General features: G+C 64.7%; 50 protein-coding genes and 1 riboswitch (2 of these 51 running past the window's edge). Of the genes, 33 read left to right on the forward strand and 17 right to left on the reverse strand.

Translation table 11 applies throughout. The annotated features are described in order from the left end of the window. The 3 genes from AC1DXN_RS02705 to AC1DXN_RS02715 all read left to right on the forward strand — a co-directional run. Positions 1-725, forward strand: the 3' portion of a protein-coding gene (locus AC1DXN_RS02705; RefSeq protein WP_477243292.1) for a sugar-binding transcriptional regulator. Its footprint begins 229 nt before the window's first position; the window shows 725 of its 954 coding nt (coding positions 230-954); its start codon lies off the left edge, out of view; its stop codon occupies positions 723-725. Positions 726-818: 93 nt separating this feature from the next. After that, on the forward strand, positions 819-2,873 hold the full coding sequence (locus tag AC1DXN_RS02710) for a bifunctional aldolase/short-chain dehydrogenase (protein ID WP_477271615.1): 2,055 nt from the start codon (positions 819-821) through the stop codon (positions 2,871-2,873). 161 nt (positions 2,874-3,034) lie between these two features. Next, positions 3,035-4,105, forward strand: a complete 1,071-nt coding sequence (locus AC1DXN_RS02715) for a D-alanine--D-alanine ligase family protein (RefSeq protein WP_477271613.1) — start codon at positions 3,035-3,037, stop codon at positions 4,103-4,105. A gap of 73 nt (positions 4,106-4,178) precedes the next feature. Here AC1DXN_RS02715 and AC1DXN_RS02720 read toward each other — a convergent pair whose 3' ends face one another. The 3 genes from AC1DXN_RS02720 to AC1DXN_RS02730 form a co-directional block, all read right to left on the reverse strand. Next, a complete protein-coding gene (locus AC1DXN_RS02720; RefSeq protein ID WP_477271611.1) occupies positions 4,179-5,231 on the reverse strand; it encodes a substrate-binding domain-containing protein in 1,053 nt (350 codons plus the stop codon). Positions 5,232-5,274: 43 nt separating this feature from the next. Then, positions 5,275-6,270, reverse strand: a complete 996-nt coding sequence (locus AC1DXN_RS02725) for an ABC transporter permease (RefSeq protein ID WP_477271609.1) — start codon at positions 6,268-6,270, stop codon at positions 5,275-5,277. A gap of 76 nt (positions 6,271-6,346) precedes the next feature. Further along, positions 6,347-7,858, reverse strand: coding sequence for a sugar ABC transporter ATP-binding protein (locus tag AC1DXN_RS02730; RefSeq protein ID WP_477271607.1), 1,512 nt, complete (start codon positions 7,856-7,858; stop codon positions 6,347-6,349). 137 nt (positions 7,859-7,995) lie between these two features. Between AC1DXN_RS02730 and mtnK the strand changes: the two genes are divergently transcribed. From mtnK to fba, 4 genes are all read left to right on the forward strand, one after another. Then, positions 7,996-9,270: an S-methyl-5-thioribose kinase gene (mtnK, locus tag AC1DXN_RS02735; protein ID WP_477271605.1), complete on the forward strand. Its 1,275-nt coding sequence runs from the start codon at positions 7,996-7,998 to the stop codon at positions 9,268-9,270. Beyond that, complete coding sequence (gene mtnA / locus AC1DXN_RS02740) at positions 9,267-10,361, forward strand: S-methyl-5-thioribose-1-phosphate isomerase (protein WP_477271603.1); 1,095 nt, start codon at positions 9,267-9,269, stop codon at positions 10,359-10,361. The genes mtnK and mtnA overlap by 4 nt, the downstream gene beginning before the upstream one ends. A gap of 209 nt (positions 10,362-10,570) precedes the next feature. Next, positions 10,571-10,717: riboswitch (FMN riboswitch) on the forward strand. Between the two features lie 77 nt (positions 10,718-10,794). Then, complete coding sequence (locus tag AC1DXN_RS02745) at positions 10,795-11,268, forward strand: 6,7-dimethyl-8-ribityllumazine synthase (RefSeq protein WP_477271601.1); 474 nt, start codon at positions 10,795-10,797, stop codon at positions 11,266-11,268. Positions 11,269-11,450: 182 nt separating this feature from the next. Continuing rightward, on the forward strand, positions 11,451-12,515 hold the full coding sequence (gene fba, locus AC1DXN_RS02750; protein ID WP_477271599.1) for a class II fructose-bisphosphate aldolase: 1,065 nt from the start codon (positions 11,451-11,453) through the stop codon (positions 12,513-12,515). A gap of 324 nt (positions 12,516-12,839) precedes the next feature. Here the strand turns inward: fba and AC1DXN_RS02755 are convergent, their stop codons facing one another. The 5 genes from AC1DXN_RS02755 to AC1DXN_RS02775 all read right to left on the reverse strand — a co-directional run bounded on the left by AC1DXN_RS02755 (position 12,840) and on the right by AC1DXN_RS02775 (position 17,530). Then, on the reverse strand, positions 12,840-13,859 hold the full coding sequence (locus tag AC1DXN_RS02755; protein WP_477271598.1) for an isopenicillin N synthase family dioxygenase: 1,020 nt from the start codon (positions 13,857-13,859) through the stop codon (positions 12,840-12,842). A gap of 149 nt (positions 13,860-14,008) precedes the next feature. Continuing rightward, complete coding sequence (locus AC1DXN_RS02760; protein ID WP_477271596.1) at positions 14,009-14,665, reverse strand: methionine ABC transporter permease; 657 nt, start codon at positions 14,663-14,665, stop codon at positions 14,009-14,011. After that, entirely contained in the window at positions 14,646-15,737 is a 1,092-nt protein-coding gene (locus AC1DXN_RS02765; RefSeq protein ID WP_477421448.1) for a methionine ABC transporter ATP-binding protein, read from the reverse strand. Before AC1DXN_RS02765 ends, AC1DXN_RS02760 begins: the two co-directional genes overlap by 20 nt. An 83-nt stretch (positions 15,738-15,820) precedes the next feature. Beyond that, positions 15,821-16,675 carry a MetQ/NlpA family lipoprotein gene (locus AC1DXN_RS02770; RefSeq protein ID WP_477271592.1) on the reverse strand — a complete coding sequence of 285 codons (855 nt, stop codon included), beginning with the start codon at positions 16,673-16,675 and terminating at the stop codon, positions 15,821-15,823. Between the two features lie 171 nt (positions 16,676-16,846). Continuing rightward, positions 16,847-17,530 (reverse strand): SDR family NAD(P)-dependent oxidoreductase, encoded by a 684-nt coding sequence (locus AC1DXN_RS02775; RefSeq protein WP_477271589.1) that lies wholly within the window; start codon positions 17,528-17,530, stop codon positions 16,847-16,849. A gap of 445 nt (positions 17,531-17,975) precedes the next feature. On the opposite strand from AC1DXN_RS02775, the gene AC1DXN_RS02780 reads away from it, so the two are divergent. Next, entirely contained in the window at positions 17,976-19,091 is a 1,116-nt protein-coding gene (locus tag AC1DXN_RS02780; RefSeq protein ID WP_477271587.1) for an anhydro-N-acetylmuramic acid kinase, read from the forward strand. Here AC1DXN_RS02780 and AC1DXN_RS02785 read toward each other — a convergent pair. The 7 genes from AC1DXN_RS02785 to AC1DXN_RS02815 all read right to left on the reverse strand — a co-directional run bounded on the left by AC1DXN_RS02785 (position 19,088) and on the right by AC1DXN_RS02815 (position 24,002). After that, positions 19,088-19,513: a GNAT family N-acetyltransferase gene (locus AC1DXN_RS02785; protein ID WP_477243266.1), complete on the reverse strand. Its 426-nt coding sequence runs from the start codon at positions 19,511-19,513 to the stop codon at positions 19,088-19,090. The two genes, AC1DXN_RS02780 and AC1DXN_RS02785, sit on opposite strands and share 4 nt — an antisense overlap. A 141-nt stretch (positions 19,514-19,654) precedes the next feature. Next, positions 19,655-20,914, reverse strand: a complete 1,260-nt coding sequence (locus AC1DXN_RS02790; RefSeq protein ID WP_477271585.1) for an ABC transporter substrate-binding protein — start codon at positions 20,912-20,914, stop codon at positions 19,655-19,657. Positions 20,915-20,963: 49 nt separating this feature from the next. Further along, positions 20,964-21,386 carry a DUF4440 domain-containing protein gene (locus AC1DXN_RS02795; protein WP_477271583.1) on the reverse strand — a complete coding sequence of 141 codons (423 nt, stop codon included), beginning with the start codon at positions 21,384-21,386 and terminating at the stop codon, positions 20,964-20,966. Then, positions 21,383-22,438, reverse strand: coding sequence for an aldo/keto reductase (locus AC1DXN_RS02800; RefSeq protein WP_477271581.1), 1,056 nt, complete (start codon positions 22,436-22,438; stop codon positions 21,383-21,385). The genes AC1DXN_RS02795 and AC1DXN_RS02800 overlap by 4 nt, the downstream gene beginning before the upstream one ends. Before the next feature lie 6 nt (positions 22,439-22,444). Next, the gene (locus tag AC1DXN_RS02805) at positions 22,445-22,789 is read right to left on the reverse strand and encodes a TIGR04076 family protein (protein WP_477243262.1); all 345 of its coding nucleotides are present in this window, start codon (positions 22,787-22,789) and stop codon (positions 22,445-22,447) included. After that, positions 22,790-23,278, reverse strand: coding sequence for a DUF3830 family protein (locus tag AC1DXN_RS02810; protein ID WP_477243261.1), 489 nt, complete (start codon positions 23,276-23,278; stop codon positions 22,790-22,792). 1 nt (position 23,279) lies between these two features. Continuing rightward, positions 23,280-24,002, reverse strand: a complete 723-nt coding sequence (locus tag AC1DXN_RS02815) for a GntR family transcriptional regulator (protein WP_477243260.1) — start codon at positions 24,000-24,002, stop codon at positions 23,280-23,282. Positions 24,003-24,130: 128 nt separating this feature from the next. On the opposite strand from AC1DXN_RS02815, the gene AC1DXN_RS02820 reads away from it, so the two are divergent. The 5 genes from AC1DXN_RS02820 to AC1DXN_RS02840 are packed head-to-tail and all read left to right on the forward strand — an operon-like array spanning position 24,131 to position 28,848. After that, positions 24,131-24,928, forward strand: coding sequence for an ABC transporter ATP-binding protein (locus AC1DXN_RS02820; RefSeq protein WP_477271579.1), 798 nt, complete (start codon positions 24,131-24,133; stop codon positions 24,926-24,928). After that, positions 24,925-25,674: an ABC transporter ATP-binding protein gene (locus tag AC1DXN_RS02825; RefSeq protein WP_477271577.1), complete on the forward strand. Its 750-nt coding sequence runs from the start codon at positions 24,925-24,927 to the stop codon at positions 25,672-25,674. Before AC1DXN_RS02820 ends, AC1DXN_RS02825 begins: the two co-directional genes overlap by 4 nt. Further along, complete coding sequence (locus AC1DXN_RS02830; RefSeq protein ID WP_477243257.1) at positions 25,671-26,579, forward strand: branched-chain amino acid ABC transporter permease; 909 nt, start codon at positions 25,671-25,673, stop codon at positions 26,577-26,579. Before AC1DXN_RS02825 ends, AC1DXN_RS02830 begins: the two co-directional genes overlap by 4 nt. Continuing rightward, positions 26,576-27,550, forward strand: a complete 975-nt coding sequence (locus AC1DXN_RS02835) for a branched-chain amino acid ABC transporter permease (protein ID WP_477272403.1) — start codon at positions 26,576-26,578, stop codon at positions 27,548-27,550. Before AC1DXN_RS02830 ends, AC1DXN_RS02835 begins: the two co-directional genes overlap by 4 nt. An 8-nt stretch (positions 27,551-27,558) precedes the next feature. Beyond that, entirely contained in the window at positions 27,559-28,848 is a 1,290-nt protein-coding gene (locus tag AC1DXN_RS02840) for an NAD(P)/FAD-dependent oxidoreductase (protein ID WP_477272401.1), read from the forward strand. On the opposite strand, the gene AC1DXN_RS02845 is transcribed toward AC1DXN_RS02840, so the two are convergent. After that, positions 28,845-30,050 (reverse strand): MFS transporter, encoded by a 1,206-nt coding sequence (locus AC1DXN_RS02845; protein WP_477271575.1) that lies wholly within the window; start codon positions 30,048-30,050, stop codon positions 28,845-28,847. The two genes, AC1DXN_RS02840 and AC1DXN_RS02845, sit on opposite strands and share 4 nt — an antisense overlap. Before the next feature lie 48 nt (positions 30,051-30,098). On the opposite strand from AC1DXN_RS02845, the gene AC1DXN_RS02850 reads away from it, so the two are divergent. The 6 genes from AC1DXN_RS02850 (at position 30,099) to AC1DXN_RS02875 (ending at position 38,161) form a co-directional block, all read left to right on the forward strand. Then, on the forward strand, positions 30,099-30,638 hold the full coding sequence (locus AC1DXN_RS02850) for an Lrp/AsnC family transcriptional regulator (protein WP_477243255.1): 540 nt from the start codon (positions 30,099-30,101) through the stop codon (positions 30,636-30,638). Positions 30,639-30,733: 95 nt separating this feature from the next. After that, the gene (locus AC1DXN_RS02855) at positions 30,734-32,143 is read left to right on the forward strand and encodes an SWIM zinc finger family protein (RefSeq protein ID WP_477271573.1); all 1,410 of its coding nucleotides are present in this window, start codon (positions 30,734-30,736) and stop codon (positions 32,141-32,143) included. Next, positions 32,140-33,573, forward strand: a complete 1,434-nt coding sequence (locus tag AC1DXN_RS02860; protein WP_477271571.1) for a DUF5691 domain-containing protein — start codon at positions 32,140-32,142, stop codon at positions 33,571-33,573. The genes AC1DXN_RS02855 and AC1DXN_RS02860 overlap by 4 nt, the downstream gene beginning before the upstream one ends. A gap of 19 nt (positions 33,574-33,592) precedes the next feature. Next, on the forward strand, positions 33,593-34,672 hold the full coding sequence (locus AC1DXN_RS02865; protein WP_477271569.1) for an ATP-binding protein: 1,080 nt from the start codon (positions 33,593-33,595) through the stop codon (positions 34,670-34,672). 4 nt (positions 34,673-34,676) lie between these two features. Further along, entirely contained in the window at positions 34,677-36,926 is a 2,250-nt protein-coding gene (locus AC1DXN_RS02870) for a DUF5682 family protein (protein ID WP_477271567.1), read from the forward strand. Between the two features lie 2 nt (positions 36,927-36,928). Continuing rightward, positions 36,929-38,161 carry a VWA domain-containing protein gene (locus AC1DXN_RS02875; RefSeq protein ID WP_477271565.1) on the forward strand — a complete coding sequence of 411 codons (1,233 nt, stop codon included), beginning with the start codon at positions 36,929-36,931 and terminating at the stop codon, positions 38,159-38,161. A gap of 24 nt (positions 38,162-38,185) precedes the next feature. Here AC1DXN_RS02875 and tssH read toward each other — a convergent pair whose 3' ends face one another. After that, positions 38,186-40,984, reverse strand: a complete 2,799-nt coding sequence (gene tssH, locus AC1DXN_RS02880) for a type VI secretion system ATPase TssH (protein WP_477271563.1) — start codon at positions 40,982-40,984, stop codon at positions 38,186-38,188. Positions 40,985-41,301: 317 nt separating this feature from the next. On the opposite strand from tssH, the gene tssA reads away from it, so the two are divergent. The 14 genes from tssA to AC1DXN_RS02950 form a co-directional block, all read left to right on the forward strand. Beyond that, complete coding sequence (gene tssA / locus AC1DXN_RS02885) at positions 41,302-42,465, forward strand: type VI secretion system protein TssA (protein ID WP_477271561.1); 1,164 nt, start codon at positions 41,302-41,304, stop codon at positions 42,463-42,465. 6 nt (positions 42,466-42,471) lie between these two features. Beyond that, complete coding sequence (gene tssB, locus AC1DXN_RS02890; protein ID WP_477243252.1) at positions 42,472-43,011, forward strand: type VI secretion system contractile sheath small subunit; 540 nt, start codon at positions 42,472-42,474, stop codon at positions 43,009-43,011. Between the two features lie 3 nt (positions 43,012-43,014). Further along, on the forward strand, positions 43,015-44,523 hold the full coding sequence (gene tssC, locus AC1DXN_RS02895; RefSeq protein WP_477271559.1) for a type VI secretion system contractile sheath large subunit: 1,509 nt from the start codon (positions 43,015-43,017) through the stop codon (positions 44,521-44,523). Between the two features lie 56 nt (positions 44,524-44,579). Continuing rightward, positions 44,580-45,029 (forward strand): Hcp family type VI secretion system effector, encoded by a 450-nt coding sequence (locus AC1DXN_RS02900; protein WP_192256823.1) that lies wholly within the window; start codon positions 44,580-44,582, stop codon positions 45,027-45,029. Then, positions 45,016-45,774: a type VI secretion system baseplate subunit TssE gene (tssE, locus tag AC1DXN_RS02905; protein ID WP_477272399.1), complete on the forward strand. Its 759-nt coding sequence runs from the start codon at positions 45,016-45,018 to the stop codon at positions 45,772-45,774. The genes AC1DXN_RS02900 and tssE overlap by 14 nt, the downstream gene beginning before the upstream one ends. Position 45,775: 1 nt before the next feature. Continuing rightward, a complete protein-coding gene (tssF, locus tag AC1DXN_RS02910; protein ID WP_477271557.1) occupies positions 45,776-47,650 on the forward strand; it encodes a type VI secretion system baseplate subunit TssF in 1,875 nt (624 codons plus the stop codon). Continuing rightward, positions 47,614-48,681 (forward strand): type VI secretion system baseplate subunit TssG, encoded by a 1,068-nt coding sequence (tssG, locus tag AC1DXN_RS02915; protein WP_477271555.1) that lies wholly within the window; start codon positions 47,614-47,616, stop codon positions 48,679-48,681. Before tssF ends, tssG begins: the two co-directional genes overlap by 37 nt. Beyond that, on the forward strand, positions 48,678-50,147 hold the full coding sequence (gene tagH, locus AC1DXN_RS02920; RefSeq protein ID WP_477421450.1) for a type VI secretion system-associated FHA domain protein TagH: 1,470 nt from the start codon (positions 48,678-48,680) through the stop codon (positions 50,145-50,147). Before tssG ends, tagH begins: the two co-directional genes overlap by 4 nt. A gap of 3 nt (positions 50,148-50,150) precedes the next feature. Beyond that, positions 50,151-50,603, forward strand: a complete 453-nt coding sequence (gene tssJ, locus AC1DXN_RS02925) for a type VI secretion system lipoprotein TssJ (protein ID WP_477243246.1) — start codon at positions 50,151-50,153, stop codon at positions 50,601-50,603. 39 nt (positions 50,604-50,642) lie between these two features. Further along, positions 50,643-51,977: a type VI secretion system baseplate subunit TssK gene (gene tssK, locus AC1DXN_RS02930; RefSeq protein ID WP_477271551.1), complete on the forward strand. Its 1,335-nt coding sequence runs from the start codon at positions 50,643-50,645 to the stop codon at positions 51,975-51,977. A gap of 4 nt (positions 51,978-51,981) precedes the next feature. Further along, positions 51,982-53,307, forward strand: coding sequence for a type IVB secretion system protein IcmH/DotU (gene icmH, locus AC1DXN_RS02935; protein WP_477271549.1), 1,326 nt, complete (start codon positions 51,982-51,984; stop codon positions 53,305-53,307). Between the two features lies 1 nt (position 53,308). Continuing rightward, complete coding sequence (gene tssM / locus AC1DXN_RS02940; RefSeq protein ID WP_477271547.1) at positions 53,309-56,848, forward strand: type VI secretion system membrane subunit TssM; 3,540 nt, start codon at positions 53,309-53,311, stop codon at positions 56,846-56,848. Further along, positions 56,830-57,372 (forward strand): type VI secretion system-associated protein TagF, encoded by a 543-nt coding sequence (tagF, locus tag AC1DXN_RS02945; RefSeq protein WP_477271545.1) that lies wholly within the window; start codon positions 56,830-56,832, stop codon positions 57,370-57,372. Before tssM ends, tagF begins: the two co-directional genes overlap by 19 nt. A 116-nt stretch (positions 57,373-57,488) precedes the next feature. Next, positions 57,489-57,671: the 5' portion of a DUF2169 family type VI secretion system accessory protein gene (locus AC1DXN_RS02950; RefSeq protein ID WP_477271543.1), read on the forward strand. 876 nt of this gene lie beyond the right edge of the window; the window shows 183 of its 1,059 coding nt (coding positions 1-183); it begins with the start codon at positions 57,489-57,491; its stop codon lies off the right edge, out of view.

Raw genomic sequence — 57,671 nt, forward strand, 5'->3', positions numbered from 1 at the left:
CCGTCTGGATTGCGCCGGAAAACGACTATGTCATCGATCCGTCGACCGACATTGCGGTGCTGGCGGCGAGCGTCTTTCTCGAACTGGTCAAGAAGGGCGATCGCATCGGCGTCGCCTGGGGACGGACCGTCTACACGATCGCCGACATCATGTCCTATGCCGACCTGCAGGATGTCACCGTGGTGCAGCTGTGCGGCAATCTCGGCGCCCCCTATTCCTACCGGCCGGACCAATGCACGATGGAAATCGCCCGCCGGCTCAACGCCAAGGGCATCAATTTCTATGCGCCACTGGTGCTGACGACGGAGGAGCTGGCGCGCGGCCTGCGTGCCGAGCCGGTGATCCGCGAGCAGTTGGCGAGCATTCATGAATGCGACCTGGCGCTGTTCTCGGTCGGCACCGTCGACGCCGACAGTCATGTCGTCAAATGCGGTGCGCTGACCGTCGACGAGATGGGCGCGTTGCGTAAGGCGGGTGCTGCCGGCGTCATCGCCGGGCAGATCATCGACGCCAAGGGCAAGGCGCTCGACTGCAGCTACAACCGTCGCGTCATTTCGGCGGAGCTGTCATCGCTGCGCGCCATCGAAAAGCGCCTGATGGTCGTCCAGGAAGACAGCAAGTTCGACCCGCTCATCGCGGCGATGACTGGCGGGCTCTGCACGCATCTTGTGGTCGGCGCGCGCATGGCGCGGCGGCTGCTCGACCATGCACAAAAGGCCTCCTAGCAAACGAAATCATTGCAGCCGGCGCATTGTCATCAAAGCGTCGCGGCATTCCTGTTCACAGCAACAAAGAGATGAAAGCGGACGAAAGCGACTATGAAGAATTTGTGGAATGACGGTGACGCGGAGAAGCTGGTTGCCGACTATGCGAAGAAGGGCGTCAGCCGCGATCTGGCACTGCGCGTCTACACGACGCGGCTCTTGGGCGGCGAGCCGCGGCTGGTGCTGCATGGCGGCGGCAACACCTCCTGCAAGACCAAGGCCACCGATCTCGTCGGCGACGAATGGGACGTGCTGTGCGTCAAGGGCAGCGGCTGGGACATGGGCGTCATCGAGCCGCAGGGCCTGCCGGCGGTGAAGCTCAACGCGCTGCTCCGGGCGCGGTCGCTGAGCAAGCTTGCCGATGAGGATATGGTCGCGCTGCAGCGGGTGAACCTGATCGACCCATCCTCGCCCAACCCTTCGGTCGAGACGCTGCTGCACGCCTTCCTGCCGCACAAATTCGTCGACCACACCCATTCGACCGCCATTCTGGCCATCGTCGACCAGGAGGACGGCGAACCGCTGGTGAAGAAAGTGTTCGGCGCCAGGATGGGTTATGTCCCCTACATCATGCCGGGCTTCGACCTGGCCAAGGTGGCCGCTGACATCTTCGACGCCGACCCGACAGTCGAAGGACTGATCCTCGACAAGCATGGCATCTTCACCTTCGGCGACGATGCCAAGCAGGCCTACGACCGCATGATCCACTATGTGAATGTCGCCGAAGACTATACCGCCAAACACGGCAAGCCGCGCACCGAGAAAGTGGCGCTGCCGGCTAGGCTGGCGACAGCAGCCGATATTGCGTCGACGCTGCGCGGCGCGGTGGCGGTTGCGCGCGGCGAAGGCCGCTTCGACCGTATGATCAGCGATTTCCGCACCTCGGATGCCATCGTCGATTTCATCAACTCGGCCAAGATCGCCGACTATGCCGAACGCGGTGTGTCGACCCCCGACCTGTCGATCCGCATCAAGACCGGGCCGATGGCGCTGCCTGCGCCCGACGCCGACAAGATCGGCGACTACAAAGCGATCATCCGCAGTCACGTCGAGACCTTCGCCAGGGACTATCGCGCCTATTTCGAAACCAATGACGCGCTCGACGACGTCAAGCGCACCATGCTCGACCAGATGCCGCGGCTGACGCTGGTGCCGGGCCTCGGCATGTTCGGCCATGGCCGCACGCTGAAGGATGCGAAGATCGCCTCCGACGTCGGCGAGATGTGGATCGAAGCGGTGCGCGGCGCCGAAGCCGTCGGCAATTTCCATCCACTGTCCAAAGCCGATCTGTTCCCGCTCGAATACTGGTCGCTGGAACAGGCCAAGCTCGCCTCCAACAAGCCGAAGCCGCTGACCGGCCAGGTGGTGCTGATCACCGGCGGCGCCGGCGCTATCGGCGCCGCAACGGCCAAGCTGTTCGCCGCCAATGGCGCCCATGCGGTCGTCGTCGATCTCGACGCGGCAAAGGCGGCGGAAGCAGCCAAGCAGGCCGGCAACAATTCGATCGGCGTTGGCGCCGACATTACCGACCCCAAGCAGATGCGCGCCGCCTTCGACAAGGCCGTCGCCATCTATGGCGGCGTCGACATCCTGGTTTCGAATGCGGGAGCTGCCTGGGAAGGCAGGATCGGCGAGCTCGACGACGCTCTCCTGCGCAAGAGCTTTGAGCTGAATTTCTTCGCCCACCAGTCGGCGGCGCAGAACGCGGTGCGCGTCATGCTCGAACAGGGCACTGGCGGCGTGCTTTTGTTCAACACCTCCAAACAAGCGGTCAATCCCGGTCCGAAGTTCGGCGCCTATGGCATCCCGAAGGCGGCGACGCTGTTCCTGTCCAGGCAGTACGCTCTCGACTACGGCGCCCATGGCATCCGTTCGAATGCCGTCAACGCCGATCGCATCCGCTCGGGGCTGTTGACCGATGCCATGATCGCCAGCCGCTCGGGCGCACGCGGCGTCTCCGAGAAGGAATACATGTCCGGCAATCTGCTCGGGCAGGAAGTGACGGCCGAGGACGTCGCCCAGGCCTTCCTGCATCAGGCGCTGGCCGACCGGACCACCGCCGATGTGACGACGGTGGACGGCGGCAACATCGCGGCGGCGATGCGCTAAAAGCAAGAAAATACCGCAACGACGAAGAGCGCCCCCAGGGGCCGCTCTTTTCTTTTGCGCTCGAACCAGGGCTGTCTTGGAATGGTCGCTGTGGAGCCATCAAAAACCCCGCTTCGGACCGATTGTTTGGTCTTTAGCTCTAAACCTTTTTGGAGACATTGATGGTTGCGAAAAGACTGCGCATTGCCGTGCTGTTCGGCGGGCGCTCGGCCGAGCATGACGTGTCGGTGCTTTCGGCGACGAATGTGATGCGCGCGCTCGACCCTGCCCGGTATGACGCGGTGCCGATCTTCATCACTCGCGACGGAATTTGGCTGCTGAGCTCATTCGAGGACGGCACACTGTCGAAGCCGGAAAGCGGGACGGAAGTTTGCCTCGTGCCCGGTGGACATGGGCGGATAATCGCACTTCCTGCCGGCGGCTCAGCCTATGATCTGCCGAAGATCGATATCCTGTTTCCAGTCCTGCATGGACTGTATGGCGAGGACGGCTCGGTGCAGGGGCTTGCCGAAGTCGCCCGCGTGCCGCTTGTCGGATGCGGCATCCTCGGTTCGGCGGTCGCGTTGGACAAGGACATCGCCAAGCGGCTGCTGAAGGCGGCTGGGGTGCCGGTCGCACGCTCGGTGACGATCCACGACGGCGACGCCCCTTCCCTCGCCGCACTCGAGGACGAACTCGGCCTGCCGCTGTTCATCAAACCGGCGCGGCAGGGATCGTCCGTCGGCGTCGGAAAGGTCAATGCCAGCCAGGAATTCGATCGAGCGCTGGCTGAGGCTTTCCGGCACGATCGCAAGTTGCTGGCAGAGGAATTCGTTCGTGGCCGCGAGATTGAATACAGCGTGCTGGAAGACGTCGCAGGCAATCTATTCGTCTCGCGGCCGGGCGAGATCGTGCCGGCGGAAAGCCACGGCTTCTATAACTACAATGCCAAATACATCGACGAGAATGGCGCCGCACTGATCGTGCCAGCCGAACTGCCGCCTGAAGTCGAGGCAGGCATGCGCGACATGGCCGCCAAGGCTTTCAGAGCCGTCGGTTGCGACGGCATGGCGCGCGTCGATTTCTTCCTGATGCCGGACATGCAATTCCTGGTCAACGAGATCAACACCATCCCGGGCTTCACCGACATCAGCATGTATTCCAAGGCGATGGCGGCAAGCGGTGTCAGCTATGCCGCGATCATCGACCGCCTGGTGGAGCACGGGTTGGCGCGCGCCGGGCGATCGGGCTGAGAGCGAAATCCGCAACGCACAAAACAAAAGAGCGGCCCGAGAGCCGCTCTTTCTTTTGCTGGTGAGCCAGGAACTATTTGGCGTTCGGGTTCGGCATCCAGGCCGGCATGGCGACATCGGCATGGGCGAACTGCGGCAGCTTGGCCGACAGGTCTTCCATGTTCTTGATGTCCTTGTCGATCAGGTCCTTCTGGGTGATCAGCGTCGGCGGCACGATGACATTGTGGCCGGGGTCTTCACCGGCGAGCAGCTGCGCCAGCGCGCGCACCGAAACCTGGCCGACGACGGCCGGATTGGTGGCGGCGGTTGCCGCCCAGGCGCTGTCGGGCTCGCGCATTGCGGCGATATCGGAGGTGGAGATGTCGGCCGAATAGATCTTGATGTCCTTGTTCAGGCTCGCCTCGTCGACGGCGATCTTCACGCCCTTGGCGAATTCATCATAGGGGGCGAACATCACCTTGATATCGGGGTGGGCCGACAGCACCGAGCGCGCCTGGTTGGCGACCGAATTGGCGATCGGGTTGTCGAGCGTGCCGAACATGGCGACTTCGTTGATGCCGGCATGCTTCTTCTTGACGTCGACCCAGGTCTCGTTGCGGCGGTCGAGCGGGGCGATGCCGGCGACATAGACATAGCCGGCCTTCCAGCTGTCGCCATTGTCCTTGACCGCCTGTTCGAGCGCGAGGCGTGCAAGGTCGCGGTCGGATTGTTCGACCTGCGGGATTTTGGGGTTTTCGACATTGACGTCGAAGGCGACGACCTTGATGCCGGCGTCGACCGCGCGCTGGGCGGCGTCCTTCATCGATTCGGTCAGGCCGTGCTGGATGATGATGCCCTGGACGCCGAGCGCGATGGCCTGGTCGACCATGTCGGCCTGCAGCGCCGCATCCTGGCGGCTGTCGAGCACGCGCAGGTCGACGCCGAGCGCCTTGGACTGCGCCTCGACGCCCGAGAGATAGGCTTGGAAGAAATCGCCGGTCGAGAGATAGCGGACCAGCGCGATCTTGACGCCCGGCTTGTCGAACGGTGCCGGCTTGTCGGCGGCCAGCGCAGGGACCTGCATCAGCATGGTTGCGCCGGCAAGCCCGAGCGCTGCCATTCCTAGAAGTCTTCTTGTGATCTTCATTTTGTTTCCTCCACTTGTTGAACTCAAAAGTCCCGGTCGAATCCTATCGCCTGCCCCTGCCGGAAAGGGCGAAGGTGAAGACAAGGGCGACCACGAGAACCACGCCCTTGACGAAATCCTGCGTGTAATAGGGCGCGTTCATCATGGTCAGGCCTTGCAGCAAGATACCGACGAACAGCGCGCCGACGGCGGTGCCGAAGGCGTTCGGCTTGGCGGCCCCAAGGACCGCGTAGCCGATGAGCGCCGCGGCAACAGCATCGAGCAGCAGATTATTACCCGAGGCGATGTCGCCGCGTCCAAGCCGGGCAGCGAGCAAAATGCCGCCGATCGAGGCAAAAACTCCTGAAATGACGTAGGCCCAGATTTTGTATGCCTTGACAGGCGCGCCGGCGAGTTCGGCGGCGCGCTCATTGGAGCCGACCGCATACATCATGCGGCCGAAACGGGTGTATTCGAGAAAGAACCAGATCAGCACGGCCAACACGATCAGGACCACGACCGACACGGGAATGAGGTTCGGGATGAAGAAATCGAAGCGGTGGCGGCCGAGGGCCAGGAAGGCGTCGGAGAACTTGCCGTTGGCGACCGAACCGTCGGGCATGGTCATGCCGGTGGCGATCGAGCGTCCCTCGGTCGGGATACGCTGCAGGCCGACAAGCAGGAACATCATGCCGAGCGTCGCCAGCAGATCAGGCACGCGCATATAGACGATCAGCCAGCCATTGATAAGGCCGACGACGGCGCCGATCAGCAGGCAGACGATGACCGCGACAAGAGCGTTCTGTTCCAGCACCACCATGACATAGGCGGCCGCCATCATGGCGGAGGTGGCGACCGAGCCGATCGACAGGTCGAAGCCGCCGACGACCAAAGTGGCGGTGACGCCGAGCGCCAGCACGCCGGTGATGGCCACCGACTGGAAGATGAAGACGGCACTTTGCGGCGAAACGAAACCGTCGGCGGCGATCGCGAAATAGGCGACCAGCCCGAACAGCAGGACGATGAAACCATAGCGAATGGCGTAGTCGCGCAGCGTCATTCAGCGCTCCCGCGCGCCGTCTTCACAGAACTCAAACCCATACGCTCCATTCCAATTCTCATCGTCGGTTCTTTGCTCATGCCGCGCTGTGCAGCGGCCCTCCGGCGACCTCGGCCAGCAGGCGATCGAGATCGATGTCGGCGTTGCGGTGCTCGCCGACGATCGTCTGCTCCGACATCACCAGGATGCGGTCGGCCGTCTCCAGCGCTTCATCGAGTTCGGTGACGAACAGCAGCGTCGCGCGGCCATTGGCGCTTGCCCTGAGCTTGGCGGCGATATCGCGCCTGGCGGAAATGTCGACGCCCTGAAACGGCTCGTCGAGAATGAACAGCTTGGCATTCTGCGCCATCCAGCGGGCGACCATCACCTTTTGCTGGTTGCCGCCCGAGAGAGACGCCATGTCGTCCTTCTCGGAGCGGCAGACAATGCCGAGTTCCTGGACCTGCCGGCGGGCAATGGTGCGTTCGAGGCGACGCCTGAGCACACCGAAATGCGACATCCGCTTGTGGAATGGCAGGCTGATGTTTTCCTGGATGTTGAAGCCGCCGACAATGCCGCTTTCGCCGCGGTCCTTGGCGACGAGAAATACGCCGGCGGCAATCGCTTCGCCCGTCGACGCGGGCGCATAGGGTTTGCCGTTCAACACCATGGTGCCGGAGAGCGGCTTGCGCACGCCAAACAGAGTCTCGGCGAGCGCCGTCTTGCCGACGCCGACGAGGCCGGTGATGGCAACCACCTCGCCATCGCCGAGCGTCAGCGAGAACGGCCGCGTGCCCTGGGCAAGGCGCATCCCCTCGATGGTCAGGACAGCATTGGCCGAGTGCCTGGCAACGATCTGGTCGAGATGGATCTTGCGGCCGAGCATGGCGTTGATGGCGCCTTCATAGTCGAGCGGCTTCCTGTCGAAGGCGCCGCTGATCAACCCGTCGCGCATCGAGACGATGCGGTCGGCAAGCCGCCTGATGTCCGACATGCGGTGCGAGATGTAGAGGATCGCCACGCCTTGCTCGCGCAACCGGTCGAGCAGCGCGAACAGCCGGTCGGCCTCGGCGCTGGACAGCGAGGAGGTCGGCTCGTCGAGGATCAACACTTTCGGCTGGTGCGCCATGGCGCGGGCGATCGCCACCATCTGGCGGTCGGCCAGAGACAGGTCGCTGATACGTGCCCTAAGGTCGATGACCAGCCCCATGCGGTCGGCGACGGCCTTGGCCTCGCGGCGCACCCGGCCTGGATTGAACAGGGTCGGCACGCCGCTGCCGGTCAACCTGTCGAGCGTCAGATTGGTGGCGACGTCGAGATCGGCGACGACGCCGTCATTGATGTTCTGGTGAACGGTGACGACACCGGCGCGGATCGCTTCCGCCGGGGTCTTCGGCGCAAAGTCGCGACCGGCGAGGCGCATCGTGCCGCCGCCGTGGTCGTAGACGCCGCTGATGATCTTGACGAGGGTGGATTTGCCGGCGCCGTTGGCGCCCATCAGCACGGTGATTTCGCCGGCATGCAATTCGACCGAGACGCCGCCAAGCACCTCGATATGGCCAAAGGATTTCCTCAGGCCGTCCACGCGGAACACGGCATCATTGCCCATTCGTTCCTCCCTGATCGTGACGCTATGGGCTCAATCGGCAATTGTCAACACGATTGACAATTGCCAGATGGCTTCCTAGCTTGGCCCGGCCGCCATGGCTCCGCTATGATCGGAGCACATCAGCGCGAGGGTGAGGAATGACTGGGAAATTGCCGTTCGAAGCATTGTCGGTGGAGACGCTTTCGACGCGCCTTGGCGCCAACGAAGCGCTGTGCGCACGCATCGGCAAGGACACGAGCGCCTGGAAGGTCCGCGAGGTCGGCGACGGCAATCTCAACCTGGTCTTCATCGTCGAAGGCGCAACCGGGGCTGCCGTGGTCAAGCAGGCGCTGCCCTATGTCCGCCTGGTCGGCGACAGCTGGCCGCTGCCGCTGAAGCGTTCGTTCTTCGAATATCACGCGCTGACCAGGCAGGAGCGCCGAGCGCCCGGCTCGGTGCCGGCGATCTACCATTTCGACGAAGGCCAGGCGCTGATCGTCATGGAGTATATGGCGCCGCCGCACATCATCTTGCGCCGCGCCCTGATCGAAGGCCGTCAGCTGCCGAACATCGCGCGCGACATCGGCCTGTTCATGGCTCGCACCTTGTTTCGCGGCTCCGACCTCTCGATGGCCGCCAAGGAGCGCAAGGCGGATCTGGCGCTGTTCGCCGACAATGTCGAACTCTGCGACATCACCGAGAACCTGGTGTTCACCGACCCCTATTTCGACGCCAAGATGAACCGGCATACCTCGCCGCAGCTCGACGGCCTGGTCGCCGAATTGCGTGCCGACCGCGATCTCAAGGTCGAGGCGCAGCGGCTGAAGCATTTGTTCGCCGCCAATGCCGAGACACTGCTGCACGGCGACCTCCATTCCGGCTCGATCATGGTCACCGACACCGAGACCCGGATGATCGATCCGGAGTTCGCCTTCTACGGTCCGATGGCTTTTGACGTCGGCATGCTGCTCGCCAATTTCTGGATGTCGCTCTTTTCGCAACGCGGCCATGAGCAAAAGGAAAAACGCGACGCCATGCGCGCCTATCTGCTCGAGGTCACAGCCCAGACATGGTCGGTGTTCCGCGCGGAGTTCTCGCATCTGTGGCGCACCGAGCGCACCGGCATGCTCTACCAGACGAGCCTGTTCGAGGATCAGGGCGACAGGCTTGGTGCCGAGCAGGCGCTCGACCATGTGCTGCATCAGGTCTGGACCGACCTGCTGGGCTTCGCCGGCATCGAGGTTCACCGGCGCATCCTCGGCCTCGCCCATAACGCCGATTTCGAGACCATTGAAGACGAGGATCTGCGCGCCAGTTGCGAGGCGAAGGCGCTGAAATTCGGCCGTCACATCGCCGTCAACCGGCGCCAGATACACAGCATCGACGAGGTCAACCAATTGGCGGCGCTGATCGAGCAGGAGAGCAGCATTTGAACGTCGGCGACTGCCACTATCGCACCATCTGGCCCTCCGACGACGGGCGTTCGGTGGAGATCATCGACCAGCGCTGGCTGCCGCATGATTTCCGCATCGAGAAGATCGGCAGCGTCGCCGGTATCGCCACCGCCATCCGCGACATGTGGGTGCGCGGCGCGCCGCTGATCGGCGTCACCGCCGCCTATGGCGTTGCCATGCAGATGCAAGACAACCCATCGGATGCGGCGCTCGACGCGGTCTGGGAGACCTTGCACGAGACCCGCCCGACGGCGATCAATCTGCGCTGGGCGCTCGACGAGATGCGGCGCGTCCTGCGGCCGCTGCCGCCAGCACAACGCGCGGAGGCCGCCTACCGGCGCGCGGCCGAGATCGCCGACGAAGATGTCGGCCTCAACCGCGCCATCGGCGCCAACGGGCTCGAGATCATCAAGGCGATCGCGGTACGCAAGCAGAAGGGCGAGACGGTCAACATCCTCACCCATTGCAACGCCGGCTGGCTGGCCACCGTCGATTACGGCACCGCCACCGCGCCGATCTATCTGGCTGTCGAGGCTGGCATTCCCGTGCACGTCTATGTCGACGAGACGAGGCCGCGCAACCAGGGCGCCCAGCTGACCGCATGGGAGATGGCCGGCCATGGCGTGCCGCACACGCTGATCGTCGACAATGCCGGCGGCCATCTGATGCAGCGCGGCGAGATCGACATGGTCATCGTCGGCACCGACCGCACTACGGCCGACGGCGATGTCTGCAACAAGATCGGCACCTATCTCAAGGCGCTCGCCGCCGCCGACAATGACGTGCCGTTCTATGTCGCGCTGCCGTCACCGACCATCGACTGGACGGTGCATGACGGACTGGCCGATATCCCGATCGAACAGCGCTCGCCCGACGAGGTCTCGCTGGTCTGGGGCAAGACATCAGATGGCAAGATCGCGCAGGTCCGCGTGTCGCCAGAAACGACGCCGGCGGCAAACCCGGCCTTCGACGTGACGCCGGCGCGGCTGGTCACCGGATTGATCACCGAACGCGGCGTGGCCAAAGCCTCGCGCGAGGGGTTGAAGGCGATGTTTCCCGAGCGCGGGTAATCCCCCCCCTCGAGGGGGAGATGGCCGCAAAGCGGCCAGAGGGGGTCCTCTCACGTAGATCGCCGACGTCGTCTTTCGTCACGAAGGCGTCGGCGCTTCACGCGCGGCGACCCCCTCTGTCGCCTTCGGCGACATCTCCCCCTCGAGGGGGGAGATTAGCGCTCGTCGACAATTGACAACACCGCCCCGCCCTTCCATATGACCATCGTCAATGTTCTCAGGGCGGGGTGAAAGTCCCCACCGGCGGTAAGGGTTTCGGCCCAAGCCCGCGAGCGCTTTCCGCTTAAACGGAAAGGTCAGCAGATCCGGTGTGATTCCGGAGCCGACGGTTAAAGTCCGGATGGAAGAGAACGAAACGGAAGACGGCCCGCTTTTCGCGGGCTCAATCCGTATCGTGCGTCCTGATTCTGGTTCGAAACGGAAGGATGGACCCATGAATCAGCATTCCCGCAAAGACTATGAAACCGTTCGTATTGCCGTCATTCGCGCGCGCTGGCACGCCGATATCGTCGACCAATGCGTAAAATCCTTCGAGGCGGAACTGGCCGTGCTCGGGGAAAACCACTTTGCCGCCGATGTCTTCGACGTGCCGGGCGCCTATGAGATACCGCTGCACGCCAAGACCCTGGCCGAGACCGGCCGCTATGCCGCGATCCTCGGTGTCGCCTTCGTCGTCAATGGCGGCATCTACCGGCATGAATTCGTCGCCAGTGCCGTCATCGACGGCATGATGAATGTGCAGCTGTCGACCGGCGTGCCGGTGCTTTCAGCGGTGCTGACTCCACTCAACTACCATGACAGTGCGGAGCACCACCGCTTCTTCTTCGAGCACTTCACGGTCAAAGGCAAAGAGGCAGCCAATGCCTGCGTGCAGATCCTTGCTGCGCGCGAACAGATCGCGGCGTGAGCCCCATCAAAGGCTGAAAATGCGATTTCGGAACGGATTTCAGCGCTGCAACAAGAATTGCGGCCGCAAAAGCGTCTAACGGTTGCGATTGCGGTGAAATCCGGCCAGAAGCATCGACGGGCTGAACGGCAAGCGGACAGCCCGCAACCATTGGCCTGAAACCAGATACGGGAGACTATTGGGTGGCTCGCATCACATTGAGACAATTGCTCGACCATGCCGCCGAATACGGCTATGGCGTGCCTGCCTTCAACATGAACAATATGGAACAGGGCCTCGCCATCATGGAGGCCGCCGAGGAGACCAAGTCGCCGGTCATCCTGCAGGCGAGCCGCGGTGCCCGCGCCTACGCCAATGACGTGGTGCTGGCCAAGCTGATCGACGCGCTGGTCGAAATCCATCCCGACATTCCGGTCTGCATGCATCTCGACCATGGCAACAACGAAGCCACCTGCGTCACCGCGATCCAGTACGGCTTCACCTCGGTGATGATGGACGGGTCGCTGAAGGAAGACGGCAAGTCACCGGCGGACTACGCCTACAATTCCGGTATCACGAAGCGCGTCGTCGACATGGCGCATTGGGGCGGCGTGTCGGTGGAAGGCGAGATCGGCGTGCTCGGGTCGCTGGAGAGCGGCGGCGGCGAGCAAGAAGACGGCCACGGCATCGAAGGCGCGATCAGCCACGACCAGCTGTTGACCGATCCTGAACAGGCGGTCGAATTCGTCAAGGACACGCATGTCGACGCGCTGGCTGTCGCCATGGGCACCAGCCACGGCGCCTACAAATTCTCGCGCAAGCCGGACGGTGCGGTGCTGGCGATGAACGTGATCGAGGAGATCCATCGCCGCTTGCCGAACATGCACCTGGTCATGCATGGCTCGTCCTCGGTGCCGGAGGATTTGCAGGAGATCATCAACAAATATGGCGGCCAGATGAAGCCGACCTGGGGCGTGCCGGTCGAGGAAATCCAGCGCGGCATCAAGCATGGCGTGCGCAAGATCAACATCGACACCGACAACCGCATGGCGCTGACCGGCGCCATCCGCAAGGTGCTGACCGAGAACCCCTCGGAGTTCGATCCGCGCAAATATCTGACGCCGGCGATGGCGGCGATGCGCAAGCTGTGCAAGGAGCGGTTCGAGCAGTTCGGCACCGCCGGCAACGCGCCGAAGATCAAGCCGCTGCCGGTCTCGGAAATGGCCAAGCGCTACAAGTCAGGCAGCCTCGATCCGAAGTTCGGCTGAGTTTCAGCCGACTTCGCGAGGTAGCAAAAGACGCGGGCAGGAGCCGATCGGCCCCTGCCCTTTTCCATGACGGGGCGGAGGTACAGCCTGTCCCCCAACGGACAACTGCGCTCAAGGGTTGCTGGTCAAGAAAAAGGCCGGGCGCGAATACGGCCCGGCCAAAAGAAGGTTTACAACCTTCAGAGGGGAACACCGTCCAGCGGAATGGGAGGAAACCGCCGAACGATTTTACCTTTTTGCGCTGATTTGCGGGCTTTGGCGACGAATGGAATTCCAAAAGACATTGGAAAAACGAAAATTCCTTTTCTATTTCCGCGAATGCCTTCAGGCGGCCGAAATTCCCGTCTCGAGCAGATCGGCGTAGTGCTGGCGGGCCACGTCGGGATGGGAACGAAGGCGGCTTTTCAGCACATTGGTTCCGACATTGCGAAACAGCGGATTGTCGGGATCGCTCGCCGGCCCGCGTGCCTCGGCCGCGAGTTCCTCGGGCAGGCTGAGTAACGGGATCGTCGCATCGAGCCGGGCGCTGAAGAAGAACGGAACGGAAATCCGCTCGACACCGGCCGGCGGCATCACCACACGGTGGACGGTCGCCTTGAGATAGCCGTTCGATGCCAGTTCGAGCAGTTCGCCGATGTTGACCACCAGCGTCTCGGGAAGCGGGTCGACATTGACCCAGCAGCCGTCATACTCGACCTGTAGGCCCTTGTTCTCATCCTGCAGCAACAGGGTCAGGAAGCCGCCATCCTTGTGGGCGCCGACGCCCTGGTCGTCGCCGGTCGCATCGCGGCCGGGATAGCGCACGATCTTCATGCGATGGTTGGGCTCATCCCTATAGATCGGGTCGAAGGCGTCCTCGGCCTGGTCGAGCGACAGAGCGAAGGCTCTCAGCAAGCGGATCGCCACCGCCGTCGCCCTGGTCTGCCATTCCAACAGCGCCGGTTTCAGATCCGGCAGCGCCGCAGGCCATTGGTTCGGCCCTTGCAGCCGCGTCCAGGCGGGAACATCGGGCCCTTGCGCGATGGCTTGGCGCTCGACGCCGATGTCGAGCTGTTCTCGCCAGTCGGCCTTGCCTTTGGTCAGCTCGCCGCCGGCGCGCGTATAACCGCGAAATTGCGAGGATTTGACCATTTCGATGGCCAGCTTGTCGGCTTCGGGCAAGGCAAAGAATTGCCGCGAGGCATCGAGCACCTCCGCGATTTCCGCAGCCGATATGCCATGGCCGCTGAGATAGAAGAAGCCGACATCGCGGGCTGCCGTGCGCAGGTCGAACAGAAAGGTCCGCCGCTCAGACGCGCCCTGTTCGAGGCGGCTGAGGTCGAGCACGGGGACGATCCTGGGCATGGTCAAGCTCCTTCCTGTCGTTCGGTCCCTACGGTGGCACGCAGGCCATTGCGATCAAAGCAACGCGCAATCCAATCTCCAGGCGAATGGCAGAACGTCAGCACCGCGTTTTGCCACCTGCAGGCAAATAACGTTCGAACGGCCATCGCTCATGCCCGATGGTCCAGCCTTGCGACCAGCCGATCGCCGGCCCACTGGATGCCGCAGACCAGAATGATCAGGACGATGACCACGGCGACCATGACGCTGGTCTCAAAACGCTGATAGCCGTAGCGGATGGCGAGGTCGCCCTGCCCGCCGGCGCCGATGGCGCCGGCCATGGCTGAGGCGCCGATCAGCGTCACCAGCGTCACCGTGAAACCGGCGACGATGCCGGGCAGCGCTTCCGGAACCAGCACCTCGCGGATGATCGTCCAGCGATTGCCGCCCATGGCGCGCGCCGCCTCGATCAGCCCGTGATCGACCTCGCGCAGCGACACTTCGGCGATGCGGGCATAGTAGGGCGTGGCGGCGATCGACAGCGGCACGATGGCGGCCCAGGTGCCGATCGAGGTGCCGACGATCAGCCGCGTCACCGGGATCAGCGCCACCAACAGGATGATGAAAGGCACCGAGCGGAAGCCGTTGATGACCGCGCCCAGCGCGCGGTTCACCCACAGGCTTTCGGCGATGCCGCCGCGGTCCGTGGCGACCAGCGCCAATCCGAGCGGCAGACCGAACACCAGCGAGATGAGGCCGGAGGCGGCCGTCATCAGGACCGTTTCCCAGATCGACCGCAGCAGAAGCTCAAACAGAATTGGTGACATGGCCAAGCACCTCCACCCGCGCATCACGGGCTTTCAAGAACGCGATCACATTACCCAGATGATTTGCATCGCTGCCCGGAACGGAAAGGAACAGCGTGCCCACGGGTTGCTGCTGGATATGGTCGATGCCGCCATGGATGAGGCGGAAGGAGCCAGGAACCGCAATGGCAAGGTCGGACAGCAGCGGGCGTCTTGCCGCTTCGCCCGCGACGTCGATGCGCAGGACAGTCTCCGCGCCGGCCGTCGGCTCCAGGCGGGCTACCAGTTCGGCCGGCAGTTGCGGCCGGATGGCGCCGAGCAGGCTGCTCGTGATGTCGGAGCGGGGGTCGGCAAAGACCGACCAGACCGGTCCCTCCTCGACGATCCGCCCGGCGTCGATGACCGCGACGCGGTCGGCGATCGAGCGGATCACCTCCATCTCGTGGGTGATCAGCAAAATGGTCAGGCCGAGCTGCCGATTGATGTCTTTGAGCAAGGCAAGGATGGAGCGCGTCGTCTCCGGGTCGAGCGCCGAGGTGGCTTCGTCCGACAACAGCAGCGCCGGCCGCGCCGCCAGCGCCCGGGCAATGCCGACACGCTGCTTCTGGCCACCCGACAGCGAGGACGGATAGGCCTTTGCTTTCTCCGAGAGACCGACGAGGTCGAGCAGTTCGGCCGCACGTTGCAGGCGCTCTGCCCGGGGTCGGCCTTCGATTTTCAGCGGCAGCGCGACGTTCTCCTCGACGGTCTTGGCCGACAGCAGGTTGAAGTGCTGGAAGATCATGCCGATACGCCGCCGCAGCGGCTGCAGTTCGCGTTCGCCAAGCCGGCTGATCTCGCGGCCTTCGATGAACACCTGCCCGGAATCCGGCCGTTCAAGACCATTCAGGCAGCGGATCAGCGTCGATTTGCCGGCGCCGCTGCGGCCGATGATGCCGAGAATCTCGCCCTTGCGCACGGTGAGCGAAACGCCGTCGAGCGCCGGCGTGGCGCCGAAGCGACGCTTCAGCTCGGTGAGGCGCACGACCTCTTCCAGCGCCGGGGAATGGCTCTCCACCGCCAGTTCAGGTGATGCTTTGAAATGCTGGTTCATCGAGGTTCCTGTTGCGGCCTTCCGCAAATGCGACGGCGGTCCGCTCAACAGCGGACCGCCTGCTCCTGCCAACCAGGCGCCGATCAATAGGCGCTGATCCCGGTGCCCTTGTAGACCTTGTCGAACTCGGCCTTGACCGCCTCATTCTGGTAGGACGCGACCAGCGTCTTCACCCAGGCCTCGTTTTCATTGCCAGCCTTGACGGCGATAAAGTTGCGGTAGGGATTGTCGGCCACCGGCTCCTGGGCGATGCGGTTTTCCGGGCCAAGGCCGCTCTTCAGCGCCCAGTCGGTGTTGACCACGGCGGCGTCAAGGTCCTCCACCGAGCGGCCGACGATGCCGGCGTCGAGTTCCTTGATGACGACCTTCTTCGGATTTTCGGCGATGTCAGCTGTCGTCGCCAGAATGCCGGTGCCGTCCTTCAGTTTGATCACGCCCTCATTCTGCAGCACACGCAGCGCCCGGCCTTCATTGGAAGGATCGTTCGGCAGGCCGATGACGGCGCCCTCGGGCAGGTCGGCAACCTTGGTGTATTTCTTGGAGTAGAGGCCGATCGGCCAGACGCCGGTGTAGCCGACCGGGACGATGTGGTAGCCTTGCGTCTTGATCTGGTTGTCGAGATAGGGCTTGTGCTGGAAGGCGTTGGCGTCGATCTCGCCACGCTCGAGCGCCTCGTTGGGCTGGGTGTAATCGTTGAACACCACGGTCTCGATCGTCAGGCCTTTTTCGGCGGCTTGAGCGACGACGACGCGCCAGACGTCCTCATCCTCGCCGCTGATGATGCCGACCTTGATCGCCTTCTTGTCCTCGGCGAAGGACGGCGTCGGCTGTGCCAGGCCAACAAGTGTCACCGCCGACGCGAAAAGTGCCGCAAGGGCAGCACGCCGGCTGATTGCTGATAAAAGAAGGGCTTTGGAAGCGTTTCCGCGTTCGGACATTGTCGATCCCTCGTAATGCTGAAGTCATATCGGCGAGGCGGAATGCCAAGCCTTGATGACATCATCGACAATGCTCTGCTCCAGATCAAAGAACCGGATTTCTTCTCAAACACCGGGCCGGGAATATTCTCTCAAAGATTGCGCACTTGCGAGAACGCCACGCCGCATCGATCAGAAAGTCTCGACCCAGGGCCGAAGCTCGACCTCGAAACTCCAGGCGCTGCGATGCTGGCGATGGGTCGCGAGATAGGTCTGCGCGATGGCATCGGGCGACAGCTGGCTGTCCGGGCGCTCGGGTTTTTTACCAACCGGCTCAATCTGGCCGTCGATGATGAAATGCGCGACATGGATATTCCTAGGGAAGAGTTCGCGCGCCATGGACTGGGCCAGGCCGCGCAGGCCGAATTTCGGCATGGCAAAGCCGGCGGAGCCCGGAAAGCCCTTGATGCTGGCGGAGGCGCCGGTGAACAGGATCGAGCCGGAGCCGCGCGCCAGCAGCCGCCGCGCCGCCTGCTGGCCGACCAGGAAGCCGCCATAGGCGCCAACCAGCAAGGCCTGCTTGACCGCATCGGGATCGACCTCGGCGATCGGGCCGCGCGTGCGGCCGCTGGCGTTGAACACTGCAAGCGCCAGTGGGCCTTCCTTGTCGGCGGCCTCGAACAGGCTTGCGACGGAAGCCGGATCGGCGACGTCGGTTTCGACGGCCAGGGCGCCGGTCTCCTCGACCAGCGGTGCGAGCTTGCCGGTGTTGCGGGCGGCGAGGACCACGCGAAAGCCTTCCCTGGTGAGAAGGCGGGCAAGCGAGGCGCTCAAGCCGGCGCCGGCGCCTGCGATCACTGCAACTTCGGATGCCATGTCATTTCTCCCTGACGATTCCTCGTACAGACGTTCGGCCCGATGCCGATGTCGCTTGTGACATAGCTGGCGTCTTGAACGGCAAGAGACAAGAACGGCGTTGCTCGATTTTCGCCGTTCGGTAAAAAACGCTGCCGGCAAATGTCAGCGCCGCCCCTCATTGCCCTGCCGGGCATTTCTCCCCGTATAGTGACGGGGAGAAAGAGGCCGGCCGCACCCTCGGCGCTATTTCTGCGACGCTGATGATTGGCGAAATCATGGACGAAGGCGCCCCTCTCCCCGTCACTATACGGGGAGAGGATGCCGGCAGGCAGGTGAGGGGCAGCGCCAGCGCCGCGAGAAATTCAGATCCTGAAACGCTTGCCTTGATCAATAAAGGCAAAAGACTTGCCTGCCCGGCCGTTCCGTCCGAAACGTGGTTCAACGGCGATTCGAGAAAGCGACCATGGAACCAATCTGGGCCGTCGGCCTGATGACCGGCACCGTGCTGGACGGCAATATCGACGTCGCGTTGATCAAGACCGATGGCGAGCGGATCGAAGATTTCGGCACCTACACACTGGCGCCTTACCCCGCATCGATCAGGACCTTGCTGGAAGAGACGCTGCGCCAGGCCAGGGCCTGGAATTTTGAGGGACCGGAGCCGGCGATCTTTGGCGAAGCCGAAGAGGCCCTGACGCGCGCGCAGTCGGCTGCGGTGAAAAACCTGGTCGAGAGCTACGGCCTGACCATGGCCGATATCGGCGTCGTCGGCTTCCACGGCCAGACCGTGCTGCATCGTGCCCCGCAACCCGGACGGTTGGGTGACACAAGGCAGCTCGGCGACGGCGAGCTGATGCATTCGATACTGGGCACCAAGGTCGCCTATGACTTCCGCTCAGCCGATGTGCGGGCCGGCGGGCAAGGCGCGCCGCTCGCCGCCGCCTACCACACCGCGCTGTTGCGCGAGGCCGATGCCAGCGGCGACACGGCGGTGCTCAATCTCGGCGGTGTCGGCAACATCACCTGGTGGGACGGCAAGGACGCTATCGTTGCTTTTGACACCGGCCCGGCCAACGCGCCGCTCAACGATTTCATCAAGTCGAAGGGGCTTGGCGACATGGATCGCGACGGCGCGCTTGGACGCGCAGGCACCGTGGACGAAGCCCGGCTGTCCCGGCTGCTGGAGCACCCCTATCTGACCAAGCCCTACCCGAAATCGCTCGACCGTTTCGATTTCGGCGCCGCGATGGCGGATGGTCTGAACGCCGAAGACGGCGCAGCAACGCTGACGGCCTTCACGGTCTCCGCCGTCGGCAAGGCGCTCGACCTGTTGCCGCATCGGCCGAGGAGACTGGTGGTCAGCGGCGGCGGCCGCCACAACCCGACGATGATGGCCATGCTCTCCAGCCGTGCCTGTGTCGAAGTCGTGCAAGCCGAGGCGCTCGGCTGGAAGGGCGACGCGGTCGAGGCCGAGTGTTTTGCTTTCCTGGCGGTGCGCGTGCTGCGCGGCCTGCCGATCAGTTTCCCCTCCACGACCGGCGCGCCGCAGCCGATGCGCGGCGGACGGCTGGCAGGCTAACCGGCCAGCTTTTTCTGCAGGAAGATGCGAGTGCGGCCAACAGGGAAATCGCCAAGCGCGCCGAAGGGGCGATAGCCCTGGCGTTCATAGGCCTTGACTGCCTTCGGATTGAAAGTGTCGATCCAGGCGTTTTGGCATCCGCGCGCCAGAGCTTCCTGTTCGGCCGCCTGCAGCATCCGGCCAGCCATCTGCTGGCCTTGAAGCCGTTCATCGACCCAGAGCCATTGCACATAAAGCCAGCCCCAGGCGGTGTAGCCGGAAATGCCGGCGACGACCTTGCCGTCTTCGTCGCGCACGAACACGGCAAGCGCCTTGCGCCTGGAATGACCAACATCGCTGTCGTTGAAGGCCGTGAGCCGCTCGCCGAGAAAACCGAGGTCTTCCGGCAAGGGATCGGCGGTGGTCTCAAGGGTGGTGTTCATGGCTTCGTCCGGCTCGGAGCTTGGTTTACCGAAGGACGCTGCGAAGAAGCAAGTTCTGTCCCTGAACCACGCAGGTGGTTTTTGAATCTCCGGCGTCGGTCTCGATGGAACTGAGACCGACGCCGGACAGATAGCGCCTACTTACTTCAGCTTCGCCTGCAGCGCGTTGACGTCATCCGTCGTCATTTCGCCGTCGGTCGTCACCTTGCCGTCGACGATCTTCCAGAGCCGGAACGGGCCCGTGATGTCGCCGTATTTGTCGAAGGCGACCGGACCGATGACACCTTCATAACGGATCGGCTTGCCGTCCTTGATCAGGCCGAGCGCCTTGGCGAACTCTTCCTTGCCGGCAAAGATCGGCGTGCCAGCCGGATCGACCGCCTTGTACATGGCATCCTTGATCTTGGCCGGATCCTCGGAGCCGGCAATGGCGATAGCCAGGCCGACAATGGCGCCGGCGTCATAGGAGCGATCGGCCGCCGGGTTCGACGGTTCGATGCCGGAGAACTCCTTGTAGTTCTTCATGAAATAGTCGGTGGAAGCCGTCGGGCTGGTACCCGACGAGGTGCCATAGGCATCCTTCAGATAATCGGCGCCGACGGATTCGATGAAGTCGGGGCTGTTCATGCCGTCATTGAGCAGGAATTTCTGCACGCCGCCTTGCGAAATCCAGGCGCGGGCGATGGTCGCGCCATCGACCGGCGTGCTGACGAGATAGAGCCCGTCCGGCTCGCCGGCCATCGCCGCCGTGACTTCGGAGGCGTAGCTCGACTGCTTTTCGTTGTAAGGCGTGTCGGAGACGATGTTGCCGCCGAGTGCTTTGTAGGCGCGCGAGAATTCGGCCACCATGTTGACGCCGAAGTCGTTGTTGACATGGATGATCGACAGCTTCTTGAAGCCCTTGTCGATGGCATATTTGGCGGCGGCCACGCCCTGCAGCGCATCGGAGGTGATGGTGCGGAAGAAGATGCCGTTGGTCTTGCCGTCGCGGCCGAGCGCGGTCAGCGTCGGCGAGGATGAAGCCGGCGAGACCTGGACGATCTTGGCCGGCGCGGTAACCGAGGTCAGGATCGGGATCGACACCGAGGAGATGATGCCGCCGATGATCACCGGCACCTTCTTGACCTGTACCAGCTGGGTCGCGGCGTCGACGGCGATGTTGCCCTGGCTCTGGCTGTCGCGGGTGTCGGTCGCGAGATCGCAGCCGCGCACGCCGCCGGCGGCATTGATGTCGCGGAACGCCATTTCGACCGACTTGGCGCCGGCCTGGCCGTATTCGCCAGCCGGACCGGTCAGTTCCATGACCAGGCCGACGGTGATCTTGCAGTCGGCGGCGTTTGCCGCACCGGCTGCGGTCAGGAGGGCCAGCGCGGTGGTGATGTGGAGTATCGTCTTTGTCATTGTTGTTCCCCTTTCGTTACTCGACTCTAATTTGATCTCTGGAGCCTGTTCAGCTTTCCGGCACCTGCAGCCAGGTTTCATGCAGATGTCGCCATTCGACGCCGTTGGGCGCCGATGAACTGGTGGTGAAGACGGCACTCGACTGGCGGCGGCTGTGCTCGCCGCCACGCAGCTGCGCCTCGACGTAATGGACGACGATGGTGTCCGCGCTCTGCCAGCCGGGCCGGATGTCCTCGATCGAGAGTACAAAGCCATCGTCGCAAGAAGCGCGGCTTTCCCTGACATGATCGACGACCGCGTCGCGATCGAGGATATGGCCGCTTGGCGCGATCATGCTGAAGCCTTCGCCCATGACACGTTCGAAGCGGCTGAAGTCCACTTTGTCGGCGCGCGCCGCGACGAACCAGTCGACGAAGAAGCGGTGCAGATCGACGACCTCGGCACTGGCACGTGAGAACAGGGAGGCGCTCATATCCGGCCTGCATTCAGATTGTAGTGCATGATCGAACCGTGGCGGCCGTGGCGGTCGCGCTCCAGCGTGTAGACGTCGCCCAGGGGGCCACCGCTTTGCGCGATGACGGCAGCAATCCGCGCTCGGTCGTCGGCGTCGAGCACGACGTCCATGATTTTCGCATTGGCGAGCGCATGCGCCTGGTTGCGGGCGCCGACGATGACGGCCGCGACGTGCGACTGCTCGAGCACCCAGGCGCTGGCGATGGTGGCGATGTCGACGCCGTGGCGGTCGCCCACGGTCTTCAGCGCCAGAAGCAGCTGCTGGAAGAGATCCCAGCCGCCGAAGTCGTCGATGATCAGCTTGTATTTGACCAGCGAGCGGTTTTCGAGCGGCGTCGCCGGCTCGGCGACATCAAGCCATCTGTCGCTCAGGAAGCCACCCGCCACGGAGCCATAGCAGAGGAAGCTGATGCCGTTCTGGCCGGCAAGCGCGGCAAGGCTGTTGGCCGGCCGCTGGTCGAGCACGGAATATTGCAATTGCTGGCTGACCAGTGGCACACCGGCTGCGAGGATCTCGGCCAGGCGCGGGGTGTCGAAATTGGTGGTGCCGACATTGCGCAGCTTGCCTTCGAGGCGAAGCTCATTCAGCCAGCCCATCGCATCGACATAGCGAGGCTGCTCATAGTCCCACCAGTGGAACTGGACGAGATCGAGGCGCTCGGTTTTCAGCCGCCGCAGCGACTGGTCGACGATGCCTCTGATGTAGTCGCGGCTGATGCCGGCGAGCCGTTCGAGGTCAGGCACCAGCTTGGTGTGCACCTTCATCCGGGCAGCGGCGTCGAGACCGCGCTCGCTGGCGAGCCGCAGGCGCGCCGCCCCGATCAACTCCTCGACGCCGGTGTAGATGTCGGCGCAATCATAGGTCCAGATGCCGGCGTCAAAAGTGGCGATCAGATCGGTCACCGCCTGTTCGCGGTCGATGGCGCCATGCCCGCCGGCCAGCTGCCAGCCGCCGCGAATGACGCGCGAGATGGTGTAGCCGGGGCTGAGTTCGAAGGTCTTGACGGTCATGTCTGGTCACTCTTCCTTCGGCAACGGCACCGCCGTGGTCTCGGCATGGCTGAACTGGCGTTTGCCGGTCCTGACGATCCGAAGGCGGCTGCCGCAATTGGGATCGGGACAGGCGATCTCGGCGTCCGACGTCATCCAGTCGTTCTTGTGGGTCGGGCGCTGCTTGGCCGCCAGCAGCGGCAGCACCGCCGATATCGAATAGATCGAAAAGCCCTGCCCCGCCGGCATCGACAGCATCTCGCCCTTGAGCTCGAAATAATCGCCAGCCTTGGCGCCGCAATAGATCGGCTTGCCCTCGGGGATGACTGCCTCGACGCGAAGGTCGAAGAGTTCGAAACTGTCATCAGTCATTCAGACCTCCACCAGGCTGAAGGTGACGTCGCACGCGCCGTTGCGGCGGATGACGCCGCAAGCAGCAGCGAACTGGTCGCGCTCTTCGGGTCGCACCTGCGCCACGACGCTTCCGGCCAGCCAGCCGATGGGGAACAGCAGGCGCGCGCCCTGCCCGTAATACAGGCCGATGTCGAAGATGGCGTTCGGATTGCCGCCCCACATGCGCGGCGGCACATAGGCGAGCACGATATCGCCCGGCTGCGGCGTCAGCGTCGCATTCTCCGCCGGCAAGGGCCTGGCATAGGCGTGGCCATCCAGCTGAGCCGATGGAACCGGACAGGAGATTTCGGGGCCGGTCCACATCGCATGGATGCCCGGGACGACGCGTGGCTGCGCCAGATACGCCAGCAGGAAAGCGACGTTTTCAGGCGCCTTCTCCGGCAACAGCAGCGCCGTCACGGAAAGCTTCGAGCGTGGTTCGGTGATCCGGATGGCGGGCTTGCTCATGTCAGTCTTTCGCCGATTGAAGCTTGTCGCGCAGGAAGGCGAAGGGTCGGCTGATGTCGGCCACCAGCGCCTCGCGCGCCGCCTGCGCATCCTGCTTCGCAAGTGCCGCTACGATGCGACGATGATAGTGGGCGGTATCGACCTCGCCGGCCTCGGAGAAGGCGTATATGGCGACACGGATGCAGGGGCCGGATTGCAGCCACAGGCTCTCGATCATCGGGATCAAGACGGCCGAGCCGCAGCAGCGGTAGATCTCGAAATGAAAACTCTGGTTGAGCGTCGCTTCGCGGTCGATATCCTTCTTGTGCTTCAGCGCCCGCATCTCGTCCCACTCACCGAGCATGGTTTCGATGGTGGCGATCTGGCGCGGCCCCATGCGCGTGGCGGCAAGCGCGATCGCCTCGCCCTCGATAAGCGAGCGGGCACGCAAGAGATCGTCGATGCGCTCCAGTGTGATCGGCGGCACGCGCACGGAGCGATTGGGCAGCGCCTCCAGCGCCTGTTCCGTGATCAACCGTCCAAGCGCCTCGCGCACCGGCATGGTGCTGGTGACCAAGGCGTCAGCCAGGCCGCGGATGGTCAGCACCTGGCTCGGCTCGAACAGGCCGCCGATCAAGGCGCGGCGCAATTCCGAATAGACGCGATCCTGTACGGTCTCGCGACCAACCGGCGTCAGCTGGGCCGCGATCACCTCGTTGTTTCGCTCAATGGCAGCCTTTTGCATGGGTCTCCCGGTTCTTGCCCCGTTTTCGGCTTGCGGAGAAAATTAAAGCCGATTAGCGTGATCAAAGCAAGTGTGATCACAAATCAAAAAAATCGCAAAGCGGCACCGACCGCTCGGCCAGAGGGTGTATGAGCGAGGCAACCACACGGCAGGAGGAGACCCGCGCGCCGGTTCTGGCGGCGAAGCACGTCGTCAGGCGCTTTGGCGGCCTCGTCGCGGTCAATGACGTCTCGTTCGAGGTCCGGCCGGGCGAAATCCTCGGCCTCATCGGCCCGAACGGCGCCGGCAAGACGACGATGTTCGATCTGCTCGCCGGCAGCATCCTGCCTTCCAGCGGCGAGATCTTTCTCAACGGCACGCTGGTCTCGGGGGAAGCGGCGCACCGCCGCATCGGCCGTGGCCTTGGCCGCACCTTCCAGATCCCCCGGCCGCTGCCCAACCTGACGCTGATCGAAAACGTCATGCTGGCCGCGCAAGGCCAGGCTGGCGAAAGACTGCTCGCCAATTTCCTGACACCGCGGCGGGTCGCCACGGAGGAAAGGGCCGGCGAGAAAAAGGCCCTGGAGCTGCTTGAGCTGGTCGCACTGACCCATCTGGCGCATGAGCCGGCGCGGGTGTTGTCCGGCGGCCAGCGCAAGCTGCTCGAACTGGCCCGCGTGATGATGGCTGACCCCGCGATCATCCTGCTCGACGAGCCGGCGGCCGGCGTCAATGCAACGCTGCTCGAAGTCATCATCGACCGCATTCGCGACATCAACGCGCGCGGCATCACCTTTCTTTTGATCGAGCACAATATCGACATGGTGAGCCGGCTCTGCCACCGCGTGCTGGTCATGGCGAGCGGCCAGTTGCTGTGCGAAGGCACGGCGGACGAGGTGGCGCGCGATCCGCGCGTCATCGAGGCCTATCTCGGAGGCGCGGCATGAGCCAGACCGTCCTCGATGTCCGCGACCTCGAAGCCGGCTACGAGCCCGGCGTGCCGATCGTGCGCGGCGCCTCGATCACCGTCAGCAAGGGCGAGATCGTCGTCGTGCTCGGCCCCAACGGCGCCGGCAAGTCGAGCCTGATCAAGGCCATCGCCGGTCTCGTCCCGATCACATCAGGCACGGTGACGCTGGACGGCAAGGACATCACGTCCGCACCCGCCCACACCATGGTCCGCCTCGGCCTCGCCTTCGTGCCGCAGACCGAAAACATTTTTCCACTGATGTCGGTGGAGGACAATCTGAAGGTCGCCTGTGGCATCCTGAGGCCGCGCGAGACGCCTGCCCGCATCGAGGAAATGTACGCGGCGTTTCCCGACCTTGTGCGTCAGCGCAGGACCGTTGCCGGCAATTTGTCGGGCGGACAGCGGCAGATGCTGGCGGTCGCCCGCGCGCTGATCGTGCATCCCAAGGTGCTGGTGCTCGACGAGCCTTCGGCTGGCCTGTCGCCGAAATTCGTGGCGATGGTGTTCGAGATGCTGGCCGGCATCCGCAAATCCGGCGTCACAATCCTGCTGGTCGAACAGAACGCCAAGGCAGCACTCGCCATCGGCGACCGCGCCTATGTGCTGGTCGAAGGCAAGGACCGGCACGAGGGCGTTGCCTCGGAGCTGTGGAACGATCCGGTCGTCGCCGAACTCTATCTCGGCCAGCGCCGAAAGGCCTCCGAGAAAGGGAGCGCGGCATGAATCTGCAATTTGTCGTCGACGGACTTTTGACGGGTTCGATGATCGGCCTCGGCGCCATCGGCGTGACGCTGACCTATTCGATCCTGCGCTTTTCCAACTTCGCCCATGGCGACTTCATGGCCTGGGGCACCTATGCGACGCTGGCCGTCGTCAGCGCCATAGGTGCTGTGGTCGGCAAGGTGGCGCCGATTGCGCCGCTCTCCTTCGGCTGGCCGCTGATCGCAGCACTCATCATCGGCATGGCGCTGACCGGCCTGCTGGCGCTGCTGCTCGACCTTGTGCTGTTCGCGCGGCTGCGCGCCAAGGGCCAGGCGATCATCGTGGTGATGGCGAGCTTCGGCGCCTCGATGGCGCTCAGAAGCCTGCTCGAATTCACCTTCACCTCGCGGCCCACCTATTTCAGCCGCGCCATCCAGATCGCCATGCCGGTCGGTTTCGGCATCCGCATCACCCCGGACCAGATCGCGCTTTTGCTGCTGACCGCCGTGCTGGTGCTTGGCGTGCACCTGTTGATGACGCGCACGCAAACCGGCCGCTCGATGCAGGCCCTGAGCCAGAATGCGGCGCTGGCCCGCATTGTCGGCATCGACGTCGCCAAGGTCGTGCGCGTCACCTGGCTCATCGGCGGCGCGCTTGCCTGCGTCGCCGGTGTGATGATCGGCATTCTCATCCAGATCCGCCCGTTCATGGGTTTCGACATGCTGCTGCCGATGTTTGCCGCCGCCATCCTCGGCGGCATCGGCAGCGTGCCGGGCGCCGTTCTCGGCGGCCTGATCATCGGCCTCGCCGAAGCCGGCGCGGTGCAGTTGATCGGCGCCGAATGGCGAGCGGCGGTCTCCTTCATCATCCTGATGGCGGTGCTGTTCGTGCGGCCCGTCGGCATCTTTGGAGTGAGGGAACGCTGATGGATCTGCTCGGCTACGGCGCCTTCTTCCTGACCACGGCGCTGATCTTCTCGCTGGTCACTCTGGGGCTCAACCTGCAGTGGGGGCTGACCGGGCTGTTCAACGTCGGCCTTGCAGGCTTCGTCGCCATCGGCGCCTACACTTCGGCGCTGCTGACCACGCCCGATGATGCCGCGCGGCTGGGCGGCTTCGGCCTGCCGATCCTCGTCGGCTGGCTCGGCGCCATGCTGGTTGGTGGCGTCGCCGCCGCCATCACCGGCATGGCCACGCTGCGCCTGAGATCGGATTATCTGGCGATCACCACTTTTGGTGTCGCCGTCGTCGTGCAACTGGTGGCGCTCAATGCGCAGAGTTTGACTGGTGGCCCTTTCGGCATCGGCTTCATCCCCCGCCCTTTCGGCAGCCTCGCCGAAACGCCGCTGCTGTTCAATCTGTCGAACCTAGCTGTCGTCTCGGCAGTGACGCTGGTCGTCTATTTCGCGCTCGAGCATCTGTCGCGCAGCCCCTGGGGACGGGTGCTGAAGGCGCTGCGCGAGGATGAGCGGGCGGCGATATCGCTGGGCAAGAGCGCGCGTTTCTACCGCGTGCAGGCCTTTGCCGTCGGTGGTGCCATCATGGCGCTGGCTGGCGCGCTGCAAGCGCATTTCACCGGCTTCATCGCGCCGGACAATTATCTGCCGATCCTCACCTTCCAGGTCTGGGTGATGCTGATCGTCGGCGGTTCCGGCAGCAATCTCGGTGCCGTCATCGGCAGCATCCTGGTCTGGGCGATTTGGGCGGGGTCAGGCACATTGACCAGTGTGCTGTTCCCGTCGGAACAGCAGGCGCGCGCCGCCGCGCTGCAGATCGTCGCCATCGGCGTGATGCTGTGCGTCATCCTTCTGGTCCGGCCGAACGGTCTGTTCGGCGACAGGCCGTTGCGGGCGCGGTTCGGCAAGACTGCGAAAGCGACGGCGGGCGAGAGCAAGTGACGAAAGACATGACCGGCTCGCGTGGCCTTTCGCTGTGGCACGCCATCGGCCGCAATTGCCGTGAGCGGCCGGCCCTCAATGGCGCACTCGATGTCGATCTGGCGATCGTCGGCGGCGGCTTTACCGGTCTTTCCACCGCGCTGCACGCCGCCGGGAAAGGCCTCTCCGTTGCCGTTCTCGAAGCCGAAATCATCGCCTGGGGCGCGACCGGCAGGAATGCCGGCTTCGTCGTGCCGAACTTCGCCAAGATGGACCCGGTCGACATCCTTGCTCACCTCGGGCCAGAGCGCGGCAAAAGGCTGATCGATTTCGCCGCCGGCAGCGCCGACCTGGTTTTCCGCCTGATCCGGCGGCACTGTATCGACTGCGACGCCATGCAGAGCGGATGGATCCAGCCGGCACATTCGCTGGCCGCTTTCGAAAAGGTCAAATCGCGTGCCAGCCAGTGGACAGGGCGCGGCAGGCCTGCCGTCACGCTGGACAGGCAGGCGACCGAGGACCTGACCGGGGCTCGCGGCTATGTCGGCGGCTGGATGGACCGTTCGGGCGGCGTGCTCAATCCGGTCGACTATGCGCGTGGGCTGGCCGATGCGGCGGAAAAGGCCGGCGCGCGCATCTTCGAGCACACGCGCGTTACATCCATCGATCGGATGGCGGACGGCTGGACTGTCAAGACGGCGGCTGGGTCAGTGCGTGCCGGAAGGGTGCTGATCGCCACCAATGCGTATGGCGGGGCGCTCAGTCCGACGCTGCAGCGAACCTACTTTCCCCTCAGGGTTTTCCAGGTCGCCACGGCGCCGCTGCCGCGCGAGATACGCAGCCGCCTGCTGCCGGGCGGGCAAGGCGTCGGCGACACCAGGCGCAATCTGTTCACCTTCCGCTTCGACAGTGAAAACCGGCTGATCAGCGGCGGCATGCATATTTTTGGACCCGGTGCCGATGCGCGGGTGCCGCAGAAAATCTGGCGGCGGCTGGCGAAGCATCTCGAGCTTCCCGACCTGCCGCCGCTTGAATACAGTTGGTCGGGGATGGCCGCCGTCGAGCCTGATTTCCTGCCCCGCCTTGTCGATCTCGGGCCGGGCCTGATCGCCGGCTTTGCCTGCAACGGGCGCGGCATCGCCATGACCACGGCGATGGGAAAGGTGCTGGCCGACTGGGCGCGTGGAACCGATGCGCGCGACCTGCCGCTGCCTTTTGCGCCGCCGTCGCCGATCCCGTTGCATGGCCTGATGCGGCATGCGCCGAACATGCTGCTGCCGTGGAGCATGCTGCGCGACCGGCTGGACGCGGCAGCCTAGCCCTGCTGCTCGATCGATTCGTGGCCCTCATGCCGGCGAGCAGCGGCAGGCCATACCGCCGCAGCAGCAGCGACCAGCATCAGCAGCGCCGCGACCATCGCACACGTGGCATATCCAAACCCGGCATAGAGCGGTCCAAAGCTGGTGGTGCCGACAAAGACCGCGAAGTAGGTTACCGCGCTGTTCAACCCCATGATGGTGCCGCGCCGCGAAGGATCGAGCGCGGTGAGACGCATCACCAGCACGTTCAGTCCGAAGTGATTGGCGAGGCCCCAGATGGCCACCATCGCCAGCATCAGGCCGAAGCTGCCGCTCGCCGCAGCAAGCCCGACATAGACGATGGCGACGAGCAGGTAGGCGAATGGCATGACGCGTCGTGCGCCCAGGCGATCGATTGTGCCGTCAAGAAGTGCTGCCGTGCCGAAGCCGGCGCCATAGGCAAGTGCTGCCCAGCCATTGGCGCTGACCGGCTGCCCCAGGCCGCTGTGAAGGTGATCGCCGAGATAGCCATAGACCCCGTAGAAGGCGGTCATGAAGGCGCCGCAGGCGATCAGAAGCGGCACGATGCCGGGAATGCGCAATGCAGCCAGCGGCGTCGGCGCCGGCCCGCTTTTCCTGACGTCGCTTAGTGAGGTTATGGTGAGGCCGGCCAAGGCAAGAACCGCAAGAAGTGCTACCGCCGCGAAGACGGCGCGCCAGTGCACGAGGTCGGCGAGCACGGCCGACAGTGACACGCCGGCCACCATGGAGACCGTCCAGCCGGTCAGCACGACGCCGATCGTGCCGCTTTCGCGGCCGGGCGGCGCGATCGCTGCCGCACTGGCATAAATGGCCGGCATGGCGACGCCGGCGGCAAGGCCGGCGACCGCCTGTGCCGCGACCAGCGCGAATACCGTCGGCGCCAGCGCGCTGGCGAGAAGTGCAACCGCCAGCAACAGCAGCGCGCCCTGCAGCATGCGGCGGGCGCCGACGCCGTCGATGTAGCGGGCGAGGAACAGGGCGCTTGCCGAGGTGCCGAGACCGAAGGCGGCCGACGCGGCCATCACCGCCGGCACGCTGGTGCCGAAGGATGCCGCCACCGCCGGGGCAATCGGACCCAGAACCAGTGAGTTGGAGCCTATGACGGCGATGCAGCCGGTCAGCAGATAGGCCAGCGCCGGGATCGGCTGGGATGTCGTTGCGGCTTGATGCGCGTTCGTCATCGGAGCATAGTGACCGAACTGAATTCCGCGACAATAGGGAATTTCGATATGGATGAAGAAACAGATGGCATTCCGCAGAACAGGCCTGCCGCCCGGGATCTCGACGCAATCGACCGAAAAATATTAGGCGTCCTGGTCGACGACGCCACCATCAGCTATGCCGAACTCGGCGATCGTGTCGGCCTTTCGCCGCCGGCGGCCCATGAGCGGGTGAAGCGGCTTCGGCGCAGCGGCGCCATCCGCAACACCGCCGCGATCATCGATCCCAAGGCGGTGAAGAAGCCGCTGCTTGCCTTCGTGCACGTCGACACCAGCGGCTGGGGCAAGACCCCGGAACTGATGGCGATTTCCGAGCACCCGGAGGTCGAAGAGATCCATTCGGTGGCCGGCGATACATGCATGCTGATCAAGGTCCGCACCGAGGACACAAGGGCGCTCGAAGGCCTGCTGCAGCGCCTCTACGAAACGCCCGGCGTCACCTCTACGCGAAGCTATGTCGTGCTGTCGACCTATCTCGAGCGGCCGGTGCAGCCGGGGATCACGACGCAATGGCCGATGCCCCGGCATATGGCCACGCCGTTGTACTGATCTGCGCGATCTTCGTCTTGCCGGAGCCACAACAATCCTTCACAAACGGCACCCTATAGTGGCGATTGCGATTGTCGGGGTACGAGAGGCGCGGCTTGGAATTCGACCTGAAAACCATCGAGGCGCTGGCCTCCGATCAGGCGTCGCTGAGCGCCGCCTCGAAGCTGACCAAGCGCTCGAACTGGCCGCGGCTGGAGAAGAACGAGCAGCAGGCGCTGATCTGGGGGGAGTGCCAGGGCTCCGGCTCCAATCCGTACCGCACCGTGGTCGATACTGGCGACCACGGCTACAAATGCACCTGCCCGTCGCGAAAATTTCCCTGCAAGCACACGCTGGCGCTGATGTGGATCGCCGCCACGGCGCCGGCCAGCTTCACATCAGCCGAAACGACGCCGGAATGGGTGAATGACTGGCTTGGCCGGCGCAGGAAGACGACGCCCCAGCCGGCCGGTGCAAAGCCGGGCGCGGGAGCCAATGCGCCCGGCAAGAGTATCGGCGAGGCCGCGCAGCCACAAGAAAGCACCGTCGAAGATGCTGCCGCGGCAGAGCGCCGCGAGGCCGCCCAGCGCAAGCGGGCGGAAGACACGCGGACAGCGGTGGCGGGGGCGTTGGATGAACTCGACCAGTGGATTGCCGACCAGCTGCGGCTCGGCCTCTCCGCCTTTGCCGATGCCAGCAGCGAGCGCTGCCGCCGCATTGCTGCCCGGCTGGTCGACATGAAGGCGACGGCGCTTGCCGGACGTATCGACGAGATACCGGCGCGGCTGATGGCGCTGCGCAGCGAGGAGCGCCCCGATGCGGCGATCCGCGAACTCGGCAAGCTGGTGCTGCTGGCCAAGGCCTGGCGCTCGGCACCCGACGATCCCGAGCTCAAGCGGCTGGTGTCCACGTCCGAGACCCGCGACCAGGTGCTGGCCAATCCCGATGCGAAGCAGGTCGACAGCCAATGGGAAGTCATCGGCGAGAAGATCGAAACCCGCCGCGACGGCCTCGTCAGCCATTCGACCTGGCTGCTCAATCTGAAAAGCCCGACGCCTCAGTTTGCCCTGCTGCTCGATTTCTTCCCGGCCTCGGCCGGCCGCCGCTCGGCGGCGTTCACGCCCGGCGACCGGTTCGATGCCCGGCTGGTATTTTATCCCTCGCGCCAGCCGCTGCGGGCGCTGGTGGCAGAGCGCAAGGGCGATGTCGTGTCCGGCGCCTGGCCCGATTTCGGCCTAAGCACCATCAAGGATCCGCTCGCGGCGCATACATCGCATCAGGACGAAGCACCCTGGTCCACCGACTGCCCGCTAATGCTGCCGGCCGGCGCGATCCTGCTCGACGAGCGCGGCGCCGCCTGGTGGCAAGCGGCGCACGACCCCCAGGGAATCGCCCTGCCCGTCGCCGGCGCCGTCGATCAGACTGTGCTTGGCCTCGATCTCGAGGCGACAGCAGCACTTTGGAATGGCGCGCGGCTCGATCTCTTGGCCGCGCAAAGCGGGTTCGGGAGGCTCGATCTGTCATGAACGAGCTCGAGCAGACCGGCCTGGCGACGATGCGCGACTGCTGGATCACCGGCGGGACCACATTCGATCTGGCCCCGGCCGCGTGGAAGGAAATCGCCGGCGGAGCAAGCCCTGACGAGCGCGAGCGACGATTGCTAGCGATCGCCGCGCAGGCGCTCGACGTCGGCTTGCGGCCGGCGGCGCCGAAGACGCTGAAGCGGCGCCCGCCGCTGCCAAGGCTTGGCCTGCCGCTGCTGCCGGAGCGGTTGCGGCCGCTGTTGCGGGTGGCCCTGAGGAACGCCGCCGATGCGCGACGCAAGACACGTGTGGCGACCCTCGTCGCGAGCCGCGGCTACGTGCTGCATCCGATGGACTGGATGCCGTCGGCATCGGATCAGAACAGCCCTGACGTCTACGCCCCGTGGATCGACTGGCAAGCCAGCGTGGAGGGGCTGAAGATTGCGCCGCAGGAGCAACTGTCGGTGCAGAACTGGGATGACTTTTATCCGGCCGCGCGCCGCACCGCGCTGGCCGAGATGCGTCGCCGCGAGCCGGCCACGGCCCGTAACCTGATCGAAGCGAAGGCGCCCAGCGAACCGGCGGAAGTCCGGCTGGCGCTGATCGAACTCATGCATTTCGGCCTGACGCCTGCGGATGCGCCGTTCCTGAAAAGCCTGGCCACCGACCGCTCCGGCAAGGTGCAGGAACTGGCGGGACGGCTACTGGCAAGGCTTGGCGAGCATGGCCGCGCCGGCGATGGCGGAGCCGACGATCCTGTAGCCGAACTCGCCGCCTTCATCGCAGAAGCCAAATCCGGCTTCATCCGCCGCCGCACCACCTATGCGCCGGCAAAGCTGAAGTCGGCTGCCCAAGAAAGCCGTCGCGTCGACCTGTTTGCAAGCTGTTACCTGGTCGATCTTGTGGCGCGTTTCGGCAAAACGGAGTCTGATTTCGTCGCGGCATGGCAATTCGGTGTCGACGACAGAGCGGATCTGTCGCTCGTTCGGATGGTCGCGGTGTCTGGCGGCGATGCCACGGTGGCGCTGCTGGCGGATACACTTGTCGCGGAGGGCGGCAAGCCGGCGCTTTTCGTCTTCCACCTCATGTTGCGTTTGGACAGCGGCAGGAAGCGTACGCTGATCAGGCAAATCCTGAAGGACGGGCAAAACCTTGAAGCGCTCAACCTGGTGGAAGGCGCCGAAGCAAGCTGGCTGGAATGGGGCGACCTGACAAATGGCAAGGCGCTGTCGGCACTGCGTTCCCAGGTTGCGGGAAACGACGAGCCCGCTAAGCGAAGCGCGGACCACGCGTTGGAAACGATAGGTTTTCTTGCCACAGCGGCGACGGCGGAACGATTGATCGGCGACATCGTCGCGGTCGGCATGCCGCCGGCGGCAGCTTCGCTCGCTTTCCTGCGCCTTAATGCCGCCCTGACGGGAACCAACACATGACAATCCGGAGAACATCACCATGAACGCAGCCATCCGTCTCCCCGTCGAGCAGGCCTATGCGTCCGAACTGCAAGCGTTGGCGCGCAATGACGATCTCCAGAAGCCGGCGGGATGGAGCCTCTCGCCGAAGGCCGTGCTGACCTATCTGCTCGGCGGCAAGGCGACTGACGGCACCGTGATTTCGCCGAAATATGTCGGCCGCCGCCGGCTGATGGAAACGGCGGTGGCGACACTCGCCACCGACCGCGCACTGCTGTTGCTCGGCGTTCCCGGCACCGCGAAGTCCTGGGTGTCGGAACATCTCGCCGCCGCCATCATGGGCAATTCCACGCTGATCGTGCAGTGCACGGCCGGCACCGACGAGAACCAGATCCGCTACGGCTGGAACTATGCGCAGCTGCTGGCCAAGGGGCCGAGCCAGGAAGCGCTGGTGCCGACGCCGCTCTACCGCGCCATGGAGAGCGGCAAGCTCTGCCGGCTGGAAGAGCTGACGCGCATGGGCTCGGACGTGCAGGACACGCTGATCACCGTGCTGTCGGAAAAGATGATGCCGATTCCTGAGCTGAACACCTCGCTCTATGCCCAGCGCGGCTTCAACATCATCGCGACCGCCAACAACCGCGACAAGGGCGTCAACGAATTGTCCTCGGCGCTGAAACGCCGCTTCAACGTCGTGGTGCTGCCATTGCCTGAAGACATGGCGGAAGAGGTGGCGATCGTCGCCAAACGCGTCGACGAGATGGCCGGCGGGCTCGACCTGCCGGTGCCGAAAAATGTCGGCGAGGAGATCGCCCGCGTGCTGACCATTTTTCGCGAGTTGCGCTCGGGTGCTACCGCCGACGGCAAGGTGACGCTGAAGACGCCTTCGGGCTCGCTGTCGACCGCCGAGGCGATCGCAACCATGGTCGGCGGCCTCAGCCAGGCGGCGTGGTTCGACAGTGGCAAGCTCGGCGCCGAAGGCCTCGCCGCCAGCCTTGTCGGCGCCATCATCAAGGACCCGGTGCAGGACAAGGTGGTGCTGGAGGAATATCTCGAAACGGTGCTCAAGAAGCGGCCGGACTATGCCGGCTATTACGCGGCGCTCAACGCAGCGATCTGAGGTCATGAGCGACGTCGCCTATTTCGGCATCCGCCATCACGGGCCTGGCTCCGCCGACAGTCTGGTGCAGGCGCTGCGGGATCTGCAGCCGGTCGCGGTGCTGATCGAGGGACCCAGCGACGCTTCCGCCCTGCTGCCGCTGCTGGCGCGCCCGGAAATGCAGCCGCCGGTGGCGCTGCTTTGCTATCCCGAGGACGATCCGGCCGCGACAAGCTTCTGGCCGTTCGCCGAATTCTCGCCCGAATACCAGGCGGCGGTGTGGGCGGTGGAAAACAAGGCGGCTTTGCGGTTCATCGACCTGCCATCATCGGCGCGGTTCGCAGCACCGGCAACCGGCGACGACAAGACCGATGAGGGCGACGAAACCGAGCCCAAGGATGAAGCCGGTGAGGATGGCGAGACCGCTTCGCATCGCGACCCGATCGGCACACTGGCTGAGGCCGCCGGCTATGAGGATGGCGAAAGCTGGTGGGCCGACATCATCGAACAGAACCCGCAACCGGGTCCGATCTTCGCGGCCATCGCCGACGCGATGACGACGCTGCGCGACGGCGAAGGCACGATCGCGCCGTTCGAGGCCAAGCGTGAAGCGCATATGCGACTGGAAATCGCGGCTGCGCGCAAGGAGTTCGACGGACCGATCGCCGTCGTCTGCGGCGCATGGCACTTGCCGGCCTTGCAGGCCGCACACGCGCAGAAGAACGATCAGGCCCTCATAAAGGGGATTGCCCGGCGCAAGAGCACCATGACATGGGCGCCATGGACGGGACCGCGCCTGGCGTTGGGCTATGGCTACGGCGCCGGGGTCGTCGCGCCGGGCTGGTGCAAGCATTTGTGGCGTACGCGCGGTCGGCGCGATGCCGCGACGCTGTGGCTGGCGATGATCGCGGCGGTGCTGCGGGCGAAGGGCCATCTGGTCTCGACCGCGTCGCTGATCGAGGCCGAGCGGCTTGCCCGAACGTTGGCCGCCATTCGCGAGCGGCCGAAACCCGGCTTTGAGGAATTGCGCGACGCGGCGATCGCGGCGCTGTTCAACGGCGAAGCGGTGCTGTGGTCGCTGGTCGAGGCCGAGCTGCTGCTGGGTGCCGATGTCGGCGAGATTCCGCCCGACACGCCGCTGGCGCCGCTGATCGAGGATCTGCAGCGCAACCAGAAGGCGGCGCGGCTGAAGCCGGAGGCGCTGGAGCGCGAGCTGTCCGTCGACCTGCGCAGCGAAAGCGGGCTGTTTCGCTCGACCCTGCTGCACCGATTGAATGTGCTTGGCGTGCAGTGGGGCAGGCTGGCCGACGCCGGCCGCAGCCGCGGCACGTTTCGCGAAAAGTGGACGCTGGCCTGGGAGCCGGAATATGCCGTGCGCCTGGTCGAGAACCTGATCTATGGCCCGACCATTGAAAAGGCCGCCAATGGCCGCCTGATCCAGATGCTTGGCGCGGCGGCCAGCCTCGACACGCTGGCGGCACTTGTGCAGAGCGCCATCACGGCTGACCTGTCGGAGGCCTCGAGCGCCGGCCTTGCGGCGCTGGAGGCTCGGGCGGCGCACAGCAGCGAATGCCTGGAGATCCTGGCCTCGGTGCCACCGCTCGCCGACATCATCCGCTACGGCGAGGCGCGCAAGACTGAAACCAACCGGCTGTCCGGTTTGTTGGAACGGCTGATCGTCGAAGGCGCAATCGCCTTTCCTTATGCGGTGCGCGACCTGGACGAGCAGGCCGCCACGACCCTGGTCGGCGCGGTGCGCAAGGCCGACGTGGCGATCCGCCTGGTCGAGCCCGGCGAAGGTGTGCTCGACGCCTGGCGCAATGGGCTGACCGGCGTGCTGGAAGGGACCCGGTCGACAGCGCTGCTCGCCGGCTGCGCCGCGCATCTGCTCTACGAAGCCGGCCAGCTGTCGGCCGAGGACGCTGCCGGATTGCTCGGGCGCAGGCTGTCGCCGGGAACACTGGTTGCACAGGCGGCGGGGTTCTTCGAAGGCTTCTTCAGCACCGCCGGTCAGCGGTTGATCTATGATGAGGGTCTGCGCGGCGCGGTCGATGCGTGGCTCAAATCCCTCGACGAGGACGCCTTCATCGCGCATCTGCCGCTGCTGCGCCGTGTCTTTTCCAATCTGGACTCGATGGAGCGGCGGCGGCTGATCGAGGCCGTGCTCGGCCGCGCCGCCAGGCTGCCAGCCGGGCTGACGCCGTCGCCGGATGGCGGCGAGGCCTGGCGCCGGCACCTGGAGAAGCTTGGGCCGTTGCTGGCGGGCGGAGTATGACGATGGACGACGAAACAGACGCGGAAGGCTCGGCCACAGCACCCGCCGACGGCGGACGCGAGCGCCGCTGGCGGCTGGCGATCGGCGCCGATGACGAGGCCTCCTCAGCCCTTTCCACCGACGACAAAAAGCTGTCGTCGGCGCTCGATTCGCTTTATGGCGACGGCACCAATGCCGATGCCGACCCGCGCAAGCGGCGCGGCGGTCTCGGCCGCTCGGCGCCGCGTGTCGCGCAGTGGATGGGCGATATCAGATCGTTCTTTCCGGCGCAGGTCGTCCAGATCGTGCAGAAGGATGCCTTCGAACGGCTGAACCTGAAACAGATGCTGATGGAGCCGGAATTCCTCAAGGCAATCGAGGCCGACGTCAATCTCGTCGCCGACCTGATTTCGCTGCGCTCAGTGATGCCGGCCAAGACCAAGGACATTGCCCGCACCATCATCGCCGATATTGTCGCCAAGCTGATGCAGCGGCTGGAGCAGAAGACCGCCGAAGCGATCCGCGGCGCCCTCGACCGCTCGCGGCGCACCAACCGTCCGCGCCAGCGCGACATCGACTGGCCGCGCACCATCTCGGCCAATCTTCGCCACTACCAACCCGAGCACAAAACCATCGTGCCGGAAAAGTTGGTTGGCTTCATGCGCAAGCAACGCCGGCTGGTCGATCTCGACGAGGTTGTGCTGTGCGTCGACCAGTCCGGCTCGATGGCCAGTTCCGTGATCTACGCCTCGATCTTCGCGGCGGTGATGGCCTCGCTACCGGTCGTACGCACCAAGCTTGTCTGTTTCGACACTGCCATCGTCGACCTGACCGAGGAGCTCAGCGACCCGGTCGAAGTGTTGTTTGGCGTGCAGCTTGGCGGCGGCACCGACATCAACCAGGCGGTTGCTTATTGCGCCGACCGCATCGAGCGGCCGACCAAGTCCCACTTCGTGCTGATCACCGACCTCTATGAGGGCGGCAACGGACAGGAATTGCTGCGGCGGTTGGCGGCGCTGGTCCGATCCGGCGTCAATGTCGTGGTGCTTCTGGCGCTGACCGATCAGGGCCGGCCGGGCTACGATCCGGCAATGTCGGCCTCGGTCGCGGCCCTTGGCATTCCGGTCTTTGCCTGCACGCCCGACCTGTTTCCCGACATGATGGCGGCGGCCCTGCGGCGCGAGGATATCGGCGCCTGGGCGGCGGGCGCCGATATCAAGCTGATCCGCGCCGAGGCGGATGCACCGCAGCAATAGGCCGGCGAAGGCTCGCCGCCAGGCCTATTCAAACGAATAGGCAAAGCCGTCGGCGGAAGCACTGACGGTCACTTTTGTCATCTTTTCGCCGTCGAGCGAGCGGTTCAGCACGCCGCGGCTCAGTTCCGGCAGCAGCGTGTTGGTCAGGATGGCGTCGATCATGCGGCCGCCAGACTCGATCTCGGTGCAGCGCGCCTTGACCAGGTCCATGACACCGTCGCCGATGACCAGTTCGGCGTCGTGGCTGGCGCGCAGGCGCCGCGCGATCTTGGCGAACTGGTGACGGGTAATGGCCTCGATCATCGAATCCGAAAGCGGGTAGTAGGGAATGGTCACCACGCGGCCGAGGAAGGCCGCAGGAAAGACTTTCAGCAGCGGACCGCGCAGCGCCGTGTCGAGGTCGTCGAGCCCGGCGCGCACGGTCCCGTTCTTGGTCCGGTCCATGATGACTTCCGAGCCGACATTCGACGTCAGCAGGATCAGCGTGTTCTTGAAGTCGATCCGCCTGCCCTCGCTGTCGTCCATCATCCCCTTGTCGAAGACCTGGAAGAAGATCTCGTGCACGTCCGGGTGTGCCTTCTCGACCTCGTCGAGCAGGATCACGGAATAGGGTTTGCGGCGCACCGCTTCGGTAAGGATGCCGCCCTTGCCGTAGCCGACATAGCCGGGCGGCGCACCCTTCAGGGTCGAGACGGTATGGGCTTCCTGGAATTCGGACATGTTGATCGAGATCAGGTTCTGCTCACCGCCATAGAGCGTTTCGGCCAGTGCCAGTGCGGTCTCGGTCTTGCCTACGCCGGAAGGGCCGCAGAGCAGGAACACGCCGACCGGTTTTTCCGGCGCGCCGAGCCCGGCGCGGCTGGTCTGCACGCGCTTGGCGATCATCTCCATGGCGTGATCCTGGCCGACGACGCGTTCGGACAGGGTGGCGGCGAGCTTGAGCGCCTTTTCGGTCTGGCTGGACAGCATCCGTCCGGTCGGGATGCCGGTCCAGTCCTGGACCACGGCCGCGACTGCGTTGCGGTCGACGGAGGGCAGGATCAGCGGCGTTTCGCCTTGCGCCGTGGCAAGCTCGGCCATGAGTTCGCGCAGCCGCGCGAGATCGGCCGCCGGATCGGGAGGAGGAGGTTCAGCGGCCGCAGGCGCCTCGGCGTCGGCCTTGGCCGCCTTGGTCTTGGCGGTTTCAGCCTTGGGCGGCTCTGTCTTGGGCACCTTGGTCTTTTCTTCGTCCGCCGCTGCCGCTTCGACATCGGCCTCCGGTGTCGCCACCGGATCGAGCGGCACGCCCTCGCCTCGCAGCCTGGCGCGCAATTCGAGGATTTCGGCGACCAGCGCCTTTTCCCGGTCCCAGCGCTCCTGCGCGGCGGCAAGCGTGAGCTCGGTTTCGGCAAGCCCGGTCTCGACCCGTGCCTGCCGGTCGGTCACGTCGATGCCGATCGCCGCCTCGCGGCCGATGATGCCCTGCTCGACCTCCAGCGCCTGACGGCGGCGCAAAATGTCCTCGACCTCGGCCGGCGTGGCATGCTGCGATATCGCGACCCTGGCGCAAGCGGTGTCGAGAAGGCTCACCGCCTTATCGGGCAATTGCCGTGCCGGGATGTAGCGATGCGAAAGGCCCACCGCCGCCTCGATCGCCTCATCCAGTATCTGTACCTTGTGGTGCTGTTCCAGCACGCCAGCGACGCCGCGCAGCATGAGAACGGCCACCGCTTCCGACGGCTCGTCGATCTTGACCACCTGGAAACGACGGGTGAGCGCCGGGTCCTTCTCGATATACTGCTTGTACTCGGCCCAGGTGGTTGCCGCGATGGTGCGCAGTTCGCCGCGTGCCAGTGCCGGTTTCAAAAGATTTGCGGCGTCGCCGGTTCCGGCAGCACCACCGGCGCCGATCAAGGTGTGGGCTTCGTCGATGAACAGGATGACCGGCGTTTCGGAGGATTGAACCTCATCGATGACCGCCTTCAGCCGCTTTTCGAACTCGCCCTTGACGCTGGCGCCCGCCTGCATCAGGCCGACATCGAGCATGCGCACGCTGATGCCTTGCAGCGTCGGCGGCACATCGCCCTGGGCGATGCGCAAGGCAAAGCCCTCGACCACTGCGGTCTTGCCCACACCGGCCTCGCCGGTCAGGATCGGGTTGTTCTGCCGGCGCCGCATCAGGATATCGATGATCTGCCGTATCTCCGGATCGCGGCCGACGACCGGATCGATCTTGCCGTCGCGGGCGCGCTGGGTCAGGTCGGTGGCATATTTCGCCAATGCCGAATCCCCGCCAGGAGCGCGCCGCGGCGCTTCAGCGGCGGGAACCGCAGTGGTAGCGGCGCCGCCTTCCAGCGAACCTTCCACGACATCGGCGAACCGCGCGATGACCGCATCGGCATCGATCTTGTCGAACTCGGCGCTGATCTTCGACACCAGGCCTTCCAGAACCGGCGTCTTCAGACACGCAAGCAAGACATGTGCGCTGCGGACTTCCTCGACGCCGAATTCCAGTGTCGCCAGGTTCCAGGCCTCCTGGATGGCATGAAAGATATGATCGGAAAATTCCTCGATCGAGGTGGCGCCGTAGGGCAGCTTGTCGACGGCGCGGGTCATGTCGCTGGTAAGCCGGCTTGCATCCACCCCGGCATCGGCGATCACCATCTGCACATCCGAGCGATCCGAGAGCACCAGCTGCTCGATGAAATGGACGAGTTCGACGTAAGGATTGCCGCGCAACTTGGCGGCATCGGCCGCGGCCTTGAAGGCGCGCACACAGACGGGATTGAGCTTGCCGACCAGTTCCTTGCGCTTGAAGCTCTGCGATGACCGGCGCTGTTCCATCGAACCTGCTCCTGCAATCTGCCTGCCGATAACCTGCCACATAAGCAGTCACTTGACAAAGCGCGTGATTCAGCCGGTTTCTTCCGTTTGTGGAAAGTCCCGCACCCCTTGGCTGCAAACAACCACGGAATTGCTCGCCTCTATGCGACCCATTTCACATACGGGGTTCGGCAATTAGGCCACGGATTTCGGCACTCAAGACACGGCCGCGTTAGCTTCCGTTAATGTTTTGGGCAGTCGCTGAATTGTGGTAAAGTGCAACGGTGTGATAACGTTAGGTCACATACGGTTTCAGGGCCGGTCGCTGGGGGTAAGGTGTGATTGATCTCGCACTCTGGCTTAATCCGCTCGACGGTGAAAATCCGTCAGGTGCGGACTTGCGTAGCGATCCGGCCTTTCATGAGCTGGAGCGCCTGACCGAGCCGCAGATCAAGGTCGTCCATGACGGCCGCAACAAGCCCGCCGCGCAATCGACGGTTCCTGTCGACTGGCAGGCTGTGCTTGGCAAGGCGGAGGAGTTGCGTTCGCATGGCCGCGACCTGCGCCTGCTTGTCATCGTCACCCGTGCACTGGCCAATGAGCAAGGGCTCGCCGGACTTGTCCAGGGCCTGACCCTTATTGCCAAGACCTTCGACGCGCATTGGGAAACCATGCACCCGGCGCTGCGGCCCAGCGCTACGCCACGCGATGCCGCCTTGCGCCGCATCAACGCGCTGCTCGATCTGCAGAACAGCCAGGGGCTGCTGGCAGACCTGCGGCAAATGACATTCTTTTCGCCGCGCACCATCGGACCGATCAGCGGACGCGACCTGGAACAAGGCGCGCTCGACGACCGCGTCATGCTGCAGGAAGCGGCGTCGGGATTGAACAACGCCGAAAAGGCAGCGCTGGTCGCCGCTCACGGGCAGCTGTTGAACCGGGTGCGCAGCGGCTGCGCGGCGCAGGCGGACCAGGCCAACGCCGAAATGACGTCGCTGATTGCCGACGCCCAGGCCGCGATCGCGGCGCTCGATGCGGTCGACACAGCGCTCAATGTTCGCGTGGACGGCAGCGGCAGCGCCGTTCCGGAATTAAAGCGGCTTCTGCAGCGTTTGCTGACGACCCTCGAACGGTATTCGGCAGCGGAGACAGTAACGAATGGCGCAGCCAGTCCAGCGCCCGCCCCGGCGGATCCGGGACCGCCGGTCCGAAACGGTCATGGAGCCGAGACAATGGCAAGCTACGCGGAATCGAGTGCGGGGCTCCCCGACAGGATTTCCTCGCGCGACGACGTGGTGAAGTGCCTCGACCTTGTCGTGGCCTTCTACGACCGCACCGAGCCGTCGAGCCCGATCCCGCATCTCGCCCGCCGGGTGCGCCGGATGGTGCACATGGATTTCGTTGAACTGATGGAAGATCTCGCCCCGTCGGGGCTGAAGGAATTCCGGCTGCTGGCCGGCGTTCCCGACGCCAAGAAGACCGCCCAGAAGGATGAAAGGTAGCAACACATGCCAGCCGAAAGCAAAGCAAAGGTCATCGAGCGAAATCGCGCCCCGCGCGTGCAGATCGCCTACGATGTGGAAACCTACGGCAGCCCGACGACGATCGAACTGCCGTTCGTCATGGGCGTGATGGCCGACCTGTCGGGCGCATCGCAAACCAGGGAAGCGTCGAAGACGCTTCTGGACCGCTCCTTCGTCGAGACAGATGCCAACCGCTTCCCCAAGTTCATGGAGGCGCTCGGGCCCAGGGTCAAGGCGCGGGTGAAGAACACGCTGCCGCAGGCCGAAGGCCAGGAGCGTGACGAAGAGCTGGCGCTCGACCTGACCTTCACCAAGATGGGCGATTTCGCCCCCGACAAGATCGCCGAACAGGTTCCGCAACTGGCCGAGATCCTCAAGATGCGGCGCCAGCTCGAGGAACTGCTCGGCTTCATGGACGGCCGCGTCGATGCCGAAAAGCGCATCGCCCAGTTGCTGAACAACCAGCCGCTGCTGGCACAGATCGCCAGCCAGGCGATGTCCGACGACGACAAGGGCGAGGAATAGATCATGGCCGAACAGCAAAAGACCGCAGCAGCCGTCGCCGAGGCCGAGGCCGTCGACCTGGGAGAATTCAGCCAACTGCTGGAGAAGGACTTCAAGGTCAAGAAGGACGACAGCGAGAAGCTGCAGCAATTGGTGCGCAATCTTGCACTGGCGGCGCAGTCGCGCTCCGAGACGACGACCATTTCGTCCAACTCGATCAAGTCGATCAAGTCGCTGATATCAGGCATCGACAAGATGCTGACGACGCAGGTCAACGAGATCCTGCACGCGCCCGAAGTGCGGGAGATGGAAGGCACATGGCGCGGCCTTTGGTATCTCATCAACAACACCGAGACGGATGCGAAGCACCTCAAGATCCGGGTGATGAACATCTCCAAGGAACAACTGGCCGACACGCTTGAAGACTATGAAGGCCAGATGTGGGACCAGAGCCCGATCTTCAAGAAAGTCTACACGGACGAGTATTCGATGCTCGGCGGCGAGCCGATCGGCTGTATCGTGGGCGCGTACGAATTTTCGAACCATCCGCGCGACGTCGGCCTGCTGCGCAACATCTCCGGCGTCTGCGCCTCGGCGCACACGCCGTTCATCGCCGCCGCTTCGCCGCGGCTGTTCCGCATGGACAGCTGGCAGGAACTGCCGAACCCGCAGGACCTGCAGATGATCGTGAACAATCCGGCCTACGCCTCATGGCAGTCGCTGCGCGAGAGCGAGGACGCCCGCTATATCGGACTCACAATGCCGCGCGTGCTGGCACGGCTGCCCTATGGGTCCGAGACCGTTCCGGTGAAGGGCTTCTCCTTCGAGGAGGAGGTGCAGGGCGACCACAACAAATATGTCTGGATGAACGCCGCCTTCCCGATGGGCGTCAACATCAACCGCAGCCACAAGCTGTTCGGCTGGGGCACGCAGATCCGCGGCGTCGAGAACGGCGGCACCGTGCTCAACCTGCCGGTGCACGCTTTCCCGACGGACGACGGCTCGATCGCGATGAAATGCCCGACGGAGGTCGCCATTGATGACCGGCGCGAGGCAGAACTGGCCAAGCTTGGCCTGATGCCGATCCTGCACCGCAAGAACACCGATCTGGCCGCCTTCATCGGCGCCCACTCGCTGCAGGACGACGAAACCCGCGCTGGACGCCTGGTCGATCCCGACGCCCAGTCCAACGAACGGCTCTCCGCCAACCTGCCGTATCTGTTCCCGGTTTCCCGTTTCGCGCACTACCTCAAGGCCATTGCGCGCGACAAGATCGGCTCGTTCAAGGAACGCTCCGATATGCAGATCTGGTTGACCGAATGGATCAACCGGTACGTGCTGGCCAACCCGGCCTTCGCCGACGACAAGGCGCGCGCCAAGCGTCCGCTTGCCGCCGCCGAGGTGCAGGTCGACAGCGTGGAGGGCCGGCCGGGCTACTACAACGCCCGCTTCTATCTGCGCCCGCACTACCAGCTGGAAGGCATCAACGCGTCACTCCGGCTGGTGTCGGAACTGCCGTCTGTGAAGACTTGATTGCAGCAACCAACACTTTTTCGTTTTGAAAGCGGTGGAGAAAGAAAATGCCTACAATGAAGATCGATGGTTTTTTGAAAGTTCCGGACATCAAAGGGCCCAGCACCCGAGACGGCCACGACGACGAGATCGAGATCCATGGCGTCGACTACAAGATGGTGGCTCCCTATGATCCGAATTCGCTCTCGCGCCGTGGCCGCGTGTCGATGGGCATGATCAAATTCACCAAGCACTATGACAAATCTTCGCCCTATCTCGCGAAGGCCCTGTTCGAAAACAAGGCGCTGGATGAGGTCAAGTTCTCCGCCCGGCGGACCATCGACGGCGAGAGCAAGGACTATCTGGTTGTTACCCTGACCGATGCTTCGATCATGGAATACGACATGTCGCAGGCCGATGATGAAGCCGACCTGATCCAGGAGGAGGTCTCCTTCGCCTACAAGAAGATCAAGTTCGTCTATGACGACAATGACGAAGCCGAAATGGATGTCTATGTCGGCAAGTGAGACGCGGGCAAAGCGTCCCGGCACGGAAAGACCCCAGGCCGGCGGCAGTTCGCGGGCCAAGAGCGAGGCGGTCCAGCCTTCCCTTTGGGATCGCCTCGTCAACGACCTGCCCGGCTTGAGTTCGGAGATAGACGGGCTCAAGCGGGCCCTGCAGGAGGAAATTGGCGAGGAGCGTCTGGAAGAGCTTTTGGCGAACGGTTCGCGGCTGATCGACGCCGACGCCGCGCTGAGCCCCGATCAGAAGCGACGGGTGCATCGGCTGGTGTTTCAGAACCGGCATCGCGGCGAGCTCGAAAGCCGCGGCATCGTGGTTTCGGCCAGCGTGCTTCGCGAAGCGGTGCGGCGCGACATCGAGGCGCTGTTCAACACCGAGCGCTTCGAAGCCATGCCGCTGTTTTCCGACCTTGAAAGCGAGCAGATCGGGGACAACCCGCCATCGCTCGCTGATTTTCCGGAGGTCCGGCGCAGCGTGGTCAATTATGGCGTGCCGTCCTTCTCGGGCCGTTCGTCGCGCGACTTCGATCGCGACACGCTGGCGCGCGAGATCCGCGCCGTGCTCGCCACGTTCGAACCGCGTCTCAAGGAGAGCGAGACAAAGGTTACGGTGAACCTTGGCGACAAACTGGGCCTGAAGATCGAGATCGACGCCGTGCTGATCATGACGCCGACGCCGGAGCGCATGCGACTGCGTACCATGATCAATCTCGACAACGGCATGGCGCGAACCGAATTCAGGGACGCCTGAGATGGATCGGGTCTTCGTCGAATATTACGAGGAGGAACTGACCCACATACGCGGGCTCGCCGCGGAGTTTGCCGACATGCATCCGGCGGTGGCGCGCAATCTGTCGCTCGATACGGTGCCGTGTCCGGATCCCTATGTCGAGCGGCTGCTCGACGGCGTCGCCTTCCTTGCCGCGCGCACGCGGATGAAGGTCGATGCCGAGCGCTCGCGCTTCTCCCGCAGCATTCTCGATGTCCTCTACCCCGACCTGGTCACGCCAGCGCCGGCGACCGCGATGGCGGTGCTGAAGCCCGGCCAGCAGGTGCAAACGATGCTTGCCGGCCATGTCGTTGCACGGGACACGCGGCTGGTTTCCAGCCTGCAAGCCGGCCTGTCGACACGCTGCACATTCACCACCGCGCAGGAGGTGACATTGTGGCCGATCGCGATCACCTCGGTCAGCTATTTCCAGGACCGCAGCGCGCTTGCCGCCGCCGGCATAGGCGCGATCGGAAAGCAGGGCGGCGAAGCGGCGCTGCGCATCACGCTGGCCCGCACCGGCAAGGGCAAGCTCGACGAACTGGCACTCGACCGGCTCGATTTGTATTTCGCCAACCGCACCAAGGCGCCGCTTTTGTTCGACGCGATTTTCGGTGCGTGCTCGGCACTCGGCGCGCGGGCGGAAGGCAAGACCAATCCATTGTCGTCTTTGCCGGCGCCGGAAATGGTCGGCATCACCGATGCCGAGGCAATGATGCCGCGCACACGCCCGACATTCGAAGGCTACCGGCTGCTGCGCGAATATTTCATCATGCCCGAGCGCTTCCACTATGTCAGGGTTCTCGGCCTGCAGCCGGTCGTGCGCAAATGCCCGGCCGGCCTCGAAGTCGTCTTTGTGTTCCGGCGTCCGGTGCCGGAACTGTCCGACCTGACACCGGCCGATTTCGAACTTTTCGCGACACCGATCATCAATCTGTTCGAGCGCGAGTGCAACGTCATCGAGCTGGATGCGCGCAAGACGCGGCAGGTGCTGCATGCCGACCGCACGCGGGCGCGGGACTTTGAGATCTACCGGGTTCTCCGGGTCGAGGACGCCGACGCCGAAGGACCGGACGCCGAGATACCGGAACTTTTCAGCCTCGGGCAGAACCGCGGCAGCGGTTGGGTGTATTCGACGGAACGGCGGCCGCGCCGGGCAACCGAGGACGAACGCCGCCAGGGCGTGACTCGCACCTCATACACCGGCGACGATGTTTTCCTTGCCGTGTCACGCCCGGTCGGCAGCACGGCAAGCCGGCCGCTGAAGCGCGTCGACATCGTGGCGCTGTGCACCAATCGCGACCTGCCGATCCTCGACGACACGCCGACCTTGACGCTGGAAGCCGGCGACCCGGTGGAGTCGATCCGGCTGCTCGGCGCCTTGCGTCCGCCGCAGCCGGCCATACCGGCGGCGTTGCCGGCGGGTGCCGAGGGCGAGTCACGCGCCGACGATCTGGCCTGGCGGCTGGTGTCGCAGCTGGCGCTCAACTTCCTCAGCCTCGCCAAGGAGGGTCGCGGCGTCGATCCCCTGCATGCGCTCCTCGATCTCTATGCCGATCGCGGCGATCCCGGCCTCACCCGCAATGTGCGCTCGATCGTGCGCATCGACTCACGCGCGGTGGTCGAAAGGCTGGCGATCGAGGGACCGATGTGCTTCGGACGCGGCACCGAAGTGACGCTGCATGTCGACCAGTCGGTGCTGGCCGGGCAAAGCACGTTGCTGCTTTCCGCCTTGCTGGCGCGGCTGTTTGCCCGGCATGCCGGAATAAACGGGTTCGTGCGGACCCGCACGCGGTTGCTCCAGAGACAGGAGGATGTGCCATGGCCGATGACGCCCGGCAATCGCTACCTGATCTAGCGCTGCCCGATCCGCAACAAGCCGAAGCGCTGTCCGCAGCGTTCGACTTTTTCGAACTGCTGCGCCGGCTCGAACGGCGCGGCGGCCGGTTCGGCCATTCCGGCCGGCCGGACCGCGAGCCGGCACGGCTCGGCCAGCATGTGCGCCTCGCCTTCTCGGTCCAGGACGTGGTCGAGTTCCTTGAACCGACGGACAAGGCGCCGGCCCGGGTCACGGTTGCAAACCTTGGCCTGCTCGGCCCCGAAGGCCCGATGCCGCTGCATCTGACGCGCTGGGTACTCGATCGCCTGTCGCAGCGCTGGTATGGCGGCGCCGACGCGTTGCAGACGAGCGACACGACATTCGTCGACTTCGTCAACATCCTGCAACACCGGATGATCGCCCTGTTCTACCGCGCCTGGGCGGATGCCCATCCGGCGGTCCAGGTCGAACGCGCCGTTGGCGGCCGTGTCCGCTCCATGCTGCAGTCGATGGCCGGCATCGGACTTCCCGGCACCCAGGATGCCGAGCTTGATGCGGTCAAGCTTCGCCAGGCCGCGTCGCTGGCTGCCCAGGTCGACGGCCCCGAACGGCTGACCCTGTTCCTGGCCGAGGCCTTCAAGGTGAAGGTCGTGCTCAAGGAATTCGTCGCAGCATGGATGACCATACCCGCGGCGCTGCAGACCCGTCTCGCCGGCGCCTACGCCTCGCTTGGCCGCAGCGCGACGATCGGGCCGCGCAGCTTCAGCCGGCAAAGCCGCATCGAACTTCGCATCGGCCCGCTCGGATACAAGGACTACAAGGCCTTCCTGCCGGGTGGTGAGCGCCTGAAACTGCTGAAGCAGGCGGTGCGCGATCTGGTCGGCGAAACGCTCGACGTCGACCTCAGGATCGTGCTCGCCGGCGAGGCCGTGCCGCCGGCCAGGATCGGCACGGTACAGCTCGCCAGGACTGCCTGGCTTGCGCGCCCCGCTGAAAGGGGAGATGCTGACGACATGCGGCTGCGCACCATAGTCGGGTGGCGGCCGGAAACGGCGGGAGTGGCGGCATGAGCTTGCTACTGACGCTCGAGCAAGGACCGCGCGCGCAAGTGACGCGAGAGGCTCGGCTGGACGAAGGTGAGTTGGTGATCGGCCGCAGCTCCGACGCGGACTGGCAGATCAACGATCCCGACATGTTCGTTTCCCGCGCCCACTGCAAGATTACCGCCAAGCAGGGCGGATATTTCGTCACCGATACCTCAAGCAGCGGGCTGTTCATAAACGATTCCGACAGCCCGCTGGGGCCGGGAAATTCGGCGCGCCTGCAGAATGGCATGCGGCTGAGACTGGGCGACTATGTGGTGTGGGTCGATCTGCAAGCAGCAGCGGCCCAACCGGTGGCTTCCAGGGCATCGACGACGGAAATGCAGCCACCGGCCTCGCGGGTGCCGGTTAGCATCGGCCGCGACGATTTCTTTTCGGCCACGACCGAGCAGGAACCCGGGCGGCCGCGCCCCGCCGACCTGCCCAACCCGTTCGAGCAGCCAACCCCCGGCGCGTTCGAACGCGCGCGTTCGGACCAACGCAGTTCGCCTGCTTTCGACGATCCCTTCAGCCTCGACCCAGTGGCGACGCCTGCCGCCAAGGCWGGCGTCGACGATGGCGGGCGCGGCAGGCCGCTGTTCGACGATCCATTCGGCCTCGATCCCGCCACTCCGGAGCCGAAAGAGGTGGGCAAAGCTGCCCCCGACAAGCGGCCGGCATTCGATGACGGCTTTGGCTTCGGCCCTGCCGGGATTACCGCCCCCATCAATGGCACCGACTCGGCCGGGGCGAGCGAAATCGCCGCCGGAGCGCCCTCTCCCGCGCCCTGGGATTTGCCTGGCCGCAAGGTCGAGCCGTCTCCCTTGCCACCGCAACGCGCCGCTGCCAGACCCGGTGTGGCGCAACCGCCCGTTGGGCAGTCCGATGCGGCACTGCGCGCGGCATTCCTGCGCGGCATGGGCATCGACGAAGCCGACTTTCCCGGCCGCGATGCGGTGGCTGAGATGGAGAAGTTCGGCCGCGAATATCGCATGATGATGGAAGGCCTGATGCAGCTTCTGCGCAAGCGCGCCGAAGAGAAGGGAAACGCCCGCGTCGCGCAAACCGTGGTCGGTGCTTCCGAAGTCAATCCGCTCAAATTCCTGCCCTCGGTCGACGACGCCCTGGTGACCATCCTGGCGGATCGCAGCCCCGGATTTCTCGGCGCCGAAGCGGCGATCGCGGACGCCGTGCGCGATCTCGCGCAGCATCATGTTCGCGCCTGGCGCGGTGTGCAGGGGGCGCTGCGACGGATGATCGACCGCTTTGACCCGGCGGCGATCGAAGAGGAGCTGAAATCGAGCTCGGCGATCGGCACGCTGCTGACCGGCGGGCGCGGCGCCAAGCTGTGGGAACTCTATCAAAAACGCCACCGCGAAATCGCCCAGAGCGCGGAGACGCGCTTCCTGGGCGAAATCGGCACTGATTTTCGTGATGCATATGAGGAGGAGTGAGACATGATCGACAGACGCGAGTTCATCGTCGCCCTGGGGGCAACCGGATTGCTGACAGCCTGCCAGAGCGGGCCGCCGAAACCGTCGGTGATCACGGTCAACGTGACCGGCGGGGCCGGCATGAACCCCGGACCGGGCGGCGGCGACAGGCCGGTGACGGTGCTGGTCATGCGGCTGCGCAGCACCGGCAAGTTCAATTCGGCCGACTACTTCGCCCTGCAAGGCGACGCCGGCTCGGCACTTGCCGGCGATCTCATCGGTTCCGACCAGATCGCCGTCGGGCCTGGCAAGAGCGCGTCGAAGACGATCACGGTTGAACCGGACGCGACGGCGCTTGGCTTCGTTGCGCTGATCCGCGAACCCGGCGGACGCAACTGGCGCACGACCAAATCGGTTTCGGCGGGATCGAAATTCACCGTCAATGTGACGCTGGGCAGTGGCGGCATTTCCGCCTAGCGCGGCCAAAGGCAGGGATACGATGCAAAGAGTGGCGGCATGAGTGACGCAAACAGGGTGCTGTGGTCCGAGGGCCTGTTCCTGCGGACCCAGCATTTCCAGCAACAGGATCGCTTTTTCGAAGCGACGGTGCGCGGCGCGTTGCAGGCCGGGCAGCTGCATACGTTCGGCTTTCGAACACTGACGCTCGACCCGGCCTTGCTCGACGCCGGCCAGATCTCCGTACTGAGCGCGCGCGGGATCTTTCCCGACGGAACGCCGTTCGCGATCCCCGACACGATGGACGCGCCCCGGCCGCTCGCGATCACGCCCGACATGGGCGAGGGACCGGTGCTGATCGCCTTGCCGCTCGAACCACCCGAAGGCGTCGGCTTCGACCCAGCGCACGCCGAGCCATCCGGCGCACGCTATCGCGGACGGATCGTGTCGGTGCGCGACGCCGTGCATGGCGGCTCCGATCCCGAGGAAATCGAGATTGCGCGGCCGCAGGCCCTGTTGCTGGCGCCCGGAAAAGCGGTCGGCGGCTACACGGCACTGCCCGTCGCCGAGATCAAGGGCGTTCGCGCCGACGGCGGAGTGGCGCTGGATGACACGTTCCTGCCGCCGACCTTAGTCATCGGCGCGGCCTCCTGGTATAGCCGGCTGCTGCAGGAGGTGGTCACCGGCCTCGATCAGATCGCCGAGGCGCATGGCAAGATGGTGCTGGGTGGCCCCGGGCGCAGCGTCGAGGACCTCTTGATCCTCAATCTGGTCAACGCCGCGCGGCCACGGCTGGCGCATATGCTGGCGCAGGACGTCTACCATCCGTCCGAGGTCTACATGGAACTTGCCGGTCTCGCCGGTTCGATGGCGACCTATGGCTCGAGCGCGCGGCGCCTGGGCGAATTGCCAGTTTACGACCACATGGCGCCCGGACCTGCCTATTCGGCCCTGGCCGACGCGCTGCGCTCGCTCATCCTCAGCCTGCGCTACATCGAGCCGAAGTCGCGCGCCCTGCCGGTCATGCGCCATGCCACCAATGTCTGGAAAATCCGCATCGACAACCCCAAGCTTCTGGTGGCGAGCCGGATCGTGGTGCGCATCGGATCCGAGCTGTCGGAGGACGCGCTGCGCAAGATATTCGTCAACCAGGCGACCGTCGGCTCGGCCAGCGAATTCGAGGGGCTGTGGAAGTCGCGGCTGCCGGGCATCCCGCTGAAGCCCCTGCATTCGCAACCACGTGAAATTCCTTATGACGGCGACCGGCTCTGCCTTGAACTCGACCAGAAAAGCGAGCACTGGGCCTCGCTTCTCGAAGCGCCCGGCTTTGTGATCGGCGTTTCGGGCGTTCTGCCGAGCGAACCGCAGGTCGATTGCTACTCGGTCAACAGGTGAGATGATGAGCCGCGACGATCCTTTCGGACTGTCCGAGGATCGCGAGCGTACGCGCATACGCCTCAGCGGAGCGCCGGCGCCACGCGCTTCGATGCCGTTGCTGCCATCCGGCGCCGCGCCAAAACGGGCGCGCGCCCACCCGAACGTGCTCGTCAATGCGTTCTCGCCTTTGCTGGAATTTGCGCCCGAACTGGAAAACGCGCTGCCGCCGGAGAATCCGGAAGCGCTGCGGACAAGACTGCTCGAGGAGCTCGTGCGCTGCCGCGACGCAACCATGACGGCCGGCTCTTCGCTTGAACGGGCCGATCAGGCAGCCTGGCTGGTGGCAGCACTTCTTGATGACCTGGCGCTGAACACGCCGTGGGGCGGCGCCAGCGCATGGCCACGCCAGCCGCTGGTGGTCATGCTGCGCGGCGACGTCGATGCCGGCGCGCAGTTCTTCGCCCGTCTCGAAGAACTGGAGCGCCATCCCAACCGGGATCGCGACATGCTGGAATTGCAGTACCACTGCATGGCGCTCGGCTTTCGCGGCAAGTATCGCGTGCCTGGCCGATCCGGCGACCGCTCGCTCAATGCCGTTCGCGTCGCCGCCGCACGTTTCCTGCGCGACACCGACGCGGAAGGGGCGCCGCTGTCACCGAACTGGAAAGGTGTCATCGCCTCCGACGAGCCGCAGCGCTTCATCGTTCCGATCTGGGTGATGGCGGCGGCCGCGGCGGTGATCGCCACGGCGGTTCATGTCGGGCTGTCGATGGGGCTGAGCAGCCAGGCGGTGGAGCTTTCGGCGCTGGTGCGCGCCCTGCCGCCGCCCAATCGCAGCGAAGTCACCCGCGCCTCGCCCAAGGTCGAGCCGCCGCCGCTGCAAACCGTGGATTTTGCGCTGCTGCCGGAATTCCAGGCGGCGGCACCCGCCGATCTCAGGTCGGCGCTCAAAGGCACCGAGAGCGTCTCGCTGGCCAAATTGTTCATTCAGGCCTCCAACCCCGAACTGTTCCAGTCGTCGCGCGCGCAACTGACCGAAGGGTTCGAACCGCTGATCGCTTCGATCGCCAAGGTAATCCTCGAGAACCAGGAGCTGATCGGCAAGATCACCGTGGTTGGTCACACCGACGGCATTCCGCTGCAGAAGACCAATCCCCTGTCCACCAATCAGCGACTGTCGGAAGCCCGCGCTGCCGCGATCGCCGACATGCTGATCCAGAATGGCGTGCCGCAGGATCGCGTCCAGTCCGAAGGCAGGGCTGCCACCGATCCGGTAGCCGACGACAGCACGCGCGAGGGCCGGGCCTTGAACCGCCGCCTCGAAGTGCTGGTCGAGAAGAGGCTGTGACATGTTCATCCTGCGCTTCCTCTGGGCAGTCCTGACATCTCGCTTCCTGTGGACGCTGATTGGTCTCGCGCTGCTGTCGCTGATCATCTGGGTGTTCGGCCCGATCGTCAGGGTCGGCGACTACGTGCCGATGGCGTCGGAGACGGTGCGCATCGTCATCATTGCGCTGCTGGTGATCTTCTGGCTGATCTGGCTGATCGTCGCGCAACGCCGCGCGATCCGCGCCAACCGCATGTTCGTCGCCGAAATTTCCGCCCCGGTGGAGGAAAAACGGCTGAGCCCCGGCGAGGAGAATGTCGCCGCGGTCGGCGCCAAGTTCCAGGACGTGATGGTCGAGCTGAAGCGCCGCAAACTCGGCGGCCGCAAGTTCCTGCGCGAAATGCCGTGGTACGTGATCGTCGGGCCGCCGGCCACCGGCAAGACGACAGCATTGCGGCAGTCCGGGCTCAACTTTCCGATCGACCTGACGGATGATCTGCAAGGGATCGGCGGCACGCGCAACTGCGACTGGTTCTTCTCCGAAAACGCGGTGATGATCGACACTGCCGGCCGCTACGTGCAGCAGGAGAGCCAGCCAGACGTCGACGCCGTAGAATGGCTGGGCTTCCTCGACCTGTTGAAGAAGCATCGCGGCCGTCGCGCGCTCAACGGCGTCATCGTCGCGCTCGGGATCGATGCGCTTTCCGAGGGCGACGAGGCCGTCAAGGCGCATGGCCGCAAGATCCGCCGGCGTCTGGCCGAACTCGAGGAGCGGCTGGAAATCCGCCTGCCGGTCTATCTGATGCTGACCAAGGCCGATCTCATCAAGGGCTTCGAGGCCTTCTTCGGCGGCCTGTCGACGGCGGCGCGCGAGCAGGTCTGGGGAACGACCTTTCCGCTCGACGCGCGCGTCGACGCCAAGACGATCGCGGGCGAAATCTCGACGCTGTCGAGGGAGCTCGAAAAGCGTCTGGTGCCGCGGCTGGAAGACGAAGACAAGCTCGCCGAGCGCGCCGAGATCTTCCGCTTTCCGGCGCAGCTGCAGAGCCTGTCCGAACCGATCCAGGTGCTGGTCGAGGCGATGTTCGGCGAGAGCCGCTACGAGGAGGCTGCCTGGCTGCGTGGCCTCTATCTGACGTCGGCGACGCAGGAAGGCGCACCGATCGACCGGCTGACCGCGGCACTCGCCTCTTCCTTCGGCCTGCCGGCGCGACGCTCGATGCCGACGCCGCGTTTCGAAAAGCGCAGCTTCTTCCTGAAGAACCTTTTGACCGAAGTGATTTTCAAGGAGGCCGGACTTGGGACGTTCGACCCGCTGGCGCAGCGCCGCCGCGCCTGGATCTGGCGCGGTGCGGCGGCCGCATGTGCCGCCGCTGCCCTGCTGGCCAGCGGCGTGTTCACCTGGTCCTACTACGACAATCGCAACGCGATCACCGCCCAGGCAAGCCAGTTTGTGGCGCTGCAGGCGCCGCTGACCTCTGCTGCCGCAAGCCCGCCGTCGGTGGAGCAGCCGGCAATCGACGGCGCTCTCAATGCGCTGGCCGAGGTCGCCAATGCCAGGACGGCGGCGCCCGACAATGCGCAGGATCTGTTTGGCCCCTCGGCATCGGCCGAACTGGTGCGGGCGCAGACCGACACTTACGACCACGCGCTGCGCAACGTGCTCGAGCCGCGCATGGTGGCGCTGCTCGAGGCGACCATGTGGCGGCAGATCCGCGATCCGGATTTCATGCTGGGCGCCCTGAAGACCTATCGCATGATGACCGGCCTGTCGCAGATGGACCCCGATTTCGTGCAGAATTGGTGGGTGAACGACCTGCCCGAATTCGCGCCGGCGGCACCGTTTCCGACCGCTGACGCCGAAGAGCACCAGCTTGCCGCGATCCGCCGCATGGCGGTAGATGACAGCTACACCAAGCCCGACCAGGCGCTGGTTGCCGAAGCGTTGAAAACGGTTTGCACGGTTTCGCTGCCGGCGCGCGCCTACAAGCAATTGCTGGCCGACCCGGAGGTCGCCGAACTGAAGGAGTGGATTCCGGCGAATTTCGCCGGCCCCAACGGCGCCAAGGTGTTTGCCCGCCGCTCCGACAAGACGCTGCGCGTCGGCATTGCCGGCGCTTACACCTATGCCGGTTTCCATGACGCCATCCTTGACCGGGTCGAGGATGTCGCCGCGCAGGCGGCGCTCGACCGTGCGGTCTTTGCCGGCGGCTGTTCGGAAAATTCCGAGACCTCGGTGTCGGCGCTGTCGGAAGATATCCTGAAGCTCTATTACGACGACTATATCGCGCAGTGGGACAGTTTCCTGCGCGATATGAGGCTGGCGCCGCTGACCGACCTCAACGTCGCCAGCGAGAATCTGAAAGACCTTTCCAGTGCCGATTCCGCATTGAAGCGGCTGGTGACGGCGGTCGTTCAGGAGACTGAACTCACCCGCTCGGACGAGGCGCCCGCGGGAGACGACAAGGCCGCCGCGAAAGGCGGCTCCAAACTGCTTGGCAAACTGGGCAAGCTGGGCAAGATCGTCAAGGTCGGGGCAAAACTGCTGCCGCGCACGGGATCGGCCAGTGAAGTGGACCTGACTGGCACGCTGGTGGCCGAGCATTTCAAACCGCTCAAGGGCGCCATTGCCGAGGTCGACGGCCAGCCGCCGGCGCTTGACGCCGCGGTGGTGGCGCTGACGGCATTGTCCAATGTTCTGCAGACGGTCACCGCCAATCCGGATCCTCAGGACGCCATCAAGAAACAGGGCGGCCTTGCCGAACTGACCGGAGCCGTCGCCCGGCAGGCGCAGATCCTGCCCGATCCGATCGACGACTGGCTGGGCGGCATCGCCGGCGACACCAGCGGCCTGACGCAGAAGGCGGTGGCATCGGAGCTCAACGCCATCTGGCGCGCCGACATCCTGCCGTTCTGCCAGGCCGCGCTCAACGACCGCTATCCGTTCAGTCCCGACAGCGCGGTCGACGTGAATGTCAAAGATTTCGCCCGCCTGTTCGGACCGGCCGGGATGATCGACGCCTTCATCAACGATCACTTGATCGGCTATGTCGACACCTCGGCGCAGCCATGGAAATGGCGCGCCGATTTCGGCCTCGACCCGTCTGCACTCGCCGCCTTCGAGCAGGCCAGGCGGATCCGCGACGATCTCTTTCCCGGCGGCCAGGGCCCGGTGATGAGCTTCACGCTGGAGCCGAAGGACCTGTCGCCCAATGTCACCCGGGTGACGCTCAATCTCGATGGCCAGACCCTCGTCTATTTCAACAATGCGACGCGGCCGCAGCCGATGACCTGGCCCGGCAAGGACGGCACCGGCGTCATCTCGCTCGCCTTCCAGCCGATCGACGGCTCACCCGAAATCATGCTCAACGAGACCGGAAGCTGGGCCTGGCTGAGGATGCTGAAGGGCGGCCGGTTCACCGGCACATCGCTATCCGATGTCTACAGCCTGCGCCTGGGGACGAAAGGCCTGTTCGCCGATTTCGAGCTCAAGGCCGCCAGCGTCGAAAATCCCTACAACCTCCAGATGTTCAAGAAATTCTCATGTCCGCCGCAGATATGATCCTGCCAGGCTTTTACGGCAAAATGCCCGCCACCGGCGATTTCGTGACGCGGCGGCTGCCAGGCGACTTTGTGCGCGGCTGGGATCGCTGGCTGGCGCAGCATATCGTGCCGCTGTTTGGCCCGGAATCCTGGCCCCTCGACACCGCGCTGCGCTTTCTGGCCGGCCCGGACTCCTTCGGCGCATCGGCGGGTATCATCTTGCAGAGCGCCGACCGAGTTGGCAGGCAATTCCCCTTGAGTGTCATCGCGCAGCTTCCCGAAGCTCCCGTCGAGCTGGCTTATGCCGAAGCGTGGTTTGCCGGGGTCGAGGCAGTGGCCATCGCCGCTCAACAAGGCGAGCTAACGCCGGACGAACTGGATGCAGCACTCGCCGCACTGCCGGTGCCGCCGCTCGAGCCGGGCGAAGAGACCATCAGCGGCATGGTGATGTGGACCGCATACTCCGACATTTTCGATATCGATCCGCAGTCGCCGCAAGCGACGCTGGAACAGGTTTTCGCCGCCAGTTGGGAGACCAGCTGATGGGGGCGAATTCGACGATGTGTAAAACTCGGCACAGACGCAGACCTGATCGATAATTATGTCCGGGGCAGTCAAGGCCCGCTGTTTCACCATCGCGTAAGGATGCGTGGTTTCGAATGTGGATATTGTCCAACGAGACGCCATTCGCCGCCCAGGAAAGCTGGACGCGTGACGAGCGCGGGCACGAGGTCTGGCTGATTGCCATCAAGGCGTCTTTCGAGATCGACGCCGACGGCAAGCAGCGGCTGTTGAAGGAGCAGACGCCGGTCAATCTGGCGCCCGTCTATGGCGCGGACCCG

The organism is Mesorhizobium sp. P2_H9 (assembly GCF_056403215.1).

Coding starts and splice junctions, on each gene's coding strand:
- AC1DXN_RS02795 (WP_477271583.1), bottom strand. CDS start 21,386: ATGAGCGCCTCCCTGTTCTCACGTGCCAGTGCCGAGGTCGTCGATCTG.
- AC1DXN_RS02725 (WP_477271609.1), bottom strand. CDS start 6,270: ATGACGCTGCGCGACTACGCCATTCGCTATGGTTTCATCGTCCTGCTG.
- tagF (WP_477271545.1), top strand. CDS start 56,830: ATGTCCGCCGCAGATATGATCCTGCCAGGCTTTTACGGCAAAATGCCC.
- AC1DXN_RS02800 (WP_477271581.1), bottom strand. CDS start 22,438: ATGACCGTCAAGACCTTCGAACTCAGCCCCGGCTACACCATCTCGCGC.
- AC1DXN_RS02710 (WP_477271615.1), top strand. CDS start 819: ATGAAGAATTTGTGGAATGACGGTGACGCGGAGAAGCTGGTTGCCGAC.
- tssM (WP_477271547.1), top strand. CDS start 53,309: ATGTTCATCCTGCGCTTCCTCTGGGCAGTCCTGACATCTCGCTTCCTG.
- AC1DXN_RS02780 (WP_477271587.1), top strand. CDS start 17,976: ATGGAACCAATCTGGGCCGTCGGCCTGATGACCGGCACCGTGCTGGAC.
- AC1DXN_RS02760 (WP_477271596.1), bottom strand. CDS start 14,665: ATGTCACCAATTCTGTTTGAGCTTCTGCTGCGGTCGATCTGGGAAACG.
- AC1DXN_RS02845 (WP_477271575.1), bottom strand. CDS start 30,050: ATGACGAACGCGCATCAAGCCGCAACGACATCCCAGCCGATCCCGGCG.
- tssE (WP_477272399.1), top strand. CDS start 45,016: ATGTCGGCAAGTGAGACGCGGGCAAAGCGTCCCGGCACGGAAAGACCC.
- tssJ (WP_477243246.1), top strand. CDS start 50,151: ATGATCGACAGACGCGAGTTCATCGTCGCCCTGGGGGCAACCGGATTG.
- tssG (WP_477271555.1), top strand. CDS start 47,614: ATGGCCGATGACGCCCGGCAATCGCTACCTGATCTAGCGCTGCCCGAT.
- tssH (WP_477271563.1), bottom strand. CDS start 40,984: ATGGAACAGCGCCGGTCATCGCAGAGCTTCAAGCGCAAGGAACTGGTC.
- AC1DXN_RS02820 (WP_477271579.1), top strand. CDS start 24,131: ATGAGCGAGGCAACCACACGGCAGGAGGAGACCCGCGCGCCGGTTCTG.
- AC1DXN_RS02765 (WP_477421448.1), bottom strand. CDS start 15,737: ATGAACCAGCATTTCAAAGCATCACCTGAACTGGCGGTGGAGAGCCAT.
- AC1DXN_RS02720 (WP_477271611.1), bottom strand. CDS start 5,231: ATGAAGATCACAAGAAGACTTCTAGGAATGGCAGCGCTCGGGCTTGCC.
- tssF (WP_477271557.1), top strand. CDS start 45,776: ATGGATCGGGTCTTCGTCGAATATTACGAGGAGGAACTGACCCACATA.
- AC1DXN_RS02860 (WP_477271571.1), top strand. CDS start 32,140: ATGAACGAGCTCGAGCAGACCGGCCTGGCGACGATGCGCGACTGCTGG.
- AC1DXN_RS02755 (WP_477271598.1), bottom strand. CDS start 13,859: ATGCCCAGGATCGTCCCCGTGCTCGACCTCAGCCGCCTCGAACAGGGC.
- AC1DXN_RS02850 (WP_477243255.1), top strand. CDS start 30,099: ATGGATGAAGAAACAGATGGCATTCCGCAGAACAGGCCTGCCGCCCGG.
- AC1DXN_RS02790 (WP_477271585.1), bottom strand. CDS start 20,914: ATGACAAAGACGATACTCCACATCACCACCGCGCTGGCCCTCCTGACC.
- mtnK (WP_477271605.1), top strand. CDS start 7,996: ATGACTGGGAAATTGCCGTTCGAAGCATTGTCGGTGGAGACGCTTTCG.
- AC1DXN_RS02825 (WP_477271577.1), top strand. CDS start 24,925: ATGAGCCAGACCGTCCTCGATGTCCGCGACCTCGAAGCCGGCTACGAG.
- icmH (WP_477271549.1), top strand. CDS start 51,982: ATGAGCCGCGACGATCCTTTCGGACTGTCCGAGGATCGCGAGCGTACG.
- AC1DXN_RS02770 (WP_477271592.1), bottom strand. CDS start 16,675: ATGTCCGAACGCGGAAACGCTTCCAAAGCCCTTCTTTTATCAGCAATC.
- AC1DXN_RS02805 (WP_477243262.1), bottom strand. CDS start 22,789: ATGACTGATGACAGTTTCGAACTCTTCGACCTTCGCGTCGAGGCAGTC.
- AC1DXN_RS02830 (WP_477243257.1), top strand. CDS start 25,671: ATGAATCTGCAATTTGTCGTCGACGGACTTTTGACGGGTTCGATGATC.
- AC1DXN_RS02865 (WP_477271569.1), top strand. CDS start 33,593: ATGAACGCAGCCATCCGTCTCCCCGTCGAGCAGGCCTATGCGTCCGAA.
- tssK (WP_477271551.1), top strand. CDS start 50,643: ATGAGTGACGCAAACAGGGTGCTGTGGTCCGAGGGCCTGTTCCTGCGG.
- AC1DXN_RS02785 (WP_477243266.1), bottom strand. CDS start 19,513: ATGAACACCACCCTTGAGACCACCGCCGATCCCTTGCCGGAAGACCTC.
- AC1DXN_RS02875 (WP_477271565.1), top strand. CDS start 36,929: ATGGACGACGAAACAGACGCGGAAGGCTCGGCCACAGCACCCGCCGAC.
- tssB (WP_477243252.1), top strand. CDS start 42,472: ATGCCAGCCGAAAGCAAAGCAAAGGTCATCGAGCGAAATCGCGCCCCG.
- AC1DXN_RS02840 (WP_477272401.1), top strand. CDS start 27,559: ATGACCGGCTCGCGTGGCCTTTCGCTGTGGCACGCCATCGGCCGCAAT.
- AC1DXN_RS02730 (WP_477271607.1), bottom strand. CDS start 7,858: ATGGGCAATGATGCCGTGTTCCGCGTGGACGGCCTGAGGAAATCCTTT.
- AC1DXN_RS02815 (WP_477243260.1), bottom strand. CDS start 24,002: ATGCAAAAGGCTGCCATTGAGCGAAACAACGAGGTGATCGCGGCCCAG.
- AC1DXN_RS02810 (WP_477243261.1), bottom strand. CDS start 23,278: ATGAGCAAGCCCGCCATCCGGATCACCGAACCACGCTCGAAGCTTTCC.
- AC1DXN_RS02745 (WP_477271601.1), top strand. CDS start 10,795: ATGAATCAGCATTCCCGCAAAGACTATGAAACCGTTCGTATTGCCGTC.
- AC1DXN_RS02775 (WP_477271589.1), bottom strand. CDS start 17,530: ATGGCATCCGAAGTTGCAGTGATCGCAGGCGCCGGCGCCGGCTTGAGC.
- tssC (WP_477271559.1), top strand. CDS start 43,015: ATGGCCGAACAGCAAAAGACCGCAGCAGCCGTCGCCGAGGCCGAGGCC.
- AC1DXN_RS02870 (WP_477271567.1), top strand. CDS start 34,677: ATGAGCGACGTCGCCTATTTCGGCATCCGCCATCACGGGCCTGGCTCC.
- AC1DXN_RS02900 (WP_192256823.1), top strand. CDS start 44,580: ATGAAGATCGATGGTTTTTTGAAAGTTCCGGACATCAAAGGGCCCAGC.
- AC1DXN_RS02715 (WP_477271613.1), top strand. CDS start 3,035: ATGGTTGCGAAAAGACTGCGCATTGCCGTGCTGTTCGGCGGGCGCTCG.